The following is a 56,988-nucleotide window of genomic DNA, read 5'->3' as shown; positions in this document are numbered from 1 at the left end:
TCGAAGCTCCTGTCCCCCTTGTCGCTTGGCAGCCGGCCAACTGGCCTCGCTATTCCGCGCAGACCTCCTGTCGGACAAGTTCGCGCGTTGTGCCTCCGGCAGGGGGAGCACGGTCCTGGCGCGTTGCGGCAGGCGCGCTTCGCCTGCCCTCTCCGCGCCTACCTCCTGCGGGCGGGCACCGTTACGCGAGCGTGACGACGACGCATCCCGCCGAGCGCCCAGGCCGCGAACACCAGGCCTCCCGCGACCGCCGCCGTTCCGCCTCCACCCGTGGTGCAGCCTCCTGCCTGGGCGTCATCGAGCGCGTCCAGCGTCACGTCTGAAGTGGAGCCAGGTGTTCCCTTCGAGGGGCCTCCCGCGGCTTCTTCCGGCATGGGCTCCTTGCCTCCATCCGCCGGGGGCTGCTGCGTTCCCGCGTCCGGCGTCTGGGTCGCGGTCAGCTCCTCGTAACGCTGGATGAGCTTCAGCCTTGCCGCGTCGAAGGCGGCTCCGTCGTCGGTTACTCGCGACGCGGCTGGGATCAGGTCCCGGGCCACCTTGCGCGCGAAGCCCGGGTCTCCCGCGTCAGCCACCGCCTTGAGCCACTCGTAGTCCTGCATGCCCTGACGGATGAGCTTGAGCCTCAGCGATGCCACCGGCACGTCCGTCTTCCCGCCAATAGCCTCCGGCGTGCCCGGGTAGAAGAGCGTCCCGTCCCCGTTGCCGTTGAAGCGGTACTGGTCCTTCCACGCCGTGGAGAGCATGCCCACCGTCTGGTAGTAGAGTTCGCCCGTCGCCCCCTGCAGGAACGTCACCCACTCCATCGCGCGCGCCTTCGCCGCGGACCGGTCCAGCATGTACGACGGCCAGCCCGCGCCCGGCTTGTTCTCCGGCGCGTTGGTCCCATACGCACAGCCGTGGCTCATGCAGCTCTGATACATCCACAACGCTGCTCCCGGACGCTCCAGGAAGTGCGTGTACGTCCCCCGCTGGTCGCCCCGGAAGTTCGCGTCCGTGCCGTCCAGGTGGTTCACCAGCGGCACCGCCGTGTCCACTGCGTGCTCCAGGCCGTGGGCCTTCAGCTCGCGCGAGTTCGTCGTCAGGAGGGTGCGCAGCCCGGGCGCCGCCTGGCGCACCAGGTCTCCTGTCACGTGCACCTGCTCGAAGGACGTGCCGTAGGGCGGCTCGTCCCCCAACTGCACGTAGGCCCGGTCCAGCCAGCCCTTCTGCTTCATGTGCGCCGTGAAGTCCTTCAGGTTCGCCGCGTCGAGCGGTCCCACGTACTCCAGGCTCGTCATCCTCGCGCCTTGCAGCCGGTTGGGCGCGGTGCCCTCCAGGTACGGCCCCCACGTCGCGTCGAAGCGGCTCCACTCCGGCGGCCATGGCTTGCGCGGGAAGAGGCTGGAGAGCGTGAAGCGGTGCTCCAATGCCATGCGCTGGTAGCGCGTGAGCAGCGGCTGCAATTCCTCCGGCGTGCAATCCTCGCGGCCCGTGTGCGCGCGGCACACGTGCGGCGGCCAGAGCAGGAACGCGGACGACAGCGAGGACGTGCTCGGCAACACCGCGTCCACCACCGTCAGCCTCGCCGTCACCTGCCGCTGGAAGCCTCCGTCCGCTTCCACCGTCACCGTGCCCGCGTAGTCCCCGGGCGGCGCGTCCTCCGGCACGTGCACGTCCACCCAGAGGGCCCGCGCCTCCTTCGCCGGCACGTCGAAGGGGAAGGCCCTTCGCGTCTCACCGGCGATTTCATCCGTGTCCGGCACCAGCCCGTCCGGCCACGCCCCCACCGGCTCTCCCGCCACCGACGCCTGCTTCGTGGTGACCAGCGCCTGCCGGTACAGCGTCACGTCCGGTCCCGTCAGCGCCGTGGAGCCCGGACCCTCCAGCGCGGGCAGCTTCGCGCGCACGCCCTTCAGCCCCGCGTCGCCGCCGTGCAGCGCGACCTGGAAGGAGACGAACTCGTTGCGCGCGGCGGTGAGCCGCACCTCGGTGGCGCTCCGGGCGGCGGTCCCCGGCCGCACCTTCACCATCATCCCCTCGCCCCATACGGCGGGCCCGGCCGCGTACACCGGCAGGGCCACGGTCAGCGACAACAGGGCGGCGGCTCGGAACGGTCGAATCGAAGGCATGAAGAGACCAACGCGACCCGGCCCTGCCTGCCTTCCCGCACCGCGCGCCTGGCAGCCTGTCAGGCAGCCGCACAGGAGCCGGGCGCTGGCTTGCCCCCACGCCGAGCCCGGTGAGACGCTTTCCGGCCTCATGGCCTGGTTCGAAGACCTCACCCCGTGTTCCGACCCCGGCGAGGGCGGTAGGCCCGTGCTCGCGGTCGGGTGGATCGACCACCTGCACCCGTATCCGCGCGGCCATGTGTCACGGCGCTTCGTGATGCGGCTGATGGAGCTGCTGGAGGACCCGTGGCAGCCCCGGCGTTCGCTCGGGTGGCACGCCTGCGGCCTGTGCCGGTTCACGGAGGGGCCCCGCACCTTCGAGCTGGAAGAGGGCCCTCGCGTGAAGCTGGGCACCAGCAACCTCTTCGTCCCCGCGGATGACCGGCTCTACATCGCCCCGTCGATGATGGTGCACTCCGTGGATGCGCACGGCTACGCGCCACCCGAGGAGTTCGTGAAGGCGGTGCTGGTGTGCCCGCCCATGCGCTCTCCCGCGTACCTGGCCGCGCTGCGCGACGTGGCGCCGCCGTGGCTCCTGGAAGCGGGTCCCCTGCCCCGCATGTCCGCGGGCGCCCGGCTGCGGGTCCGTTCGCGCCGCACGCGTCAGCTCATAGGAAGTCGCCGATGAGCCACGGCAACTGCTCTCCCAGCCGCTGAAGCAGGCCCCGCCGCTTCCAGCCCTGCCAGTGGACCTCCGCCGAGTGCGTGAGGTCCACCTCGAAGGACTTCGCCAGCTCCTCCGCCAGCACCGGGTCCTCCACCATCACCGAGGCCTCGTCGGTGTGGCTGAGCGCCAGCGGATCCAGGTTGGTGGAGCCCACGACGCTCAGCGTGTCGTCCGCGACCAGCGTCTTGGAGTGCATCATCGAGATTTCATACTCGTAGATGCGCACGCCGGCCTCCAGGAGCCGTGCGTAGGACGCCCGCTGCGCGTTGAGCACGGGCTTCACGTCGTGGTAGCGGCCCGGCACCAGCACTCGCACGTCCACACCCTCGCGCGCCTTGAGGATGAGCATGTCGCTGATGGCCTCCGACGGGATGAAGTACGAGTTGGCGATCCACAGCCGGTGCTTCGCGGACGCGATGGACAGCAGCCACATCTTCGTGGCTTCCGACAGGAAGCGATGCCCGGTGCTGGCCACGAAGAGGGCCCTCGCGTTGCCCGCGGGCGCGAGCTCCGGGAAGGACTCCGGGGGCAGGAAGGGGCCGCCGGATTCCTGCCAGTTCTGCGCGAAAGCGAGCTGCATGCCTCGCACGACGGGGCCTCGCACGCGGATGTTGGTGTCGCGCCAGGTCTCCGCCGCGTCGCCGTTGCCCAGCCAACTGCGCCAGATGCCGAAGCCGCCGGTCAGCGCGACCTCGCCGTCGCGGATGACCATCTTGCGGTGCATGCGCGCGCGGATCCGCACCGCGTCCAGGGACGTCACCGCGCCCTGGTAGGGACGGTAGATGCGCACGTCACAGCCGGCGTCCGCGAGCACCGGGGCCACGACCTCGAAGTTCACGCTGCCCAGCGGATCCACGATGATCCGGCACTGCACGCCCGGGGCCCGCTCTCGCAGCGCGATGAGGAGCCGGTCCGACGGGATGCCCGGACGCCAGATGTAGCTGGCGATGTGGATGCTGGAGCGCGCGGCGCGGATCTCCTCCTCGATGACGTCGAAGACCTGGCCGTTCTGCACCAGCTCCACGCCGTTGCCGGGCTCCATCGGGACGCCCATCGTCTGCTCGATGGCGAGTTCCCTCGATGCCGGGTCCTCCGGCAACGCGCGCAGGAGCAGGTCCTGTCGGTGGTTCGGGTAGGTGCACCCCGCGGCGAGCAGGGTGAGCAGGATGGGCCAGACCAGCCGCACGGCACGGAAGCTAGGGCAGCCCCCGCCCTTCCGCATCCGCCGTGTGTCTCCGAGTGGCGGAAGCGCGTGGATGGACATGGACACCGTCCACCCGCCGACGGTTGGGCCCCGTGACACCCAAGGCCGGTGGTGCTGGATGCGCCGCATGCGCACTGCTGGGGCTCACGGCGAACACACCGGGAGCGCGGACACGGCATGGGGCGACGGGGGATGGCGGCAACGCGCGGGGCGCTCCTGTCATGGGTCCTGCTGGGGGCATCGGCCGTGGCCACCCCGATGGGACCGCGAGAGGTTCCTCCCGACGGAGAGGTTCCATCCGCACCTCGCGCGGACGCGCCCGCGTCCTCCGCTTCGCCCTCGGAGCCTCCTGAGTCCTCCGCGCCGGAGCCTGCTCCGCCTCCGCTGAGGCCCACTGTCCTGGATGCGCCGTTGCTGGACGCGGATCCTCCGCCTCCTGCCTTGGCGCCGCGCCCGCTGCGGCCCTTCATTCCGCACGGCGAGCCCTACACGGAGGCCCCTTTGTCCGCTGGCACCTGGGCCGCTCATGGCGGGGTCACGCTGCTGCCCCTGGGCTCCGTCTGGGCCGCGACCCGCGTGGGCGGTGACACCCGCCTGGGCGCCACCGCCGCCGAGGCCGCCGCGGGCACCTTGCTCGCGTCGCTCCCGGGACGCTTCCTCTTCGTGCATCCCTCCTATCCGCAAGGACGGTGGATGGAACTGGAGGTGGGCGCGTTCGGCGCCGCCATGGTCGTCACTCCGCCCGTCGCCGCGCTCGGCACCTGGGGCATGGGTGAAATCGCGTTCGGTGACAGCGTGGATCGCGGCCGCGCGTACCTGGGCGCGCTCGGCGGCGCGACCGTGGGAATGCTGCTGGGGCTCGCCGCGCATGAAGGCCTGCGCCACCTGGCCGGCTCCAGCGAACGGCTGGAGTTCCTGCGCAGCTACCTCGCGTTCTCGCTCATCGGCAGCGGCGCGACGGTGGGCTATCAGTGGAGTCGCACCCCTACTCCCAGGCGTTGACGCGTTGTTTCGCCGCATCGGAGTTTCAATTTTCTTCCCGCGTGCGGCGCCTCGGCACCCCGCCCTCCGCGCGTGCACGCGTGACTGCAATCTCACCAGTGGCGTTGTCAGCCCCGGTCCCTAGAGTGCTCCGTGCAGCGCCAACACCACAGCAGGGAGACGACACCATGCAGGCTCGCAAGAACGTCCGTCGCATCGCCTTCGTCCTCGCCGCCGCCGCCACCGTGATGGGCCTGGGCATCGCCGCCACGCCGTCCTCCGCCGATGCGCAGGACTGCACGCCCACGTGTTTCAAGAACCCCATCACCGGGCAGATCACCTGTTCGTACCCCTGCCCGTAGTCCCAGGCAGGCCACGACCGTGATGAAAAAAGGCCCCACCCGCTTCATGCCGGGTCGGGGCCTTCTTCATGCGCGAAGCGGCGCGCGTGCTACTCCGTGCGCATCGCCTCCACGGGGTCCAGCTTCGCCGCGCGCGCCGCCGGGTAGATGCCGAACCCCAGGCCCACGCCGCAGCTCATCACCAGCGACACCACGACGGACCACATGGGGACCTCCGTGGGCAGGTTGATCATCCAGCGCGCCAGGTGCGCCAGGCCCACGCCCAGCGCCACGCCCACCGCGCCGCCCACCAGCGACAGCACCACCGCCTCCAGCGCGAACTGCGCGAGGATGCGGTAGCGCTTGGCCCCCAGCGCCTTGCGGATGCCAATCTCCCGCGTCCGCTCCGTCACGGCGACCAGCATGATGTTCAGGATGCCGATGCCGCCCACCAGCAGCGACAGGATGCACACGCCGAAGCTGGCCGCGGACACCGCCGCGGAGAGGTTGTTGAACATCTGCGTGGCGGACGCATTGTTGTAGAGGAAGAAGTCGTCCGGTTCGTCCGGCTTGAGCCCGTGGCGGCGGCGCATGAGCAGCGTCACCTCGTCCTGGGCCCGCTGGAGCACCTCCGGGGACTTCGCCTGGATGCTGATGCGGAAGTCGCGCACGCCGAACATGGACGCGAAGGTGGACAGCGGGATCATGGCCTGGTTGTCCTGGCTGCCGCCGCCCAGGAACCCGCCCCGGCGCTTGAGCGTGCCCACCACCTGGAAGGTGCGGCCCAGGAGGCGGAACTCGCGGTTCAGCGGATCCAGCCCGGGCCACAGCGTGTCCGCCAGGTCCTGGCCAATCACCGCCACGCGCCGGCCGTCCACGAACTCCGCGTCCGTGAAGGGCCGCCCCGTCGCGAGGCTCACCGAGTTGGTGTTGAAGTACTCCGCCGTGCCCGCCCAGACGTTCACGTTGGGGCGCGACTCGCGGTCGGCGGTGGAGGCCTTCTGGCCGCCCTTGGAGTCCTCGCCGGCGGCCTGCGAGATGGAGGGCTGCGTGCGGATGGCGTCCAGGTCCGCGTAGGTGAAGCGCGGCCGGCGCGCGAGCTCCGCGACGGACAGCTCGCCCTGGCCGAAGGGCAGCCGCTGCACCTGGAAGCAGTCGCTGCCCAGCTCCGACATCTGGTCGTTCACCTGGTTCCTCAGGCCCTCGATGAGGGCCATCATGGACACCACGGTGGTGACGCCGATGACGATGCCCAGGAGCGTGAGGAAGGAGCGCAGGGGGTTGGAACGGAACGTGCCGAACGCCAGCCGCACCGTGTCCCAGAAAGCCATCCACATGGTCAGGTCTCCCGCGCTCGCCTAGTCGTGGCGGAGCGCTTCCACGGGGTCCAGGTTCGCGGCGCGCGCCGCCGGCCAGATGCCGAACAGCAGGCCCACCACCGCGGAGAAGCCCACGCCCAGCACCACCGTCATGGGCTGCACCGCCGCCGCCAGGGGCGTGAGGTAGTTCACCAGCCACGCGAGCCCCATGCCCACCGCGGTGCCCATGGCGCCGCCCACCGCGGACACGCTGGCGGCCTCCATGAGGAACTGGAGGATGATGGTGTGCTTGCGCGCGCCCAGCGCCCGCCGCACGCCAATCTCACGGGTCCGCTCGCGCACGGACACCAGCATGATGTTCATGATGCCGATGCCGCCCACCAAGAGCGTGATGAGCCCGACGCCGGTGGCCGCGCCGTAGAGCGCGCCGGTGAGCTGCGCGTACATGTTGGCCAGTTGGTCCGGCCGGTTGATGGCGAAGTCGTCCGGCGCGCCGGGCTTGGTGTTGCGCTCGCGGCGCAGCGTCTCCGTGAGCCGGTCCTGCACGCGGGGGACGTTCTCCTGCTGGTCCACCGCGAGCACCAGGGTCACGTCGCGCTGGGTGCCGAAGTGCCCCTGGAACGCGGTGTACGGCAGCATCACCACCAGGTCCACGTTCTGCCCCAGCAGCGTGCCGCGCTCCACGATGACGCCCGCGACGCGGTAGGGGCGGCGGTCCACGAGGATGCGGTGGCCCACCGGGTTGATGCCCGGGAAGAGCACCTTGCCCACCTCCGCGCCAATCACCGCGACGGCGGAGCGGTTGTCCACGTCCGCCTGCGTGAGGAAGCGCCCCTGCCCCATCTCCACGGAGGACGTCATCGCATAGTCGGGGCTGGTGCCCATGGTCTGCACGGAGGCGAGCTTCCGGTTCTGGAAGGCCACCTCCGCGTTGACGAACATCATGGGGGCCACCGCGAGCACGTGCTCGGAGGCGGCGCGCATGGGCTCCACCAGGTCCAGCGAGAGCTTCTTGCGGTTGCGGTACGCCCACCAGTCCCCGTTCATCACCCAGGGGAACTTGGACACCTGCAGCGTGTTGGAGCCGATCTTGCTGAGCTGGTCCGCGAACGAGCTGTTCAGCCCCTGGATGATGCCGACGATGGCCAGCAGGGTGCACACGCCCACGCCGATGCCCACCGTGGTGAGCACCGTCCGCAGCCGGTTGGAGCGCAGCGAGGTCAGCGCGATGCGCGCGCCCTCCCACACGTCGACCCGGAAGTTCACGAAACCACCCCTTCACGCTGGAAGCCGCGCGGCCTGGCGCACACCGGGAGGGTCCCCGGCGGACGGGCCGCGTCAGGCACTCTACGCCCAGGAGGGCCGCCCATTGCACGCGGCCTTCACCGGACGGCCTCCCGCGGCGGGATTTTCCCGTTTCAGGGCAGCACGGTCACCGAGTCCCCCGTCAGGCGCACCTTGACGGTGACCTCGTTGGGGAGCACGTCGGCCTCGTCCACGATGTGGTTTTCGTCCACGCCCACGCGCACGGTGTACTCGCCGTCCGGGGCGTCGGTGACGTCCAGCCACTGGCAGGGCAGGTTCGCGCTGTAGACGTCCGACCAGCCGGGCGTGATGCCCTGCCGCGGGTCGTACCAACTGTACGGCTCCCCGTCCGCGCAGTACTGGGTGAAGTCGAGCATGAAGAAGCCCTGCTTGCGCCCCACCGACGTGACGTTGCCCGCCGCGTCCTTCAGGTCGTAGCCGGCGAAGTCCGTCAGGTGGTGGTGCTGGTGGCACTCGTCGTAGACGTAGAGCTCCGGCCGCTCCTCCGGTGAAGGCACCACCAGCGGGCCCGAGCCCATGTTCATGATGGAGGTGGAGAAGCGCAGCAGGCGCCGCTCGCCGCCCGCGGGCACGCAGCCCTCGCGCACCTCGCACGCGTCCGCCGTGAAGGAGCGCCGGTCGATGTAGAGCGTGCGCGCGAGGACGTCCCGGTCCACCGTCAGGTCCGGCTTGCCGTTGACGGGGTCCACCTGGAGGCCGCACGTCCGCGTGGGCGCCAGCGCGGGCGCGGGCTCCGGCGAGTCCGGCACCGCGCCACCGCCGAACACCATCACCCGGCCCAGGGTGGAGTCGCCGCCGCCTCCCGCGGGCGTGCCGCCGAGTGCCCGGGACACGCCCACCACCAGGTCGTCGTACCCGTCCCCGTCCAGGTCGCCCGCGGAGGCCATGCCCAGGTAGTCGGTGCCGAGCGACGTGCGGGGGTCGAGCCGGTTGGCGCGCGGCCACGCCCACGCCGGCTCCAGCGGGCCGGACACGTTCGCGGTGGGGCGGAAGAGGTACACGCGGCCGACGGCGCCGATGGCGAAGTCGCGGCCGGTGCCGCCCTCCACCATGGAGCCCACGGGGACGACGGTCTTGCTGAAGGTGATGAAGGCCTGTCCGAAGAGCGGGAAGGCCGCGTCGTCCATGGGCTGCCAGGTGGCCCGCGGCGCGTAGCCCGGGCCCGCGGCGTCGGACAGGTGCAGGCGCTGGCTGCCGTCCACCAGCAGCAGCGCCTCCGAGCGGCCGTCGCCGTTCAGGTCGGGCAGCGCGGCGAACAGCTCGGCCTGGCCCGTCCACACGGGCTGGACCGTGAGCGGCCCTTCACAGACATGGGGGCTGCCCGCCTTGCAGCCCAGGAAGAGCTCCACCGTGAAGTCGTCGTGGGTCACGGCCAGGTCCTGGACCCCGTCCCCGTCGGCGTCGCCCGCGGGGTTGGGGACGCCGGTCAGCGTGCGCACGGCGGTGAAGGCGCCCTGCGGTGCTCCCGGCGTCGCCCGGTACACGGTGAGGCTTCCGTCGAGCGTGGAGACGGCGAGTTCGTCCTTGCCGTCCCCGTCCAGGTCCAGCAGCCGCGCGGAGGTGAAGCGCAGGGTGGCGGAGTCCGGCGCGCGGAACACCGGCTGCGTCAGCACCTGGGACAGGTCCGGCCCGCCCCGGAAGACGCTGACGCCGAAGCCGGTGGCGACGAGCACGTCCGCGTACGCGTCCCCGTCGATGTCGCCCGTGCTCACCGTCATCTTGGAGCTGGAGGCGCGGGGGCTGGGGTGCACCCACGTCAGCGTCGTGGTGACGGGCGTCTTCGAGAAGTCGCGCGCCTCGCCCGCGTACACCATCACGCGGCCGGGCTCCGTCTGGAGGCTGGAGCAGGGCGCGGACGTCACCAGCAGGTCCTTGCGCCCGTCGCCGTTGACGTCGCCCAGCGCCACGGTGCGGCCGAAGCACTCGCGGGGGTTCAGGCCGTCGCCGGTCACCTGCCAGCGCGGCGACTCGGAGAGGGTGGGACCGGCGGAGGTGCCGCCGTCATCCCCCGGGCCCGCGTCCGGCTGGGGCTTCGGGCCGTCGTCCTTGCAGCCCGTCAGGGCCACGAGTCCCACCACCGCGCAGGACCGCGCGAATCGCATCCACATCGTGTCGCTCCCCCGGGAATGGGCTGGCGGGCCTTCCACCGGCCCTGTCTCCAGGAGCCCCTTCGCGGAGAAACGATGCGCGCGGTCCGCCCGTTGACGTCAGGGCAGCACGGTCACGGTGTCCCCCTCCAGGCGCACCCTGACGGTGGCCTCGTTGGGGAGCACGTCGGCCTCGTCGAGGATGTGGTTCTCGTCCACGCCCACGCGCACGGTGTATTCGCCGTCCGGGGTGTCCGTGACGTCCAGCCACTGGCAGGTGGTGTCCGCCGTGTAGACGTCCGACCAGCCCGGCGAGATGCCCGTGCCCGGGTCGTACCAGGCGAACGGCGTGCCGTCCGCGCAGTACTGCGTGAAGTCCACCATGTAGAAGCCCTGCTTGCGCCCCACGGACAGGGAGGTGCCGGAGGCGTCCTTCAGGTCGTAGCCGGCGAAGTCCACCAGGTGGTGGTGCTGGTGGCACTCGTCGTAGACGAAGAGGTCCGGCCGCTCCTCCGGTGAGGGCACCACCGCGGGCGCGGTGCCCATGTTCATGATGGAGGTGGTGAAGCGCAGCAGGCGCCGCTCCCCGCCCGCGGGCACGCAGCCCTCACGCACCTCGCACGCGTCCGCCGCGAAGGAGCGCCGCTCGATGTAGAGCGTGCGCGCGATGACGTCCCGGTCCACCGTGAGGTCCGGCTTGCCGTTGACCGGATCCACCTGGAGGCCGCACGTCTTCATGGGCATCAGCGCGGGCGCCGGCTCCGGCGAGTCCGGCACCGCGCCGCCGCCGTACACCCGCACCCGGCCCGGGGCGCGCGTGCCGTCGTTCTCCTGCGAGAGCCCCACCACCAGGTCGTCGTAGCCGTCCCCATCCAGGTCGCCGGGGCGCGCCACGCCGGGCAGGGTGAAGCCCAGCATCGTCTGGGGCAGGAGGCGGTTGGCGCGCGGCCACGACCACACCGGCTCCAGCGGACCGGACACGTCCTGCGTGGGGCGGAAGAGGTACACGCGCCCCAGCGAGGTGAGCACGAAGTCCTGGCCCCTGCTCCCCTCCGCCATGGCGCCCACGGCGAGGCTCTGCGCGGCCACGCTGGGGAAGGCCGGGTCGTCCATCAGCGTCCACACGGGCGTGGCGGAGTAGCCCTGGACGGCGGCGTCGGACAGGTGCACGCGCACGCTGCCCCGGAGCGCCGCGAGCAGCTCCGGGCGGCCATCCCCGCTCAGGTCCGGAATCCCTCTCACGCTCTCCGCCGTGCCCCTCCACACCGGCTGCGTGGTGAGCGGTCCATCACAGACGCGCGTGCTGTCCGCCTTGCAGCCCAGGAAGAGCCCCTGGCTGTTCTCCGCGTCGAACAGGGTGATGAGCAGGTCCTGGGCGCCGTCCCCGTCCGTGTCCCCCGCGGGCTGCGCGTAGCCGGACAGCACGCGCACGTTGGTGAAGGGGCCTTCCGCTCCCCCCGGTGTCGCCCGGTAGAGGGTGGTGCTGCCGTTGAAGGTGGAGACGACGAGGTCGTCCAGCCCGTCGCCATCCATGTCCAGCAGCCGCGCGCTGCCGAAGCGCGTGGTCGTGGTGTCCGGCACGCGGAACACCGGCTGCGCGAACACCTGGGACAGGTCCGGCCCGCCCTGGAAGACGCTGACGCCGTAGTAGCTCTTCACCACCACGTCCGTGTAGGCGTCCCCGTCCACGTCGCCCGTGCCCACCGTCATCTGGTAGCCGGACGTGCGCGGGCTGGGGTGCACCCACGACAGCCTGGAGGTGACGGGCGTCTTGGAGAAGTAGGGCGCGTCTCCGGGGTACACCATCACGCGGCCCGGGTTGGTGGGGCCGCTGGTGCACGGCGGTGAAATCACCACCAGGTCCTGGCGGTCATCGCCGTTGAGGTCGCCCAGCGCCACGCCCCGGCCGAAGCACTCCTTCGGGTCCAGGCCATCGCCCTCCACTTCCCAGCGTGGCGTCTCGGAGAGGGTGGGCCCGGAGGTGCCCGCGTCGTCCTGGGGGCCCGCGTCCGGGACCCCCGCGTCGGGCTGGGGCTTCGGGTCGTCCTTGCAGCCCGCCGTCAGGAACATCATCACGGCGCAGGCGAGCGCTCCACGGATCCGCATGTTCACTCCTGGGCAGGACGCGTCCCCGGTGCGTTCGACGTCCGGCATGAAGGGGCGCGCAGGATAGGTCCGCGCGCCCCGTTCCCCGAAAGGCCCTTGCCGGATGAACGGTACATCCGATGGCTGCCCGACGGCGCGCTGCCTTCCGGACGGAGAGCAGCCGGGCAGGCGGACGTGGCCAGCCCCCGCCGCCGTCCCCAGATTCGCGCGAACGCACGCGCCGCGTGCCCGAGCCATGGCCGACACCGCCGCCGACACCGCCCCGGACCCCCGCGCCGCACCGGCGTCCGAGCGGTTCAGCCGTTCCCAGAAGGCCTTCACGCTGGCGGGCGCGCTGCTGGGGCTGCTGCTGGCGGCGTTGGATCAGACCATCGTGGCCACGGCGGGGCCCACCATCCAGGCGGACCTGCACATCGCGCCGGAGCACTACCCGTGGCTCACCACCGCGTACCTGGTGGCGTCCACGATGATGGTGCCCGTGTGGGGCAAGCTGTCCGACCTGCTGGGCCGCCGCGCGGTGCTGGTGGCGGGCATCGCCGTGTTCCTCACCGGCAGCTTCCTGTGCGGCGCGTCCCGCTCCACGCTCACGCTCATCCTGTGCCGCGCGGTGCAGGGGCTGGGCAGCGCGGCGCTCTTCACCGGTGCGCTGGCGGTGGTGGCGGACCTGTTCCCGCCGCGCGAGCGGGGCAAGTACCAGGGCCTGTTCGGCGCGGTGTTCGGCCTGTCCAGCGTCATTGGCCCGCTGGCCGGCGGCTTCATCACCGACTCGCTGGGCTGGCACTGGGTGTTCTTCATCAACCTGCCGGTGGGCGCGCTCGCGCTGGCGCTCATCCTCCTGCGCATGCCGCCGCTCAAGCCGGAGGGCGTGCACGGCGGGAAGCTGGACGTGTGGGGGGCGGTGGCGCTGGCGGTGGGCGTGGTGCCGCTGCTGCTCGCGCTCAGCCTGGGGCACGGCGCGGCGGCGCCCCGGGCGGGCGGGTTCGCGTGGGGCTCCGCGCCCATCATTGGACTGTTCGCGCTGTCCGCGGTGGGGCTGGGGCTGTTCGTGTGGCGGGAGCGCCGCGCGAAGGAGCCGCTGCTGGAGCCGTCGCTGTTCCGCGTGCGCGCGTTCACCGCGGGCAACGCGGCGGTGTTCATCATTGGCGCGGTGTTCCTGGCGTCCGTCACCTTCCTGCCGCTGTTCATGGTGAACGTGGTGGGGCTGTCCGCGACGCACTCCGGGCTGACGCTGACGCCGCTGACGCTGGGCGTGGTGGCGGGCAACGTGCTGTCCGGGCAGTGGGTGTCCCGGATGGGCCGCTACAAGGCGCTGATGGTGGGCGCGCTCCTGTTCCTCATGGGCGGCTTCGCGGTGATGGCCTTCACGCTGACACCGGACTCCAGCCAGGCCGAGGTCACGGTGAAGATGGTGCTGGTGGGCCTGGGCCTGGGCCCGTCCATCCCGCTCTACACCGTGGCCGTGCAGAACTCCGTGCCGCCCCAGCGCATCGGCGTGGCCACGTCCGCGACGACGTTCTTCCGGCAGTTGGGCATGACGGTGGGCGTGGCGCTGCTGGGCACGGTGTTCGCGGGCACGCTGGGCCGGGAGATGCTCGCGCGCACGCAGCAGGCCACGCGCGGGCTGCCTCCGGACGTGCAACGGGAGCTGCACGCGTCCGCGCCCGCGGGCCCGGGCGGAGGAGAGGGCGCGCCGCAGGGGCAGCCGTTCCAGCCGGAGCAGGTGAAGGCGAAGCTGCGGGAGGGCTTCGCCGAGGAGCGGCGGCAGGCCCTGGCGGAAGGGCCCGAGGCCCGCGCCCGCGTGGACGCGGACGAGGCCCGCGCGCTGTCCACCGTGGACCGCGTGGAGCGCGCGCTGAAGGAGTCCTTCACCCGCGCGACGAGGGCCGTGTACCGCTTCGCCATCTTCGTCACGCTGGCGGCCCTGCTCGTCACGCTGCTCCTGCCGGAGCTGCCGCTGCGCAAGGGCGGTCCGCGCAAGGCCCCGGCGGAGGCCTGAGCCGCGGCCTACTTCTTCGGCGGCGGCGGCAGGTCCGACTCCGGCGCGGTGGGGCGCGCGAGCACGCCCGGCGACTCCGCCAGCGCGTACGCCATCCACGTCACCGCGGCGGTGCTGCGCGCCAGGTCCTGGGGGTCCACCTTGTCCAGCGTGTCCGCCATGGAGTGGTGCACGTCGAAGTAGCGGCTGCTGTCCACCCGCACGCCCACGAAGGGCACGTGCGCGGGCTCCATGGGGCTCAGGTCCGCGCCCGTCGCGTGCCCCACCAGGAACTTCGCCGCGCCCAGCCCCTCCAGCGGCGCCAGCCAGGGCCCCAGCAATGTCTCACCGCCCGGCCCCGCGTGCAGGCTCACGCCCAGGGGCCGCCCTCCGCCCGCGTCCATCTCGATGGCGGCCACGTGCCGGGGCAGCTCCTTCGCGTGCGCCTCCGCGTACGCGCGGGCGCCGCGCAGCCCGTTCTCCTCGTTCATGAACAGCACCACGCGCACCGTGCGCCGGGGGGCCTGGGGCAGCTTCGCGATGAGCCGCGCGGCCTCCATCACCATCACCACGCCCGCGCCGTCGTCGTGCGCGCCCGTGCCCACGTCCCACGAGTCCAGGTGCGCGCCCAGGAGCACCACCTCGTCCGGCTTCTCGCGGCCCCGCACCTCCGCCACCACGTTGGCCGAGTCCGCGTCCGGCAGCTCCGAGCACCCCAGCACCAGCCGCACCTTCACCGCCCCGCCCTGGAGCATCCGGTGCAGCGTGAGCGCGTCCTCCACCGACACCGCCGCCGCGGGCAGGCGCGGGCCGCCTTCCTCGAAGCGCGTGGACCCCGTGTGCGGCGAGCTCAGCGACGCCGTGGCCAGCGAGCGCACCAGCGCGGCCACCGCGCCCTGCTTCGCCGCCGCCGCCGGACCCCGGCCGCGCAGCCCCGCGAAGCGGCCGTAGTCGGAGGGCTCCGCCATGGTGTGGTTGAAGAACACGATGCGGCCCTTCACCGTGTCACCCAGCGCCGCCAGCTCCTCCAGCGAGCCCACCTCCACCACCTCCGCCGTGATGCCCTCCGGCGGCGTGGGCGCGCTGCCGCCCAGGGCCAGCAGCGTCAGCGGCAGGCCGCGCGTGCGCGCGGAGGCGAGGATTTCGCCGTGCTCCTCGCCCCGCACCCAGCGCGGCACCTTCACCGGCTCCTTCCACGCCTTCACCCCATCCGCCTGGAACGAGCGCAAGGCCCACTGCACCGCGGCCTCCGCGGACTCGGAGCCGGACAGGCGCGGCCCGATGCCGTCCGTCAGCTCCGCCAGCCGCGCGTACGCATGGCCTTCCGCGAGCGCGGGCCCCACCAGCTTCGCCGCCGTGGCCTGCTGCGCGGCGCTCAGCCTGGACACGGCCGGGGGCGTGGCCTTCACCGACGAGGTGGCCGGGGACTTCGGCGCGGGCTCCTGGGAGGGCGCGGTCGCCGTGTTCTGGGGGGAAGGCGACGCCGAGGTGAGCAGCCGCAGGGCCAGCGAGAGGGGCAGGACGAAGGTGGACGTGGACACTCGAATCCTCGAAGGGACCTGCTGAGTGGTGAGAGGCGGGGTGGAAGTCCCAGGGGCCACCGCGCGCCGAGAGGGGGAACGCGGCGCGCGGGGCTCAACTGGGACGTCACGCACCGGTTCCGCGGTTGGGGAACGCGAGGCCCGGTACATACGCCATCTTCCAAGAAGAAGAGGACGTGCGTGCATTCTTTAAAGAAATTCCTGGCAGCGTCAAGGCGGGAAGTGAGCATTGCGACCCGCGGGTGATGTGAGTGTTCACGATCCTCCGCGACGCGGGACGTCCCATGGCGCGCACCGTGCCTGGGTAACCCGTGACGTCCGCCCGTTTCCGGAGCCCCTGGACACGCCGCCGCGCGCTGTATTCCCAGGCCTTGGGCACCCGGGCGCCCTGGCTGCCCTGCGTCAAGGCGACGGGACGGAGGGGCTCGCGCGCTGGCACGACGGACTGGCGGCGAGCCCTCGGGTGTTGCTGCGGGACCGGACGGGAACGGACGCCAACGCCGGGGAGGATGCTCCGGTTCCGGAGGAATGACTCCTTCGGAATTCTCCGTTGCCCGCCCCGGAGGACCCGGGCGACAGTGCCACGGCTGGAGGTCGTCCCCCCGACCCGCGGTCCCCCCCGCTCATGAGCGCGCCCCCTTCCGAAACGGAACAGGCCTTGAGGGCCGAGGTCGAACGTCTGCGACTCCGGCTGCGCGCCGCGGGCCTGGATGACGGTGCTGACACGAACCCCGCTCCGGCGTCTTCGGGTGGGGACGCCGGCCTCGTGGGCATCCCCGATCGCCACCAGGCCGACGAGGCCTTGCGCGAGGCGAACGAGCGCGTGCAGTTGGCGCTGAACGCCGAGGCCATGATTGGCACCTGGGTGTGGGACGTGCCCGGCAACCGCGTCGTCGCGGACGAGCGCTTCGCGCACTCCTTCTCACTGGACCCCGCGCGGGCGCGCGAAGGGCTGCCCCTCTCGCAGTTCGTGGCCGCCATCCACCCGGAGGACCGGCCCGGGGTGGAGGGCCGCATCGCCCGCGTGCTGGAGACGGGCGGTGCGTACCGCGCCGAGTACCGCGTGCGCCGCGCCGACGGCGAGTACCGGTGGGTGGAGGCCAGCGGCCACTGCCACCTCTCCGCGCGGGGCGCGCCGCTGCGCTTTCCCGGCGTGCTGGTGGACATCGACGCGCGCAAGCGGGCGGAGCTGCGGCAGACGGCGCTGCTGGAGATGGCGGACCGGCTGCGCGAGGCCCCGTCCCCGGACGCCGCCGCGCAGCTCGCCATGGAGGTGGTGGGGCGGCTGCTGGACGTGGCGCGCGCGGGCTACGGCACGGTGGACGCGGCGCACGCGCGGGTGCTGATGCACCCGAACTGGGTGGCCTCGCCGGACGTGGCGCGCGTGGAGGGCGTGCACCGCTTCCACGACTACGGCGTCTTCCTGGAGGACCTGCTGAAGGGCGAGGTCGTGGCCATCCCGGACGTGCGGACGGACCCGCGCACGGCGCCCCACGCGGACACGCTGGAGCAGGTGGGCATCCGGGCGCTGTTCAACATCCCGCTCCTGGAGCACGGCCGGTTCGTGGCGGTGCTGTTCCTGCACGACGTGCAGCCGCGCACGTGGACGGCGGAGGAGCTCGAGCTGACGCGCAACGTGGCCGACCGCGTGTGGGCGACGCTGTCCCGCCTCAAGGCGGTGTCGGACCTGAAGCAGGCCAACGAGACGCTGGAGCAGCGCGTGGCGCAGCGCACGCGGGAGCGGGACCGCGTGTGGAACGTGTCCCAGGACCTGCTGGTGGTGGGGAGCCTGTCGGAGGGGAGGTTCCTCAGCGTCAACCCGGCCTGGACGCGCATGCTGGGGTGGACGGAGGAGGAGCTGCTGGGCCGCACGTCGGAGTGGCTGGAGCGCCCGGAGGACCACGCGCGCACGCGCGACGAGGTGTCCCGCCTGGCGGGAGGCCAGCCCACGCTGAACTTCGAGAGCGCCTACCGGTGCAAGCACGGCGGCTACCGGCGCATCTCCTGGACGGCGGTGCCGGTGCCGGAGGACGGCGTGCTGTACGCCAGCGGGCGCGACGTCACCGAGCAGCGGCAGACGGAGGAGCAGCTCCGGCAGGCGCAGAAGATGGAGGCGGTGGGCAAGCTCACGGGCGGCGTGGCGCACGACTTCAACAACCTGCTCCAGGTGGTGGGCGGCAACCTGCAACTGCTCCAGCGCGACGTGGCGGGCAACGAGCGGGGCTTGAGCCGGGTCCGGTCCGCGCTGAGCGCGGTGGAGCGCGGGGCCCGGCTGTCCGGGCAGTTGCTGGCGTTCTCGCGGCGGCAGCCGCTGGAGCCGCGCTCCCTGAGCCTGGGCCGGCTGGTGCGCGGCATGGACGACCTCTTGCGCCGCGCGCTGGGCGAGGACGTGGAGGTGGAGACGGTCATCGGCGGCGGGCTGTGGAACACGCTGGCGGATCCGCACCAGTTGGAGAACGTCATCCTCAACCTGGCCATCAACGCGCGGGACGCGATGCGGGGCGCCGGGAAGCTGACGCTGGAGCTGAGCAACGCGTCGCTGGACGACCACTACGCGCAGGCGCACCCGGAGGTGATGGCCGGGGCGTACGTGCTGCTGGCGGTGTCGGACACGGGCGGGGGCATGACGCAGGAGGTGCTGGAGCGCGCGTTCGAGCCCTTCTTCACCACGAAGCCGGAGGGCCGGGGCACGGGCCTGGGGCTGAGCATGGTGTACGGCTTCGTGAAGCAGTCCGGCGGGCACGTGAAGCTCTACAGCGAGCTGGGGCACGGCACGACGGTGAAGGTGTACCTGCCGCGCGCCTTCCAGCCGGAGGCGCCGGTGACGGAGGTGGTGGTGGGGCCGGTGGAGGGCGGGAAGGAGACCATCCTCGCGGTGGAGGACGACGCGGAGGTGCGCGCCACGGTGGTGGAGATGCTGACGGAGCTGGGCTACCGCGTGCTGCGCGCGGTGGACGGGCAGAGCGCGCTCTCCATCCTGAAGAGCGGCGTGGCGGTGGACCTGCTCTTCACGGACGTGGTGATGCCGGGGCCGGTGCGCAGCCCGGAGCTGGCGCGGCAGGCGAAGGCGCTGCAGCCGGACATCGAGGTGCTCTTCACGTCCGGCTACACGGAGAACGCCATCGTGCACGGCGGCCGGTTGGACCCGGGCGTGAGCCTGTTGTCCAAGCCGTACCGGCGCGAGGACCTGGCGCGCAAGCTGCGGGCGCTGCTGGACCCGCGGCAGCAGCGGATGGCGACGCCGAAGCTCCAGTGGCCGGAGCGCGCCGTGGAGCCGCCCGCGGCGACGCAGGAGGCCGCGCGGCGGATGCACGTGCTGCTGGTGGAGGACGACGAGGACATCCGCGCTTCGGCCAGCGAGCTGCTGGGCCTGCTGGGGCACGCGGTGATGCCGGTGTCGAGCGCGGAGGAGGCGCGGGTGGCGCTGGCGGCGGAGCGCTTCGACGTGCTCTTCACGGACGTGACGCTGCCGGGCATGTCCGGCGTGGACCTGGCGCGCGAGGTGGCGCTGCGCAGGCCCGCCATGCGCATCATCATCGCGTCCGGTCACGGCCGCGCGGCGCTGGATGGAGACCCGCAGCAGTGGCTGGGTGTGGTGGTGTTGCCCAAGCCCTACGCGCTGCCGCAGATACAACAGGCCCTGGCCCAGGTGGCCGCGACGGCCCGCTGAGGGCTCAGCGGCGCTGGCGCTCCAGGAAGGCCAGCAGGCCTTCCGTGTTGCGGCGCTCGTGGTCGTCCAGGGTGGGCAGGTACTCGCGGACCTCCGCGAGCATGGCCTCCGCGGCGGGAAGGTCCTCGGGGGAGACCTTGAGCGCCCACTGCCAGTACTCCGCGGCCGTGTACGAGTACATCATCGTCTCCAGGGGATGCCTCAGGAGTTCACGCAACGCGCCTCGCACGACCCGAGGCGTTTGCCCCCAATGCGCCCCACAGAAGAAAGCGGTCTTGGCAATGTATCGATGAAGAGGGGCCGCAGGCACCCGTCCCTCATGGCGTCGCTCTACCTGCTTGAGGCCCGCGCGGAACCGGGGCCAGTCCCTGGGCGCGAGGCCACTCACTTCCGATACATCTTCACTGAAGGCACGCCAGGCCGGATCCCGAAAGGACGGATCCGGGAACGCTCTCTTCATTTTCGTGAGCATGGCAGCGCCTTCCCATCCCAAGTGTAAACAGCGTCAGGCCAGAACCCGTTGGCCATACAGTAAGACCGACAAGAGTCACAAAGGCTTTCTCCCCTCACGCGTCCGGGCTTGCTGTCTCCGCCTGTATCAGCACAGCGAACGTAATCGTCGGTGCAGGACTTCCTGACACGCTCGGATTCCTCCTTCCGCGTCTCCTCCCCCGCTCCAGGTGGAGGCAGCGGGTTCGGCTTCCGGGGCCGGGGCGGCTTCATCAACTCCACCTGCTCGCACGCCGCCGCCGAGCCGCGCTTGCATTGGCAATCCACCGTGCTGACGCAGCCCGGCCCGGGCCCAGGGCCCAGGGATTGACGGAGCTGTCGCGGGCCGCCTGCGCAGCCCGCGAGCGCTCCGCACAACGACAGCGCGAGGCCTAATCGCAGACCTGCTCCGTGGCGTGCGTGGTGGCCCGGGGGCTCCAGCCCTCGTTGCCGTCCTTCTCGAAGTAGAACTTCGCGCGCGTGCGCTGCCGCGTGCCCACTTCGTTCAGCGTGTTCGCGTCGTACAGCCGGCCGTTCACCATCGTGTAGCGCACCGTGCGGCTGTTCGAGATGTCCTCCAGCGGGTTCCTGTCCAGCACCACCAGGTCCGCCAGCTTCCCCACCTCCAGCGAGCCCAGGTCCTTGTCCATGCCCAGGTGGCGCGCGCCGTTGAGCGTGCCCACGCGCAAGGCCTGCATCGGCGTCATGCCGCCCTGCACGAACATCGCCAGCTCCCAGTGCGCCGCCAGGCCCTCCCGCTGACCGTGCGCGCCCAACTGCACGCTCACCCCCAGGTCGTTCAGCTCCTTCGCCGCGCGGGCCACGTTCTGGTGGTTGAACTCCTCGTCCGGGATCATCACGCGGCGCCGGGAGCGCCCGTCCACCACGCGCCGGGGCACGAACGACAGCAGGCGCGAGTCCTCCCAGACGTTCGTCTTCTGGTACCAGTAGTTCTCCCCCATGAGCCCGCCGTAGGCCACGCCCAGCGTCGGCGTGTAGTCCACCTGCGTGCCCTTCCAGAGCTGGCGCACGTCGTCGTAGATGCGCGCCACCGGCAGCGAGTGCTCCAACCCCGTGTGGCCGTCCACCACCATGGTCAGGTTGTGCTGGAGCAGCGAGCCGCCCTCGGGCACCACCAGCATGTCCAGCTCGCGCGCCGCCTGGAGCACCTTCTGCCGCTGGTCGCGCCGGGGCTGGTTGTAGCTCTTCACGCTGAACGCGCCCAACGCCTTCATCCGCCGCAGGTGCCGGCGCGCGTCGTCCAGCGTGTCGATCTCCACGTGCGCGTCCGCGCTCGCCGCGCCGTACAGGATGGTGCCCGTGGAGAAGATGCGCGGCGACGTCAGCATCCCCGCCTTGCCCAGCTCGCTGGCGGCGAAGATGGTCTCCGAGTGGTTGGACGGGTCGTGCAGCGTCGTCACCCCGAACGCCAGCGACGCCGCCTGCACCCAGCTCTGCTCCGGCATCAGCCCGTCCACGCCCATGGCCCCGTGCCAGTGCACGTCAATCAGGCCCGGCATCAGCGTCTTGCCCTTCACGTCCACCACCTTCGCGGACGCGGGCACGTTCACCTTCCCCACCGGGCCCAGCGCCACGATGCGGTTGCCCTTCACCACCACCACGCCCTCCTCCACCACCTGCTCGCCCTTCATCGTGACCAGCCGCCCGCCCACCAGCGCCAGCGTCCCCTCCGGCACGTCCGACTTCTGGGAGAACGCCACGTCCACCCCGTCCGCCTCCGGAGGCGGCAGCGCCTTGGGAGAGCCGTCCATGAACGTGAACGCGTCCTTCAGCGCCCGCGTGTAGAGCCTGGACCCCAGCGCCCAGTGCAGCGACAGCCGCGCGTCCGTGCCGGACCAGTGCAGGTACTCGCCCGCGTCACGGCTCACCTGCGTCACCGGCATCGCCTTGGTGGACGGCCCCACCCGCGCCTCCTTCGCACCGCGCACGAAGGGCGTCACGTAGGCGTTGAAGTCCTCGCGGAAGGCCACCCACCGGTCGTCCGGCGACACGCGCATCTCCAGCGCGCCGCCGCTCGTCAGGTGCGTGCGCGGCTCGCCCCCGTCCAGCCCGATGCTGCGCAGCGTGCGCACGTCCTCCACGTCCTTGGACTCCACGTGCAGGAAGTACACGCGGTCCGACTTCGCGCCGAAGTGCGGCTGCTCCCCGTCCCGCGTCAGCTTGCGCGCCACGCCCCCGCCGGTGGACGGCACCACGAACAGCCCCGTCTCCCGGCTCCACGTGCCCGGCATCAGGTAGCCGTCGCCCGTGGTCCGGTACACCACCCACCTGCCGTCCGGGCTGAGCGCGGGCTCCACGTAGAAGCCCGGCTGCGCCGTCACCACGCGGCCCTCGCCGCCCGTGGCCGCCACCACCCGCACCGCGCCCAGCGCGTCGTCGTCCCACGTCGTGTAGACGATGGAGCGTCCGTCCCGGGAGAACGACGGGTAGAACTCCAGGTGCTCGTTCTGCCGCGTCAGCCGCCGAGGCGTCCCGGACGGCAGGTCCTTCACGTACAGCTTGCCCAGCGCCTGGTACACCAGCCTCCTGCCATCCGGTGACACCTGCATCCAGCGCAGCATCTTCACGTCGAAGCGGTCCGGCGCCACGGACCGCGTGCCCTTCACCGCCGCGAACACCGTGCGCTCGCCCTTCACGTGGAAGGGGATGGGCGTCACCTTCTTCGTCGCCACGTCGATGCGGTGCAGCGTCCCGCCCGCCCAGAACACCAGCGACTTGTTGTCCGGCGTCCACGCCATCACCGGGGAGACGCCGTGGATGGCCCACGTCTCCTGCATGTCCCGGTCGAGCCCGTCATACAGCGGCCGCTCCGCGCCGGACTTCACGTCCGCCACGTACAGCACGCTCTTGCCGCGCACGCGCCGCACGAACGCCAACTGCTTGCCGTCCCGCGACGGCGTGGGCCGGATGGAGCCGCCCGGGCCGGTGACGAAGGGCTCCACCTCCTTCGTGTCCAGGTCCAGCCGCTGGATGGCGTAGAGCTCCTTGTTCGGGTCCTTGTCGTACTCGAACGACTTGCCTGGCGTGACGTCCTGGCTGAAGTAGACGTAGCGGCCGTCCGGGGAGAACGCGGGTTCGCCCAGGTCCTTCTGGTCGTTGGCGCGCTCGGTGAGCTTCACGCCCTCGCCGCCCGCGCGGTGGTACATCCACACCTCGCCCGCGCCCAGCGAGCGCCGGCCGGTGAAGTGCTTGCGCGCCACCAGGAACTGCCCGTCCGGGCTCCACGCCGGGCTGTTGAGCAGGCGGAACTTCTCCTGCGTCACCGCGCGCGGGTTCCCGCCGTCGCGGTCCATCACCCAGACGTTGTCCCCGCCGCCCCGGTCGCTGGTGAACGCGATGGACCTCCCGTCCGGGCTGTAGCGCGGCTGCATGTCCCACGCGGCGCCGGACGTCAGCGCGCGCGCCTCGCCGCCCGCGATGGGCAGCGCGTAGAGGTCGCCCAACAGGTCGAAGACGATTTCGTCCCCGCGCGGGCTCACGTCCACGTTCATCCACGTGCCCTCGCGCACGTCGATGGGCACCTGGCTGCTGGCCACGCCCGGGGGCGCGTCCACCTTCCACGCGTCCTTCTTCGCGTCCGGCGGCTCCGGGGTGGCGACGGGGGCCAGGGTGCCGCCGTCGCCCTCGCTCGCCCGGGCGGCCTCGCGCGCGGTGTCCTTGGGGGCAGGCGGCCTGGGCGGTTCCCGCGGGGGCGCTTCGCCCTGCCCTGGGGGTGCGGGCACGGGCGCACCGGCGGGCTTGGGCAGGGGCTGCGCCGCCAGGAGCAGGCCTGGGACGAGCAGCGCGAAGCAGAGGGAGGAGAGGGGTCGGTTCACCGGAAGTGTCCTCGGGGAAGACGCGGGGCGCGGCATCCTGCCAGGATGCGCGGGCTCGCAGGGCGCCCGTGAACTCGCGGCCGGGCAGGCGTGTTCCTGGGCGCGGCGTGCCGCGGTGCGTTCCCCCAGCGCGGTCCGAATCTGCTACTGTCTCCAGCCCATGTCGGACTTCAGTCTTCCCATGGATCCAGAGGGGCGGCGCGAGACGCTCTCCGTGCTGTTCACCGAGGCAGTGCCCCACAACCACGCGCTCGGGCTGCGCCTGGAGGCGGTGGGGGCCACGGACGCGACGGTGGTGATGCCCTACGCGGACGTGCTCGTCGGCAACCCGGAGACGGGGGTGGTGGCGGGCGGCGCGGTGACCACGCTCATCGACGCGGCGAGCGGCGCGGCGGTGATGGCGGCGCTGAACGCGTTCGCGGCCATCGTCACGCTGGACCTGAGAATCGACTACCTGCGCCCCGCGCGCCCGGGCCTGCCGCTGACCGCGCAGGCCGAGTGCTACAAGGTCACCCGCATGGTCGCCTTCGTGCGCGCGCGGGTGCACCAGGGCGACCCGGCGACGCCGGTGGCCTCGTCGCAGGGCACCTTCATGCGGGTGGAGGGCTGATGAGCACGCCTTCGCTTCCCCTCGCGGACCTGGTGCGCCAGGTGCGCCAGTCGCGCGAGTACCCGCGCCTCACGGACGCCATCCCCTACACGCGCTTCATGGGCATTGGGGTGGAGAACCTGGCCGGCGAGATGCTCTGCCGCATGCGCTACGCGCCGCACCTCATCGGCAACAGCATCCTGCCCGCGCTGCACGGCGGCACGCTGGGGGCGCTCCTGGAGTCGAGCGCCATCTTCGAGCTGCTGCTCCAGACGGACACCGAGCGCGTGCCCAAGGTCATCTCCACCACGGTGGACTTCCTGCGCTCGGGCAAGGCGCAGGACACCTTCGCGAAGGCGTTCATCACGCGGCAGGGGCGGCGCGTGGCCAACGTGCGCATGGAGGCCTGGCAGGACGACCGCACGCGGCCCATCGCCAGCGCGCACGCGCTGTTCCTGCTGTCGGAGCCGTGAGGCCGCGGGGCCTGGGGGGACGCTAGCCGTCCACCACGATGCGGTACGTGCGGCGCTTGCCGTCGCCGCCCCAGATGATGAGCGTGGTGGTCCCCTTCGCCAGCGCGGAGACCTCCACGCCGTCCTTCCCGGTCGTCTTCACGTCCGCGACGGACGGGTCGCCCAGCGCCACGCGGCTCATCCCCGGCACCGTGAGCACCTGCTTCGCGCCCTTCTTCAGGGTGAGCGTCTCGTCCGCGGCAGGAAGCTCCTTCGCGTCCGCGGCGCGAGCCGCCGGCTCCCTGGCCCCCGCGGGCAGGGCGCTGAGCAGCAGGGTTCCCAACGTCAGGGTCACGAAGCGTGAAGCCATGGATGCGACCTCCGGGCGACTCCGGGGAGCCGGAGCTGTCCCACTGTCCCATGCGTGGGCATCCGACGTCTCCTGAGAGCCCCCGCGCTGCGGCCACAGACGTTGTTACAGCGTGGTTCCCATTTCTACAGGGTCCCTGACGGGTCCATCAGTGGACAGCGTGCACGGGGACACGGTGGATTGCCTTGGGGTCCGCCGGGTGGAGGACAGGGGTTCCCGTCCGGGGTCGCGGTGGGGGCGCGGCAGTGAACGCGAGCGCGCGTCACGGGGGAGCGGCACGTCGCCTGCTAGCTCACGGGAGCGAGACCGACGCGGAGACCCCCATGAGCGAGCGCGAGTCGATGAAGCTGCGGGAGCTGAAGGAAGTCGCCCATGCGCTGTACCAGCGGGGGAGGTACGCGCAGTGCGTGGAAACGTACGCGCAGCTCGCCAAGCGGCTGCCACGCGACGCGAATGTGCGCGTCCGGCTGGCGGAGGCGTGCCGCCGCGCGGGGCAGAAGGCGCAAGCGATCGCCGCCTACCGTGAAGCCGCGCAGGTGCTGTTGTCACTGGGTTGCGAGTCCCGCGCGCGGGGCGCGCTGAAGGCCGCGCTGGAGTTGGACCCACGAGACCCGACGTTGCAGTTGGAGGTGGTGCGGATGGGCCAGGGCGCGGTGACGCCGACGGCGATGGAGGACGAGGAGCTCTACCGCTTCGACCGGCTGCCTCCGCCGACGCCGCCGCCCGCGCGGATGCGCAGCGTGCCGCCGCCTCCGCCGCCGCCCTTCGTGCTCAACGCCGCGCAGGAGACGGACGCATCGCGAGGTCTTCCGGTGGCGCCCCCCATCGCGCCGGTGAATGTCCGTGGAGCGCCGGGAGTGATGCCGGGGCCGGGACGGCAGGCAGTGCTGCCCCATCCGCGCCCTGTCGCACCGGCGCGGGACTCCGCGACGGAGACGATGTCGCGCTCGATGTCGCAGGTGGCGTCGCGCGCGCCGGAGGCCGAGCCGTTGCCGAAGGTCATCGTGTCGATGTCCGCGTTCGGGGATCCGCCGGCGGCTGGCGCCGCGCGGCCGGCAGGCCCTACGCCTCCGGGCATCACGCCGGTCGCGGTGGAAAGGAACGTGCCCCAGAAGGCCCTGCCGGCCGTGCCGCTGGGCCTGCCCGCGCTGCCGCGGAGTCCTCCGCGCGTGCCGCCCACGGTGAGTCCGGTCCTGACTCCGGAGCGCCCCACGGTGAAGGTCATCGCGCTGCTGAACCGCGCGTCCGAGCCCCAGCCGACGCCGCCTCCGGCCGCGGTGATGCCCTACAAGCCGGAGATGCGCCGCCTGGCGCCGAACGTGGTGGCCCTGCGCGTGTCGCCGCAGGCACGCTGGGTCATCATCCGTTCGCAGAGCGACCTGGAGGTGAGCCGTTCGGAGGAGCTTCCTGGCGAGCCCGCCGCCGCGCATTGAGGCGTGGGTGGGTGGGCGGCCATCCCGCGCCTCCGCCTTCGTCTGACATTGCATGCTCAAATGACTCTCACGGGGCGTCCCAGACTCCGGAGAGGGCTTCCGCATGCAACGCTGGTGGTTGATTCCGCCTCGGGCGGCACGCCGGTGGAAGTGGACGAGGAGGACTTCGAGGAAGCCGTCGCGGTGCTGGCCCAGGCCGTGCGTCCGGCTTCGCGGCCTCAGGATGCGGCACGGCGTCTCTGGCAGGTGGAGCCGCGAAGTGGTTCGTATCTCCATGACCCGCGCGGCCGCAAGGATTGGCACCACATCGTCGAGCAGACCCCGGGCAACGTGCAGCGGTTCGGCCCCCAGGCCCTTCACAACACCGAGAACGTCATCCCGCTGGACAAGCGCCTGCACACGGATGTCAGTGGCCTCTACTCCTCGATTCGCCGTGCGATCACACAGTCGAATCTACAAACCGTGCGACAGTGGTTGAGCACGCAGTCCTACGAGGCCCAACGCGAGTTCGGCCTGATCGCCATCGAGAACGTGCGGAAGGGAGTCTGGTGATGACGTTGCAGGAGCTGGTCGAGCAGGTCGCGAAGCACGTCGCCGCGCAGACCGACGCCATCCACCGAGGCGACCCCAGGACCGGAAACAAGCACGCCAGGAAGTATGGGGCCGCGCTCGATCAACTCATGGCCCATGGCGATGCCAGGCGGGACGCGCTCCTGGTGCTGTTCAAGCACGAGCGCACGGATGTCCGTGCCGCGGCAGCGGCCCAACTGCTCCGCTACCGGACGGAGGAAGCCACCGCCGTCCTGGAGATGGCAGCGAAAGAGGGAGGCATCGGCGCTATCGACGCCATCATGGCCCTCAAGCACTGGAGGGAAGGCACCTGGTCCCTGGACCCGGGATAGCCCTGGCCTACATGGACACGGACTTGGCCGGGTCGATGAGGCTCTGGAGCGGATTCGTGGCCTCCGCGGTCTCCTGCTCCACGTCCGGCTCGGAGGCGCGGACCTGCGCCTCGCAGTGGTTGCTCTTCCGGTTCTGATGGCAGTGGCGGATGCCGTACACGTGATGGCACCCGCAAGGATCCACGCGCTTCTTGGCGCACAGCGACGGATTGAACACCGGAGCCGCCGTCATCTCCACCGGCCCCGCCTGCAACGCCACCGCCAGCACCATCCCCGTCAAAAACCCCATCGCCCACCCCCTTGATGCACGCTGCAGAAATGGGAATGCCGATCCGCCGCCGCAACCCCCAGGCTTGTCTGAATGCCACTCCGTGCACTCCCGGCCGTTCCTTGCGTCCACCCCACGGGGTTTGCGCTCGACGCGCGCCAGGCAGGCAGCCAATCGTGTGTCCGGAAACCGGCACCGTCAGGGATGCAGGAGGGCTTCGTCCCTGCCGCGGGTTCACCCACCTGGGGGATTCACCATGAGCTGGAAGCAACACCTGGAAAAGGTCTCCGAGGCCCACTACGTCCTGCCGCGCACCAAGACCATGCGCGTGCACGCGGACCTGTTCCTCTCCGACAAGCTCCTCTGGGGGGAGGAAGGCAACCCGGAAGCCCCCCCGCTGGAAGACGCCGTCTTCGATCAGGTCGTCAACGCCGCCACCTTCCCCGGCGTCACCCGCGTCGCCGTCACGCCCGACTGTCACGTGGGCTATGGCGTCCCCATCGGCACCATCGTGGAGACGGACGGCACCCTGCTGCCCACCGCCGCCGGCTACGACATCGGCTGCGGCATGGTCCAGCTTCAGACCTCCCTCACCATGGAGGACGTCGCCGACCCCGCGAAGCGCCGCCAGTGGATCGACGAGGTGACCGACCGCATCGCCGTGGGCGTGGGCGCCACCCGGGCGCGCAAGCAGCGCCGGCTCAGCGAACCCACCCTCAGGGAGGTCCTGCGCCACGGCGCCAAGGCCCTGGGCCGCAGCCGCTCCGTCACCGAGCGCGACTTCATCCCCGTGGAGGACACCGGCGTGTCCATCCCCGAGCGCGCCTTCGACAAGCGCGGGCAGTTGGGCAGCCTGGGCGGCGGCAACCACTTCACCGAGATGCAGGTGGATGAGACGGGCCGCGTCTGGGTGATGCTCCACACCGGCAGCCGGGGCTTCGGCTGGAACATCGCGAAGCACTTCTTCGTGGCGGGCGCCGCGCAGTTGGGCCTCAAGAGCCACAGCGAGGACTTCGTCTGGCTGGACGCGGACAGCGCCCTGGGCCGCAGCTACTGGAACCTGCACAACATGGCGGCCAACTTCGCCGTGGCCAACCGGCTGCTCATCGGCGAGGCCGTGTGCGAGGCGCTCGAGGACGTGTTCGGCGGCACCGCGAACATCTACTACGAGATCAGCCACAACCTCATCCAGCGCGAGGGCGGCAGGTTCGTCGCGCGCAAGGGCGCCACGCGGGCCTTCCCCGCCGGCCACCCGGCCCTCAAGGGCACGACGTGGGAGGCCACCGGGCACCCCATCCTCATCCCGGGCTCCATGGAGACGGGCAGCGCCATCCTCTTCGCGCAAGCGGGGGCGGAGCAGTCCATCTACTCGGTGAACCACGGCGCCGGCCGGCGGATGTCCCGCGCCGCCGCGCGCCGGCAGCTCCAACAGGAGGAGACGGACCGGCGCATGGCGGAGGCCGGCATCCTGCTCAACACCCGCACCACGCCGCTGGACGAGTCCGGGCCCTGCTACAAGAACCTGGACGATGTCCTGGAGACGGTGGAGCAGGCCGGACTCGCCCGGGTGGCCCACCGCCTCAAGCCGGTGGCCTGCATCAAGGGCGCGGACTGACGGGGTAGGACTCGTGGGGGAGGCCGGGCGGCGCTAGAGTGGGCGCCAGCCTGGAGCCCCACCCATGCCCCCGTCCCCCACCCCCTCCCGGGAAGCAGAACTGGCGCGCGCCGAAGCCGACATGGCCCGGCTGGAAGCACAGCTCGCCGAACAGGTGGCCCGCGCCGCCGCTGAAGCCGCCGCGTTGAGCGAGCGGCTCGTCCGCATGCGCCAGGCCCTGGCCCGGCCGGAGCATGCCGGGGACTCGCGCCTGTCCCAGTGGGCCCTGCGCCTGGAGGACACCGAGTCCCCCGAGCCGTCCCCGGAGCTCGCGCGCCTGCGGGAGAAGGCCCTGGACGCGCGCGAGGCCGCGCTGGACACGCGCCGCCAGGCCGGGCTGGACCTCCAGTCCGCGCTGCGCGTGCAGCAGGAGGACGCCGCCCGGGTGGAGAAGGCGCTGACGTCCGCCGAGTCCGACCTGAAGCGCGTGGAGGACGCCGCCAAGGCCCGAGCGGAGGCCGAGGCGAAGGCCCGCCGCGCGGCCGAGGCGGAGACCCAGAAGGTCGTCCCGCCCGCGGTCCTGCGGCCGTCCCAGGAGAAGCTGCCGACCGAGGCGCCGACGCGCGCGGAGAGGCTCCCGGCGCGCGCGCCCGTGGCCGTCACTCCGGCGAAGAGCGACGCGCGCAAGGCGGGCCGGGTGCGGATGCACACGACCATCGACACGCGCAGTGACTCCAACTTCTTCACCGGCTTCTCGATGGACATCAGCGAGGGCGGCATCTTCATCGCCACGGTGGAGGCGGTGCCGCGCGGCACGCCGGTGGAGCTGGACTTCACGCTGCCGGGGGGCCGGCCGCTGACGGTGAACGGCGTGGTGCGCTGGGCGCGCGACGGCAACGACCGCACCCCGGACCTGATGCCGGGCGTGGGCGTGCAGTTCACCACGCTGCCGCCGGAGGTGGCGCACGCCATCTCGTCGTTCGTGGCGACGCGCGACCCGATGTTCTACCCGGACTGAGGGGCCCAGGGGCGCAGGGGCGTGAGGAGCACGACCAGCAATCCCCACACGATCGGCCCCTGTAACACGCGTGACACTCGTCGACAGGTGCCTTCTCCGGCCCTTCGGCCAATGCTATGCGCATCCCAGTAATTCAATTTTAACTTGTAAAAATTGACTTCACTGGGAGCACATCTTGAAGCCTTCTTCCCTCCTCGTGTCCCTGGCCCTGGCCGGCGCGCTGTCCGCCTGCGGTCCTGGCGATGTGCCTGAACCCCAGCACCTGGGCAGCACCACGGCGGCCCTGGACTGCGCCGCGCTCAGCAAGCCCGTGTATCACCGGGTGCGTCCGTCCACGGGCGACGGCCTCCTCACCCTCAACGCGAACGAGGCCGCCAACGCGGCCACCACCTACGGCTACACCGACGACCTGGGCACGCCCTTCAAGGCCGCGAGCTCCTCCAGCACCGGCCTGTCCCCCGTCTACCGGCTCTACAGCCCCAGCCGCCTCGAACACATCGTCACCATCGACGCCACCGAGCGCTCGAACCTCATCGCCTCCGGCTTCACCACCGACGAGGGCGTGGGTTTCTATGCGTCCAAGACGGCGGACGCGTGCCTCGTGCCTGTCTACCGCTTCGACAACCCGGGCCTGAAGAAACACCGCCACGCCGTCACCCAGGCGGAGCGCGACGCGCTCACCGCCGCGGGCTGGACCAACGAGGGCATCCAGTTCTACGCCGCGCCCACCACGGTGGACACGAAGTTCACCTTCGTCGTCATCCCCGACACGCAGCAGGAGACGGTCTACGCCCCCACCCGGCTCACCCAGCGCATGCAGTGGATCGCCGACAACAAGACGGCCCAGGACATCCGCTTCGTGATGCACACCGGAGACCTGCTGGACTGGGACACGCCCGACCACCTCCACTACCAGCGCGCCAGTGATTCGTATCAGGTGCTCGACGCCGCGCAGATTCCCTACGCCATCGCCCTGGGCAACCACGACACGGCGGCCGTGTGCCAGGGCGGCAGCGCGTGCCCCGGCGACGTCAACGCCAACCTGCGCAACACCACCACCTTCAACACCTACTTCCCGCTGTCCCGCTTCAAGGCCCTGGGCGGCGTGTTCGAGTCCGGCAAGTGTGACAACGCCTACCACACGTTCAACGCGGGCGGCCTGAACTGGCTGGTGTTGAACCTGGAGCTGTGGGCCCGCACGAACGCCGTGAACTGGGCGAAGACCGTGCTGGCCCAGTACCCCCGGCACAACGTCATCATCATCACCCACTCGCACCTGAACAGCAGCGGCGGCATCGAGCAGTCCAACGGCGGCTACGGCAACAACAGCCCCCAGTACGTGTTCGACAACCTCATCAAGCAGTACGCCAACGTGCGCTTCGTCTTCTCCGGCCACGTGGGCAACGCCGCCTACCGCACCGACACCGGCGTGAACGGCAACACCGTCTACCAGATGCTCAACACGTTCCACGACGGCACCACCAATCCGACGCGGCTCGTGGAGGTGGACACCGCCGCCAACACCATCAGCACGCGCGTCTACGCGCCGCTGACGAACACGGAGCGGGCGGACGGCGTGAAGGCGTACAGCAACGTGAACTGGGTGCGCTGAACAGGCACCCCGGATGAGACACGCGAGCCCGCTTCCCCGTCGGAGAAGCGGGCTCCGTCACCTGACCACATCCGTGGGGACACGTCAGACGCGGACCTGGACCTGTCAGAGCCCGCTGGCCAGCCGCCCCCCGGGGCCGCCATTCGTCACCCGGGTGGGGTCCCTGGCCGTGGACATCCGGGCTTCCGGCAGGCCGGCGGGGCAATCCCTATCTTACCGGCGCCATCCGTCGGATACCGGACCGGCCCCCGTGGCAGGGGGGTGAAACACGGGTCCTGTCTCTGGCAGGAAGCAAGACAACCCATGAGGGGGTGGGACCGCGTCCCCCCTGAAGGAGTCCCTGTCACATGAGCACCATCCTCCGGACCCCACCCCTCGCCGGGGGCCGTCCCCCTCGCTGGGATTCACGCCGCCGCGCCCCGGCGGCCTCCGCGGCCCTTCCCCCCGTGGAGAAGGTCAACCTGGCCCACGCCTCCACCGACCTGCCGGCGCCTGGCATTGCCCGGCCCGTGGGCATGCTCCACGGCCAGCCCGTGCACCTGGTGCGGCTGATAGGCACCGGCCCCTGGTGCCGGCACGTCACCGGCGATGCCCTGTTCTTCGTCACCCGGGGCACCCTGCGCGTGGAACTGCGCGAGCGCACCGTGGACCTGGAGGAAGGCGAGCTGCTCATCGTCCCCCGCGGCGTCGAGCACCGCCCGGTCGCTGACGCGGAGGCGCTGGTGCTGATGTCCGCTCCACCGCTCGCGGGTGAGGCGGACGGGCGGCCTCCCGCTCCCTGAGGGGTGTCCCGCCGCCCCCCGGGCGGGCGAGCCCTCGTCCTGGCCGGGCGCGGTGATTCCTCCCAGGGAGCCCACGGCGCACTTTTGCCCTGAACGAACGGAAGGAGGCTTCCCGCGTCGGTCCAACCGCCGCCGGACGGCCGCCGCCTTTCACGAGGAGCAGGAGCCGCCATGCGCATCCACCACCTGAACTGCACCACGATGTGCCCGCCCGGCCGGCGGCTCATGGATGGACGGCGCGGCTTCACCGGCCCGGCGGCGCTCACCTGCCACTGTCTGGCGTTGGAGACGCCGCGCGGCCTGGTGCTGGTGGACACCGGCTTTGGTCTCCATGACGTGTACGCGCCCCGCGTGCGGCTCAACAGCCTGTTCCGCGACGTGCTCTGCCGCCCCGCCCTGGCGGAGGAATCCACCGCCATCCGCCAGCTCGAACGCCTGGGCTTCCAGGCCAGCGACGTGCGCGACATCGTCCTCACGCACCTGGACTTCGACCATGCGGGCGGCCTGGATGACTTCCCCCACGCGCGCGTGCACGTGCTGGCGGAGGAGTACCGCGTGGCCACCGCGCAGCGGACCTGGCTGGACCGCGCGCGCTTCCGCCCGCAGCAGTGGTCCCAGGAGACGCGCTGGGAGACCTACGTCCCGAACCGGGGCGAAGGCTGGTTCGGCTTCGACTGCGTGCGCGAGCTCACCGGGCTGCCGCCGGAAATCCTGCTGGTGCCGCTCGTGGGCCACACGCTGGGACACGCGGGCGTGGCCATCGACACCGGGGACCGGTGGCTGCTGCACGCGGGCGACGCGTACTTCTACCACGGCGAGATGGACCTGGACCGCTACCGGTGCACCTCCGGCCTGCGCGCCTACCAGAAGCTGATGCAGAAGGACGGGTGGATGCGCTGGTACAACCTGCGCCGGCTGCGCGAGCTGGTGCAGCGCCACGGCGAACAGGTGACGGTGTTCTGCGCGCACGACTCGCTGGAGTTCGAGCGGCTGGAGGAGCGCGAGAAGCTGCCCGCGGACTTCCCCATCCAGCCCGGCCTCGTCGCCCCCGTGCCTTCGCTGCACCTGTAGCGGGCGTCACCTCGGGAGCGGATGCGACCGCGCCACCGGCGCCTCCTCCACCGGCCGGGGCACGCGCGGCAGGTCCACCGTGAAGGTGGCGCCCCGCCCCGGCACGCTCTCCAGGCGGATGACGCCGCCGTGCGCCTCCACCAACTGGCGGGCGATGTAGAGCCCCAGCCCGTAGCCGGCCTTCGTCCGCGCGGCGCGCTCCCGCTCGAAGCGCTCGAAGACGCGGCGCTGGGCCTCCGGCGGGATGCCCACGCCCTCGTCGCGCACCCGCAGCCGCGAGTGGTCCGCGTCCAGCGCCGACACCGTCACCGTCACCGGGTGGCCCCGGCCGAACTTCAGCGCGTTGGACAGGAGGTTGGTCACCACCCGGTCCAGGCGGATGCGGTCCCACTGCCCCACCTGCCCCTCCTCCACCTCCAGCCGCAGGTCGCAGCCCGCCTCCACCGCGGCCTCCGCGAAGCGCTCCACCACCTCGCGCGCCAGCTCCCCCAGGTCCATGGGCGCCGCGTCCAGCAGCCGCTTGCCGGAGGACAGCCGGGACAAATCCAGCAGGTTGTGCAGCAGTTGGCCCAGCCGCTGCGCCTGCCCGCGCGCCACCACCAATCCCTGACGCGCCGCCTCGCCGTTTCCAGCCGCCTGCGAGCGCTGCACCTTGCTGAGCAGCAATTGCAGCGCTTGCAAGGGATTGCCCAGGTCATGCGCGGTGACGGCGATGAGGTCCACCGCCTCGCGCGCCTCGCGCAGGAGCCGCGTGTTCTCCAGGGCCAGCGCCGCGCGGCCCGCCAGCTCCTCCACCAGCACCTGGTCCACCTGCGTGAAGCGGCGGTGGCCCCGGGCCGTCAACAGCACGAAGGCGCCCAGCGTGTCGCTGCCCGCGCGCAGGGGCACCACCATGGAGGACCCGATGGCGACGCGCTCGATGAGCAGCCGGTGCTCGTCCGTCTCCGCGGAGGCCGCCAGGTCGTCCGTCTCCACGTCCACGTCCATCCGCGAGCGCCCGGTGCGCATCACCTCCCAGACGACCGGCGGCATGCCCGGGCGGGGCGGAAACCGCCGCAGGGCCTCCCACAGGCTCGCCTCGCGCTCGGGCTGCACGTGCGTCACCGCCCGGGGCCGCAGCTCGCCCGCGGGCGTGAGCAGGTAGAGGATGCAGCCGTCCGCCACCTCCGGCACCAGCAGCCGCGCCACCTCCGCCGCCGTCAGGTCCGGGTCTAGCGACTGGTGGAAGACGCGGCCGGCCTCCGCGAGCAACTCCTGCACCCGCTCCTGGCGCCGCTGCTCGGTGATGTCGCGAGTCACCACGGAGAAGCCCTGGGGCTCGCCGTCCTCGCCGTGCAGCGCGGTGAAGGACACCTCCGCCCAGAAGCGCGAGCCGTCCTTGCGCTGCCGCCAGCCCTCCGTGCGCAGCCGCCCCTCCTGGAGGGCCCGCGACAGGTCCCGCTCCGGCCTGCCCGCCGCCGCCTCCTCGGACGTGTAGAAGACGGAGTGGGGCCGGCCCAGGATCTCCATCTCCCCCCAGCCCTTGATGCGCTCGGCGCCCGGGTTCCAACTGGCCACCCGCCCGCGCGTGTCCAGCAGCACCAGGGCGTAGTCACGCACGCCCTCCACCAGCGCCTGGAAGCGGTGCGCGCTGGCCGCCGCCTCGCGCCGCAGCGGGTGGAGCCGGCGGTGGAGCACCCACGCCAGCACCCCCGCCACCGTCAGCCCCAGCAGGGAGGCCAGCAGCAGCAGCGCCGTCTCCCACCGGTCCACCCGCGCCGCGGACCGGTTCTCCACGGCCAGCCGCTCCTGCACCTTGCGCTCCAGGTGAGCCTGCGCCTCGCGCACCTCCCCATGGGCCCGGGCGAGCCGCTCGTGCGCCAGCCTCTGCTCCTGGGGCGTGGAGGCGGCCACGAGCGCGCGCAGGGCCGCCTCGTGCGCCTGCTCCGCGGCGCGCACCTCCCAGACCAGCGCCTCGTCCTCGGGCGTATCCAGCCGCGCGGCCAGCCGGTCCGCGGTGTCCAGGAAGCGCCGCCGCGCCGGGGCCGTGTCCCGGGAGAGCGACTGCCCTCCCGCCAGCAGCGCGCTGTTGGCCAGGGACACCTTGTCGCCAAAGGCCCGCCCCAGAAGCCCCACCTCCTGCAGGTCCAGGGAGCGCTCCATCACCCGCGACCGCACGGAGGCGCGCGTGAGCAGCAGCGTCCCCACGGCCAGGACCAGCAGGACGAGCGCCACCAGGAGGCTCGCCCCGAGCCCCCACCCGTCCTCCTGTCGCGCGCGCCTGGGACCTGCCGCCATGCGCCCCTTCCCCGCTGGACGCACTCCATTCGCGCCTCCGCGTCCGTTCACGGTGGGGCCCTCCCCTCCTCGCGCCCACCCCCCCTCCCCGGCCCGTCCGGTGTCCACCAGTGCGCGCCTCGCCGGCGGACAGGGTGGGACAGTGACGCCTTTCCGACCGCGGGAGGCCCACCAGGGCGTGCCGCCGCTTCGCGGGGACAGGGCCGCTCCCCACCCTTGCCCCCAGGTCCGGGGACAGGTGGGGCCTTCACGGGCGGCGGGAACGGGGCATGGGGCGGACGGTCGGGTGGCTGGGGTGGCTGTGGCTCCTGGGGCTGTGGGCGGCGTGCGGCCGGACGCTGCCGGAGGACGCGACCTCCTCCCGCCTGGCCTGGCGGCCCCCGCCCCTCTGCGTGCCCATGACGTGCGAGTCCCAGGGGCTGGACTGCGGCTACGCCATCGACGGGTGCGGCGGCACGCTCCACTGTGGCGAGTGTTCCGAGGACCAGGCCTGCGGCGGGGGCGGCGTGCCCAACGTCTGCGGCCCCCGGCCCTGCGTCCCCAGCACCTGCGCGGCGCGGGGCGCCACCTGCGGGCCGCTCCCGGATGGCTGCGGCGGCGTGCTCGACTGCGGCACCTGCGCCACCCCGGAGGTCTGCGGCGGCGCCGGGGTGCCCAACGCCTGCGGGCCTCCGGCGTGCGTCCCCAACACCTGTAAGGCCTCGGGCAAGAACTGCGGCCAGGTGGCGGACGGCTGCGGCGGCGTCCTGGACTGTGGCGCCTGCGGGCCGGACGAGACGTGCGGCGGAGGCGGCACCGCCAACGTGTGCGGCCGCGCGCCGTGCGTCCCCACCACCTGCGAGGCGCTGGGCAAGGACTGCGGCGCCGTGTCCGACGGCTGCGGCGGCGTCCTGGAGTGCGGCGCCTGCGGCGAGGGGCGCACCTGCGGCGCGGGCGGCGTGGCCAACGTGTGCGCCGCGTCGCCGTGCCAGCCGGCCACCTGCGCCGCGCTGGGGAAGAGCTGCGGCGAGGTGCTGGATGGCTGCGGCGGCGTCCTGGAGTGCGGCGCCTGCCAGGCCGACGCGACGTGCGGCGGCGCGGGGGAGGCCAACGTCTGCGGCGCCGGCACCTGCGTGCCCACGACCTGCGCGGCCCAGGGCGCGAACTGCGGCCGCGTGTCGGACGGCTGCGGCGCGGTGCTGGAGTGCGGCGGCTGCCTCGCGTCCGAGACCTGCGGCGGCGCGGGCGTGCCCCACGTCTGCGGCAAGGCCGCGTGCACGCCGGCCACCTGCGAGGCGCTGGGCAGGGACTGCGGCGCCGTGTCCGACGGCTGCGGCGGCACCCTGGAGTGCGGCGCGTGCGGCGAGGGGCTCACCTGCGGCGGGGGCGGCGTGCCCAACGTCTGCGCGGTCCCGGGGTGCCGGCCGGCCACCTGCGGCTTCCTGGGCGCGACGTGCGGCGCGGTGGCGGATGGCTGCGGCGGCACGCTCGACTGTGGCGCGTGCGCGGCGCCGGAGACCTGCGGCGGCACGGGCGTGCCGAACGTCTGCGCGCCTCCGGAGCCCGTCTGCGTGGACCGGGACCTGGGCAGCGCGCTGCCGGTGTCGCTGAAGGGCTCCACCGTGGAGGCCCGGGACGACCACGCCGCCTCCTGCGGGGGCGCGGGCGCTCCGGACCGGGGCTACCTATGGACGGCGCCCCGGGCCGGCACCTTCACCTTCGACACGGCCCGCTCCGCGGTGCGGTCCGTCATCGCCGTGTACGCGGACGGCTGCGGCGGCGAGGAGCTGGCGTGCGCCACCGGCGGCATCAGCTACGGCGGCGGGGCCCGGGTGGCGGTGACGCTGACGCTGGGCCAGCGGGTCCTGGTGACGGTGGACGCCGTCGCTGGCGACGCCTTCACCCAGGGCTCCTTCGAGCTGCACATCGACGAGCTGCGCGCCACCGAGGCCGGCGCCTGCTTCGACGGCATGGACAACGACGGGGACCGCTGGGTGGACTGCGCGGACACCGAGTGCCGCGACGAGCCCCGCTGCAAGGGCCAGGGCTGCGCCCACCACGACCTGGGCAGCGCCCTGCCCGTCACCTTCCAGGGAGAGACGGCCCTCTCCGGCGACGGCTTCCAGGGCACCTGCGGCGCGCTGCTCCAGCAGGACCGCGCCCACCTGTGGACGGCGCCCCGGGCCGGCACCTTCGTCTTCGACACCTCGCCCGGCAACGACCCGGACGCGGGCGGCCACGCCCTGTACCTCCTCACCGGCTGCCGGGGCACGGAGCTGGGCTGCTCCGAGCACCCACACCCCACCACAAAGGGCGCCCCGGCGCTGAAGCTCACCCTGGCCCAGGGGCAGTCCGTGCTGGTGGTGGTGGACGGCATGGCCCGGCCGGACCAGGACACCCCCATCCGCTACACCCTCCACGTCAGCGAGTGGGTGTCCTCCGAGGCCGGCCACTGCCACGACGGCGCGGACAACGACGCGGATGGCCGGGCGGACGACGCGGACCCCGACTGCGGCGGACGTTGACGCGTCGTGCCACAACCAGCGCTCCACACCCACCTTCTCAGTCCATGTGAGGTGCTACGCAACTGATCGACGGCCGTTGCGATAATCCCGGCAAGTCGTTCGCAGCCCCTTTCCTTCATTCCTCGAACTCCGACGAGGGAGCCCCACATGAGCTTCATCGACCGCGCCCGCAGTGCCGTCACCAACACCCTCCGCCACGTCCAGCAGGACCCCATCAAGGCGGCGAAGGACATCGGGACGCAGGCGAAGAAGGGCTACGACACCTTCACGAAGGTGAAGACGGCCGTGAAGGACGGCTTCGACAACGTCAAGAGCCTGAAGACGGACGGCTTCAAGGCGACGCTGAAGGGCAACGTCGACAAGATGGTCTCCAAGGCCATGGACCCGAAGACCAAGCTCGACCTCAAGGGCAAGCTGGGCATCGCGGGCAAGGCCTTCGGCACCATCACCAGCGCCGCGAAGCTGGTGGGCCAGGCGGGCACGGCCATCAGCGACGTGCGCAACGCCGTGCGCTCCGGCAGCAGCGAGGACTGGAACAAGGCGCTGGGCTCCGTCGCCACCGCCGGCAAGACCGCGGTCAGCACCGTCAAGGGCGGCCTGGAGATTGCCCGCGACGTGAACAAGTTCGGCAGCGCGTACAAGGCCGCCAGCGGCGCCTTCAAGGCCGCGGTCCCGGGCGCCGGCCCCAAGCTGGCCCGCGCCGCCGCCGGTGCCGCCGCCAAGGCCGCCTTCGAGGGTGGCGCTTCCTCCGCCATCAAGAGCGGCGTGCGCTCCGCGCTGAAGACCGCCGTCAGCGAGAGCGGCGTGGCCCTGAAGGCCGTCACCGGCACCGCGACCCGCGCCGCCGCCAAGGCCGCGCTGGCCGAGGGTGGCAAGGCCGCCGCCAAGGCCGGTGCGACCGCCGCCGCCCGCGCCGCCGGGGGCACCCTGGCCAAGGCCGCCGGCCGCTTCGCCCCGGGCGCGAACATCGCCATCGCCGCCTTCGACACGGCGAACGCGGTCTCCACCCTGCGCGACCCGAACGCCAGCACCACCGCGAAGGTCACGGGCGTCATCACCGCCGTGGGCTCCATCGCCGCCGCCACCAACATCCCGGTGGTCAGCCAGGTGGGCGCCGCCGTCTCCGCCGTCTCCAGCTTCGTCGGCGGCCTGTTCGGCTAGAAGCCGGTGAAGTGACGCAACGGCCCCGGGCGGAGAACGCCCGGGGATGTCCCCGGGGGGTCCTTTTCTGGTAGGCACCGTGGCCGTGTGAGACGCGCACGCTTCAATCCCCTCTGGGACCACGGTCGCTACCTGCCAGGAGGCCCTCCGGTGGCCACGAAGAAGAACCCCCCCGCGAAGCCCGCCGCCCCCGCCGCCAAGGCGCCCGGCACGGCCCCCGCCCCGGCGAAGCCGGCGAAGTCCGCCGCCGCCCCATCCCAGTCCCCGGCCACTCCCAAGCCCCCGGAAGCGCCCGCCGCCCCGGCGCAGGCCCCCGTGCACCAGTTGGTGCAGCGGCTGCCGGTGGCGCCCGGCCTGGGCCACCAGGCGGACCTGCCGGAGGTGAAGGCCCCGTCGCTGGAGAACCTGAACATCCGCGTGCCCCAGGGCGAGGACCTCACGGAGGAGGACCTGCTGGAGCGCTTCCACGAGCTGGCCCGCGCGAAGGCGCAGGTCCGCGAGCGCGCGGAGGGCGAGGCGCTGGCCATGGGCGACGACGTCCGGCTGGACATCCTGGGCTACGCCAACGGCCGCCTCATCCCGCTGAGCACCCGCATGGGCTACTGGATGGAGCTGGCCCCCCAGGTGATGCTGCCCGGCTTCGCGGAGGTCATCGCGGAGGCCAGCGTGGGTGACAGCGTGGAGGTGGGGCTGGTGCTGCCGGACAACTACCCGGCGGAGCAGCTTCGCGGCATGCCGGCGCGCTTCCTGGTGGACGTGCGCGCCGCGCGCGAGGTGCGCATGCCCGACACGGAGTCGGACGCGTTCCTCCAGCAGTTGGGCCGCGGCTCCACCCACGAGGAGGTCATGAGCTCCATCGTGGAGGAGCTGGAGGGCGAGATGGCCGACCTGCTCTGGGTGGACGCGCGCAACCGGGCGCTGGACGAAATCGTCGCCCGCGCCGGCGTCACCGTGCCCAAGCCGCTGGTGGACGAGGAGATCCGCCGCCGCTGGCACCAGGCGGAGGGCGAGGTGCTGGCCCAGAAGTTCTTCAGCCTGGAGGAGCAGCAGGAGGCGCTGGACGGCTGGCTGCACCACCCGGGCATCCGCGACGACGTGGAGCGCCGCCTCAAGATCGCCCTGGTGCTGCGCGCCATCGCGCAGCGGGACAAGCTCCAGCTCACGCCGCAGTACGCGCTGGAGCTGCTCAAGGAGTCCTCGGAGCCCTTCGGCATCACCGAGGCCCAACTGCGCGAGTCCATGCTGGACCCGGCCGCGTCCGCGCAGATGATGGACGTCGCGTGGCACCTGCTCGCCGTGGAGCACGTGATGACGCAGGCGAAGGTCACCTTCGAGGGCGCCGAGGCGGCGCTCGCCTGAGGGGCCCGGCTACCCCGCCGGGTTCTTGGGCGCGGGCTGCGGCTGCCCGGGCGCGACGAAGGCCCCGGTCGCGGGGTCGACCTGCCAGGCCGAGTACTGGTGCGTGAGCACGTCGCGCACCTGCCCCTGCTCGTAGCAGACCGAGTACACGACGAAGACCTCGTTGATGAAGTTGGGCCGGCCGTAGCGGTAGCAGTCCTGGTCGCCCTTCTTCTGGAGCGTGAGCGGGTGGCCCAGCAGGCCCCCCACCTCCTGGGTCGTCATCCCCGCGCGCAGCACCTTGATGCCGTGCGGCGTGACGACGGAGAAGGACGTCCCGTTGGCGCGCCAGAGGCCGACGAAGCCCAGGGCCAGCACCACCGGCACCGCCGCGGCCACGAACCAGGTGAAGGTGAAGCGGTGGGACTTCTTCTGGGACCCTTCGCGGAAGGCCGTGAACAGGGCGTCCGGGGACGTATCCGCCGGGGCGCCGTCCGGGGTGACCGGGAAGGGGGGGTTGGGAGTGCTCACCCTTCTTGAATGCCGTCACTGCCCGCCGGATTCAAGCGATGGACTGCCGGGGAGTCCACAGCCCGCACGCCTCGCCGGCCACTGACGGGGTCGTCCAGGGTGGGATACGCCCGGATGTCCGGTTCCGGTCCAGACGTGCGAGTTCACAATCCGCGCGGTGCGGGGCTGCTAGAGGGCACACCCTGAGAAACACCTCGGAGGAGTCACACATCATGGCGAAGCGCGCCGCCGCCAAAGGCACCCCCCAGAAGGCCGTGGACCGGGACGTCGTCCCCCCGGGCACGGAGGTGCCGGACAGCGACCTGTTCTTCAACCGGGAGCTGTCGTGGCTGGCCTTCAACGACCGGGTGCTGCAGTTGTCCGAGTCGCCGGAGGTGCCGCTGATGGAGCGGCTGAAGTTCATCTCCATCTACGCGCGCAACCTGGACGAGTTCTTCATGATCCGCGTGGCGCGGCTGCACGAGCAGATCGCCGCGCGCGTGGGCCGCCTGGTGCCGGACGGCGCGTCCCCGGGCGACACGCTGGACAAGCTGCACACGGGCATCCTGGAGCAGGGCCGGCGGCACGCGGACTGCTTCGAGAAGGTCCTGCGCCCCGCGCTGGCGGAGAAGGGCCTGCGCATCCTGTCCATGAAGGAGCTGGACGCGGACCAGCGCGCGCAGGTGGAGCAGCGCTTCCGCGAGCAGATCTTCCCCGTGCTCACGCCGCTGGCCATCGGGCTGGGGCGGCACTTCCCGTACATCTCCAACCTGTCCCTGAGCCTCGCGGTGCTCCTGCGCGACCCGGTGGCGGAGGAGGAGAGCGTGGCGCGGGTGAAGGTGCCCAAGGAGATATTGCCCCGCTTCGTGCCGCTCAAGGGGGGCGCGCTCTTCGTGCCGCTGGAGGAGATCATCGCGCAGCACCTGGGGGACCTGTTCCCCGGGATGGAGGTCCTCAACTGGAGCCTGTTCCGCGTCACGCGCGACGCGGACTACACCGTGTCCGAGGACGCGGAGGACCTGCTCAAGGCGGTGGAGACGGAGCTCAGCCAGCGCCGCTTCGGGGACGTCATCCGCCTGGAAATCCAGGCGGGGATGAACGCGAAGCTGCTGGAGCCGCTGGTGGAGGCGCTGACGCTGGAGCCGCGGCAGGTGTATGAGGAGCACGGCCTGCTGGACTTGGCGGACGTGATGTCGCTGGCGATGACGCCGGGCTTCTCCGAGCAGCGCGACCCGCCGTGGACGCCGGTGACGCAGGCGCGGCTGCGCACGGACACCGACTCCCCGGACGGCGGGGGCACGGTGATGTCCGCCATGCGCCGGGGCGACCTGCTGGTGCACCACCCCTACGAGTCCTTCGCCTCCTCCGTGGAGCGCTTCGTGAGCGAGGCGGTGGAGGACCCGGACGTGCTGGCGCTGAAGCAGACGGTGTACCGCACCTCGGACAGCTCCCCGCTGGTGCCCGCGCTCATCCGCGCGACGGAGCACGGCAAGCAGGCGGTGTGCATGGTGGAGCTGAAGGCGAGATTCGACGAGCGCACCAACATCCGCTGGGCGAACGCGCTGGAAGAGGCGGGCGTGCACGTCGTGTATGGGATTCCCAGCCTGAAGACGCACGCGAAGGCCATCCTCATCGTGCGGCGCGAGGGCGAGCGGGTGCGGCACTACGTGCACATCGGCACGGGCAACTACAACCCGAAGACGGCGCGGCTCTACACGGACCTGGGGCTGTTCACCACGGACCCGGACATCGGCGCGGACGTGGCGGACGTCTTCAACTTCCTCACCGGCTTCGGCCGGCCGCGCTCGTTCCGCAAGCTGCTGGTGGCGCCGCTCACCATGCGCGAGGGGCTGCTGGAGGAGATCAAGAAGACCCAGGCGGCGCACACGCCGGAGACGCCCGCGCGCATCCTGATGAAGATGAACGCGCTGGTGGACCCCGGCATCATCCGCGCGCTCTACGACGCGTCCCGCGCGGGCGTGCGCGTGGACCTCAACGTGCGCGGCATCTGCTGCCTGAGGCCGGGCGTGCCGGGCGTGTCGGAGCACATCCGGGTGGTGTCCAACCTGGGCCGCTTCCTGGAGCACCCGCGCATCTACGCCTTCGAGCGGGGCGCGACGTCGCGGTGCTACATCGGGTCCGCGGACATGATGCCGCGCAACCTGGACCACCGCGTGGAGATATTGGCGCCGGTGGAGGACCCCACCCTGGCCGCGCAGGTGAAGGACGTGGTGGAGCGCTGCATGGTGGACACCAGCGGCGCGTGGGAGCTGGGCGCGGACGGCACGTGGCGGCGGCGCACCGCCGCCACGCCCCAGGACAAGCGCTCCGCCCAGGGGGAGCTCATGGAGCGCGCCATCCGCATGGTGCATGTGCAGAGCGGGCGCCCCGTGGGCTGAGGCCCCCCGAGGCTCCCACCGGAACTCTTCAGCCCCGCTCGCCCAGGGCGCTGCGCGCGGCGTCCTCCCGGCGGTGGGCCTCCACCTCCGGGACCTCCTCCCAGCGGATCCACCCGGCGCGCGCCGCGTGCCTCGCGGCGGCCACCGTGTCGTCCACGACGACCAGCTCACTGCCCGCGTCCTGGATGTCCTTCGCGATGGCGGCCATCTCCTCGCCGCGCTTGGAGCGCCCCGGCACGTTGCGGATGTAGACGCAGCGGATGCGGCCCGGGTACTCGCGCACGATGGTGCGGTAGTGCTCCGCGTCCTCCTGGCCGCTGTCCCCAATCAGCACGAAGGGCAGGTGCGCCAGCGTCTCCAGCACGCCGCGGATCTTGTCCAGCTTGTGCCCGTGTCCCCCGCCCGGCGCGAAGCCGTGCCGCGACAGGCCCCAGTCGCGCAACAGCAGCGGGCCAATGGGGATGCGGTGGATGGCGAGGAACTCGTCCAGGTGCTCGTAGAGGTTCCACGGGCTGCTGGACACGTAGAAGATGGGGTTGTCCGCCCCGCCGCTCGCGCCCGCCTGGAGCGCCGCGTAGAACGCGTCCACGCCCGGGAAGGGCAGCCGCACGCGGTGCTCCGTGAGGAACAGCGCCCACGCGCGCTTGAGCGGATCCGTCACCCCCGTGGCGATGACCGTGTCGTCGATGTCGCTGATGACGCCCAGCTCCGCGCTCGTGCCCGCCACCCGCACCGGCGCGGACACGCGCGGCACGCCCTCCGCCTCCGGGGACAGCAGCTCCAGCTCCACCATGTGCCAGCCGGAGCGCACGCCTTCAGGGGGCGGCACCCACAGCTCCAGGAAGCCCTCCTCGTCCGTCACGCCCTCCCAGCGCTTGTCCCCCCAGCGCACCGCCACGTGCGCGCTGGAGATTTCGCGCGTCATGTAGCGCTTGTAGGAGGCCACGGCGCTGCTCCACAGCGTGTGGCGCTGGCGCTGGGGCGTCACCTTGCGCTCCTCCAGCACGCGCGCCTTGATGACCACGCGCTCCGGGGTGCCGTAGCCCCGGTACGGCAGGATGCGCAGCGGCGGGGCGATGCCCAACCCCTTGCGCACGCGGCGGCTCAGCACGTCGTAGTGGGCATCCGCCTTGACGGCGAAGCGGAACAGCAGCGGGTACAGGTCGGGCATGGCGGGTGCGCGCGAGTCTACCGTCCCCCCGTCAATCGTGGCGGCCCAACGTCCGGTCCAGGTTGTACGCGGCGCTGATGAGCGACAGGTGCGTGAGCGCCTGCGGGAAGTTGCCCATCGCCTCGCCGGACATGCCCGTCTGCTCCGCGTACAGCCCCACGTGGTTCGCGTAGCCCTGCATCCGCTCGAAGATGAGCCGCGCCTCGTCCAGCAGGTCCGGCCGCACGGTGCTCGCGCGCGTCATCGCCTCCACCAGCCAGAAGCTGCACAGGTTGAAGGTGCCTTCGCTGCCCTCAATCCCATCCAGCTTCTCGTCCGCCTCGTAGCGGAACACCAGGCCGTCCGACGTGAGGCCCCCCTCCTTCGGCGCCTTGCGGATGACGTCCAGCGTGGAGAGCATCCGCGGATCCACCGGGGACAGGAAGAACACCAGCGGCATCAGGAGGTTCGCCGCGTCCAGCGCCTCGTGCCCGTAGGCCTGGATGAAGGCGCCCTTCTTCTGGCACCAGCCCTTCTCCATGATCTCCTCGAAGATGGCGTCGCGCGTCTTCAGCCACTTGGCCCGGTCCGCCGGCAGGCTGCGCTTGTCCGCAAGCCGGATGGCCCGGTCCACCGCCACCCAGCACATCAGCTTCGAATACACGAAGTGCCGGCGCGAGCCGCGGATCTCCCAGATGCCCTCGTCCTCGGTGTGCCAGTGGTCGCAGACCCAGTCCACCAGCCGCCGCAGGTGCCTCCAGAAGTCATACGAGATGGGCGCGGCGTACTTGTTGGACAGGTACACGGAGTCCATCAGCTCCCCGTAGATGTCCAACTGGAGCTGGTGCGCCGCCGCGTTGCCGATGCGCACCGGCCGCGCGCCGCCGTAGCCGCGCAGGTGCTGGAGCTCCTCCTCCTTGGGCACCGGGCTGCCGTCCAGGCGGAACATCAGGGGCAGCGGCCCGTCCCCGTTCTCCGCGCAGCGCTTCTCCACCCAGCGCATGAACGCGGCGGCCTCCTCGTTGAAGCCGACGCGGATGAACGCGTAGACGGTGAAGGCCGCGTCCCTCAGCCAGCAGAAGCGGTAGTCCCAGTTGCGCGTGCCGCCCGCGGACTCCGGCAGGCTGCACGTGGGCGCGGCGATGATGGCCCCGGACGGCTCGAAGGTCATCAGCTTCAGGGCCAGCGCCGAGCGCTGCACCATCTCCCGCCACCGCCCCGTGTACTTGCACTTGGACAGCCAGTGGCGCCAGTAGTCCACCGTGTCGCGGAAGAGCTTCTCCGCGGAGTCGTGCGTGTGCAGGTGGTGGTGGCAGCCCTCCTTGCCCCCCTCGCGCAGGGTGAAGACCGCGGACTGGCTCTCCCTCAGCGTGAAGTGCGCGACGACGCCGTCCTTGTCCTTCTGGAGCGGCACGTCCGTCACCAACTGCATGCTCAGGTCCTTGGAGAGGAAGGCCGCGCCGCCCTTCACCACGTGCGTCTCGTGCGCGTCCCGGGCGTAGTTGAACGCCGGGAAGCACTCCATGCGGAAGGACATCTCCCCGCGCACCACGCGGATGCGCCGCAGCACCTCGCGCCCCTCCGCCCGCGCCCCCTTGCCCAGGGGCATCAGGTCGATGAGCTCCCCCACGCCGGCCGGCGTGTAGAAGCGCGTCACCAGCACGTTGGTGTCCGGCCAGTAGAACTGCCGCTTCATCACCCCGTCCGGCTCCGGGGACACGCGCCAGTACCCGCCCTTCTCCGGGTCCAGCAGCGCCGCGAAGATGCTGGGGCTGTCGAAGTGCGGATAGCACAGCCAGTCGATGGTGCCCTCGTTGCCCACCAGCGCCACCGTGCGCAGGTCGCCGATGATGCCGTGGTCCTCAATCGCGATGCCGCCCTTCAGGTCCGAGTGGTGGGGATTCACCGGGCATGCTCCTGGAACGAGATGACGCGCTTGATGCCGCCCTTCGCCTCCACCACCTGGGCGAACTCCGACGGCGGGTGGCGCTGGGTGATGAGGGCCTCCACCCGCCCCGGCCACTTCGCGCGGAAGCGGGCCAGGTCCTCCAGCGCCTCACGGAAGTCGCTGTCGGACGCGTTCACCGTGCCGAACATCACCCGGTTGCCCAGGACGAGTTGCCCCAGGACCTGGTCACCCTGCAGCTCCAGCGGCTCCTCGCGTCCGGGCACGCCGGTGAAGATGAGCACGCCGTTCTCCTCCAGCACCTGGAGCGAGTCGAAGGCCACCTTCGACGCCCCCGTCGCCTCGTAGATGACGTCCACGCCGCCCAGCCGCTTCCTCAGCGCCTCCACCGTCATTTCCTTGGAGGAGAAGTACGGCGCGCCCACCGCCTCGGCCGCGGCGGCCTTCTCGTTGGGCTTGGGGCTGCGCGAGTACACCGTCACGTCGAAGCCCGCGCGCAGCAGCGCCATGACGCCCAACTGCGCCACCGGCCCCGCGCCCAGCACCAGCGCCTTGCCGGGGCTCAGCTTCCACGGCAGGCGGGACTGGATGTGCGAAAGCTCGCGCAGGCCCTTCTCCGCGATGGTGAGCGGCTCGGTGAGCACCGCCACGCCGCGCAGGGAGTCCTCCGCCTTGTGCAGGTAGGCCACGTCCTCCACGAAGTGCTCCGCGCAGAAGCCGTGCGCGCCCTGGATGCCGCGCTCCGTGTAGTCCCCCGTCACGCAGAAGTCCGGGTGGCCGTGGCGGCACGCGGGGCAGCGCGTGTGCGGACAGGGCCTGCGCACCCGGGGCACCACCAGGTCCCCCGGCTTCAGGCCCTGCACGTGCGCGCCCACCTCCATCACCTCGCCCAGGCACTCGTGGCCCAGGATGAGGTGGTCCTCCCCCTTCGGCGCCGCGCCGTGGTGGCCCTTCAGGATGTCCTGGTCGGTGCCGCACACGCCCACCTCCAGCGTGCGCACCTTGACCTGGGTGGGCGAGTGCAGCCGCGGTTCGGGAACGTCGAGGACGCGCACCTCGCGCGAGGGGAACATGACGGCCACGGCCTTCATGGGTGGATGGCTCCTTCCGGGCGAAGTGCTGAAAGTCCCAGGACAAGGGGTGCGGACTTGGGCCCCATGCCGCAAGTGCCCGTCCGCCGCCCCGCCAGGGGGGACCGCCGCTGAACAGCCCGGACCGCCCGCCTGCCTGGAGGGCGACACTCCCGGGCCCGGTGAAAGCGCTGCCGCCCCGGCGCGCGCGGGTCTATAGAAACAGGCCGTGCGTGCGCCCCCCGCCTCCCGACGCAGCCGCGCCACCGCCATCGGTGCCACGGCCTTCCTGATGCTCGCCCTGCCCTTCCTGGTGCTGGGCGTGTTCTTCCTCGGCCAGAAGGCGCGCATGGACCTGCGCTGCCAGCCCCAGGGCCCGTGCGTCCTCAGCCGCTCCAGTTGGCTGACCCGGGAGGAGGTGGGCCGCTACGCGCCCGGGGACATCCAGGGCGTGGAGGTGGCCCGGAGCCGCAGCACCCGCAGGGGCGCCGCGCCCATCTTCCGGGTCCAGTTGCGGACGGCCGCCGGGGTCCAGCCGCTCGGCTACCAGTGGACGGAGTCCGAACCGGAGGCCCAGGCCTTCGCGGACACCGTGCGGCGCTACCTCACGGGTCCCCGCACGGACGCGCTGGAGGTGTTCCAGGACGACCGCCAGGCGTCGCTGCGCGTGGGCGGCGCCTTCACCGGCGTGGGCCTGGGCGTGCTCGCCCTGAGCCTGTGGCTGCTCTCCCGCACGCTGGCGCACCGCAAGGCGGAGCGGGCCGCGGCCGCCTGACAGGCGACAGGGCGCGCCGAAAAAGCAGCCGGCCGGTCACCGCGGACTTCACTTCCTGTCCTACAGTGAAAGGCGCCTGCCCGCTTCCAGGCCCCTCCTGTGCGACCGCGGGGCAGGTGAATAGGTTGTGGCGAATGTTTCGACGCCTCATCGAGCGGATGCGGGGCCTGCGCCAGGCGGCGCCCCACCTGCTGCGGCCCGCGAACGTGGACGCGGACCGGGCGAAGATCTCCATCGCCCGGTTGGACCACCACTACGCCAACAAGGTCGTGGCGCTGAGGGACGTGAACCTCAACGTCCGCTCGGGTGAGTTCGTCTGCCTGCTCGGCCCGTCCGGCTGCGGCAAGTCCACGCTGCTCTACGCGCTCGCCGGCCACGTGGTGCCCACCGGGGGCCGCGTGGCCATTGAGGGCAAGCCCATCCACGGGCCGGGGCCGGACCGGCTGCTGATGTTCCAGGAGGCCGCGCTGTTCCCGTGGCTCACCGTGCGCGGCAACATCACCTTCGCGCTGGCCGCCCGGGGCGTGCCCCGCGCCGAGCGCCGCGAGCGGGCCAACGCCTTCATCCAGCGCGTGCGCCTGGAGGGCTTCGAGGACACGCTGCCCCACCAGCTCTCCGGCGGCATGAAGATGCGCGCCAGCCTGGCCCGGGCGCTCGCGGTGGACCCCACCGTGCTGCTGATGGACGAGCCCTTTGGCGCGCTGGACGCCCAGACGCGCGTGCACATGCAGGAGCTCCTGCAGTCCATCTGGCTGCGCTCCGGCAAGACCGTCGTGTTCGTCACCCACGACGTGCAGGAGGCGCTGATGCTGGGCACCCGCGTGGTGCTGATGGCGCCCCGGCCGGGCCGCGTGGTGCAGGACCTGGTGATCGAGCTGCCCATGCCCCGCTCGCTGGAGGACCCGTCCCTGGACGCCATGGCGCGCGACATCCGCCACCGCCTGCGCGCCGTGGAGGGGCCCTCCGTGGAGGCGCCGCCCGCGGAGCCCCTGCAGCGCCGCACGCGCACGCCGTCCAGCCTGCCGCGCCAGAGCGTCGTGACCGGCCGTTAGAGGGGACACCACCATGCTGAAGTGGGCGCAGAAGCTGGGGATGATCGCGCTGCTCTTCGCGCTCTGGGAAGGACTGTCGCGCTCGGGCGTGTGGAACAAGCACCTGTTCCCCGGGCCGCTGGAGGTCATCCAGACGCTCATCGCCATGGCCCGGGACGGGCAGTTGGGCGGCGCCACGCTGCGGTCGCTGGGCCGGCTGACGCACGCCTACGTCCTGTCCGTGGGCATCGGCGTCCCGCTGGGGCTGTGCATCGCGCGGCTGGCCTTCTTCCGCAACGCGGTGAAGCCGGTGGTGATGGGCCTGCAGGCCCTGCCCTCCATCTGCTGGCTGCCGCTGGCCCTCTTGTGGTTCGGCCTCAACGACAGCGCCATCCTCTTCGTGGTGGTGATGGGCAGCGTGCTGGGCATCGCCATCGCCACCGAGGACGCGGTCAACGGCCTGGACCCGCAGCTCTCCCGCGTGGCCAGCACCCTGGGCGTGCGGGGGCCGCGCTTCTACTTCGGCGTGCTGCTGCCCGGCGCGCTGCCCGGCATCGTCACCGGCCTCAAGCTGGGGTGGAGCTTCGCGTGGCGCGCGCTGCTCGCGGGCGAGCTGCTCTTCGTCTCCGGCGGCCTGGGCCAACTGCTCACCATGGGCCGCGAGCTGATGGACGTGTCCCAGGTGATGGCGGTGATGCTGGCCATCATCCTCATCGGCATCACGGTGGACCGCGTCCTCTTCCAGACGGTGGAGACGCGCCTGAGGCGCCGGTGGGGCCTGACGGCGTCCGTGTGAGCCGAAAGACGCTTCGGCCCTCGTGGGCATTGATAACAGGCGGGGAACCTCCATTAGCGTGACACGTATGTCTTCCGCGCGTCCGCTGTCCCTGGTCCTCGGTGTCTGCGCCGTCCTCCTGACGGGTGTCACGTCCTGCAAGAAGGACACGCCCTCTGGCGCCAACGCGCCCCTGCGCGTGGCCTTCTTCCCCAACATCACGCACGCGCAGGCGCTGGTGGCGAACGCGGAGGGGCTCTTCGGGTCGCAGCCCGGCATGGGCCACGTGGAGGTGCGGCAGTTCAACGCGGGCCCCGCGGCCATGGAGGCGCTGGTGGCGGGCTCCGTGGACGTGGCCTACGTGGGGCCGGGCCCCGCCATCAACACGTACCTCAAGGCCGGCAAGGAGTTGCGCATCATCGCGGGCGCGGTGAACGGCGGCGCGGTGCTGGTGGTGAAGAACGTGAAGACGGCCGCGGAGCTCAAGGGCAGGAAGCTGGCGACCCCCCAGCTTGGCAACACCCAGGACATCGCCCTGCGCACCTGGCTGAAGGCCCAGGGCTTGAGCCTGGCCACGGACGCGGGCGGCGACGTGCAGGTGATTCCCATCAGCAACCCGGACATCCTGGCGCAGTACCTCCAGGGCGCCATCGAGGGGGCGTGGGTGCCCGAGCCCTGGGGCGCGCGCATGCTCGCCGAGGGGGGCGGTCACATCCTGGTGGACGAGCGCGACCTCTGGCCGGACAGGCGCTTCCCCACCACGGTGGTGGTGACGACGAAGAAGGTGCTGGAGACGCAGCGCCCGCGCATCGCGGCGCTGCTGCGCATCCACACCCAGCTCACCGAGCGCTGGCGCGCGGACCCGGCGGCCTTCGCCACGTCCGTCAACGCCGCCTTCGGCCAGCTCACGCGCAAGCCCCTGAAGGCGCCCGTGCTCCAGGACGCGTTCTCCCGCCTGGAGCCGAGCCTGGATCCGGTGCCCTCCGCGCTGAAGACGTCCGCCGAGCACGCGAAGGCCCTGGGCTTCATCCCCGGGGATGACCTCGCGGGGCTCGTGGACCTGAGCGTCCTGGACGAGGTGCGCGGCGGCGCGAAGCCGGACTAGTCCAGCTTCTCCCCCTGGAGGGACAGGGCCACGTTGTCCGTCTGGTCCACCTGGTAGAGGGCCAGGACCTGCTGTCCCTTCTCCGGCTGCTTGGTGATGGTCAGGTTGCTCATGTCCAGCGGCACCACCGGCCCGGTCACGTCGTGCACGTACAGGATCATCCCGGAGCGCTTCACCACCGGGCCGCTGACCTGCCGCATCTTGTCCGGGTCCAGGGTGATCTGCCGCACGGACCGGCCCGGGGAGACGAAGTCCGGCGTCAGCGTGGGCACGGTGCTGACGACGTTCGACCGGCTGGTGCTCGCGGGCTCGGCGTTCGGCGATTCGTAGCCGGGCCCCGCGTCATAGCCCCTACCAATCTGGGGCTCACGCGCCAGCGCGGGCCCCGCGCACAACAAGAGGCCGAGCGTCGGTGCGGTCCACGCCATGGCTCGCCAACGTCGGGTGAATCCGTGCATCATGGTGCCACCTCCGTGTCACGGGGGCGCTGCCCCCGGGGTCTGTCCCAACGTAGGGTGGGTGGCACTGAATGTTCAGCGGCGGAACACGGGCCGTGCGTGAGGCAGCTTCCCCACAGTAGGGTGGCGCGCACGCGAGCCAAGGACCGCTCGCATACGAATACGAGGCACCTTTGGCTGGACGTACCGACGAGCAGCACCGCATCGCCCTCTTCATCGACTTCGAGAACCTGGTCACCAACACCGGCATCAGCGCCAACAACTTCGACCTGCAGCCCGCCCTGGACCAGCTCCTGGAGCAGGGCAAGGTCGTCTTCCGCCGCGCGTACTGCAACTGGTCGCGCTTCGAGGACGCGAAGCAGCGCCTGCACGACGTGGGCGTGGAGCTGGTGGACGTGCCCCCCTCCACCCGCGCCGGCAAGAACAGCGCGGACATGCGCCTGGTCATCGACGCGCTGGAGCTGTGCTACGCGCGCGAGCAGATCGACACCTTCGTCATCGCCTCCGGCGACAGCGACTTCTGCCCCCTGGCGTACAAGCTGCGTGAGAACGGCCGCACCGTCATCGGCCTGGCCGTGCGCGAGGCCAGCTCCCAGATGTTCGTGCGGGCGTGCGACCAGTTCATCTACATGAAGCCCAAGCACAAGGGCGACGGCTCCCACAAGGAGAAGGACCGCGACCACGGCGGCCGGGGCTCCAAGTCCGACGAGGGCAAGGGCGGCAAGCGGGGCGGGAAGGGCCACGACAAGGGCCACGACGCCAAGGCTGGCGGCAAGGAGGCCGCCGAGTCCAAGGGCGGCAAGCCCAAGGCGGAGGTGCCCGCCGTGGCGCGCGAGGTGGTGCAGAGCCTGCTGCGCCGCGCGACGGGCCCGCTCAACCCGTCGCTCATCAAGGAGACCATCGTCCGCAAGGAGCCCGACTTCGACGAGCGCGACCACGGCTTCTCCACCTTCGCGCGCCTGCTGGAGGCGCTGGAGCAGGAGGGGCTCCTGCGCCGCATCCAGCAGGGGCGCCAGGGCTACATCGTGGGCCCGGACTCGGACTTCGGCGCGCCCGCGCAGGAGAGCAAGGGCGGCAAGGGGCGCCACGCCAAGGCGCCCGCCCCGGTGGCGGTGGAGGAGGAGGAAGAGGAGCTGGAGTCCTATCCGGACCCGGACGACGAGGGGCTCTAGCCGCCCCTCGCGTCACTGCCTGAAGCGAGCCGCCACTACGCCGCGCGCGGCGTGGTGGACTCGCAGAGGTGCTCCAGGAACTCCGGCAGCAGGCGGGCGGACATCACCCACAGCTTGCCGTCGCCCAGGTCCGCCAGGGACACGCGCTCCGCGTACTCCACGCAGGTGGCCTCCACGTAGTGGACGAACACCTTGCGGTCGCGCGCGCGGTACCACTCCGCCGCGCGGCCCAGCAGCGCCACGAACGCGTCCTGCACCTCCGGGCGCGCGTCGTCCTCCAGCGGCACCAGGCGCACGCCGTCCAGCACGTTGAAGAGGTTCAGGCCCGGCTGCGCGGACTCGAACACCGCGAAGGCCACGGCGCGGCCCTCGTGGCGGGCCACCACCAGCTCGCGCTCGCGGGACAGGCCCGCGTCACCCCAGCCGGTGCGCGTGGTCTCCAGGTCGAAGCGCTCCGGCACCAGGTCCAGCGCCTCCCGGTAGGCCTCCGGGCGGGTGTGGGCCACGCGGGCGAAGAAGCTGGCGCGCTCCTCCTGGGTGGGCGAGTCCACGGCGATGTTCTCCGGCCGCGTCCAGGCGCTGTCCACCTCGCCCTCCATCAGGCGGAAGGGCACCAGGCACGTCTGGCCGGTGTGCGCGTACCAGGTGGCGAAGTCGAACTTCGTGTAGCGCACCCAGCGCACGTTCGCCTCGCAGTAGGCGAAGAACCACTTCACCTCCGGGTCCGCCTGGGTGGGCTCGTAGCCGCGCAGGTAGATGTCGCGCAGGGCCTCGCGGGCGGTGGAGCGGCTGCCCGGGGGCTGGTGCCGCGCCAGTTGGTGCGCCATCCAACTGCCCGCGTACGGCTTGAGCACGGACAGCGTGGCCTCCATGCCCTCCTCCGCGGGGCGCACCACGCGGTAGCCCAGCAGCGGCGCCTCCTGGAGCTTGTCCTGCGTGCGGGAGAACTGGTCGCGCAGGCTGGTGAACTTCTCCGGCTCCTTGCCCGGCAGGCGGAAGTAGCCGGAGCGCTCGAAGAGCTTCCAGGTGGCGTCGTTCCAGTCGCCCTCCACCTTGGTGGTGGGGTGGGCCTGGGCCTCCACCAGCGCGCGCCACGCGCGGGCCCCTTCGGCGTCCAGGGGCCGGACGCTCACGCCGCAGCGGCGGCCGTGGGGCGTGCTGGAGATGTTGCGCACCTCCGCGCGCAGGCGCACCGGCGCGTGGCCCTCCAGCCCCACCTCCATCACCGGCAGGCGCAGGCCCGGGTACATCAGGTCCTCGCCGGGCTCGGTGAGGAAGGACAGGCCTTCATAGGAGACATCCAGCAGGCCGCGGTGCACGTGCACCTGGGGCCAGAGCGGATGGTCGAACTCCACCGTGCAGGACGCGTGGGCCTGCGTGCGGCGCAGCCAGCGGTGGCGGAAGCGCACCAGCGACGTGGGCGCCGGCATCAACAGCACGCCGCCCTCCACGCGCGCGGCGTCCGCGTTGAAGTGCACCACGCTGGAGTAGCCGAACGCCTCCAGGGTGAGGGGCCCGGGGGGAAGCGTGCCGTGCAACTGCCAGCCGAACGCGTCCTGGAGCGGCTCGAAGAAGGCGCAGGTGACCTCCACCACGGCCTGGCCGTCACGCGAGCGCAGCACGCCGCGGGCCTGGCGGGACGCGAGCGCTTCACAGATGCGCGCGACGCGGTCCGCGTGGTCGATCTGCTCGCGCCACACGGGCCGCGTCTCCGGCGTGAGCAACAGGCCGTTGTCCCGCAGCGACTCCAGCAGGCCCACGATGCGGCGGCCCGCGTCCAGCGGCGGCGCGACGAAGCGCAGGCTCACCTCCGGGCGCATGGCGTTGACGCCAATCACCTCCGCGTCCAGCGCGGTGGCCCACCGCTCGCCCTCACCCACCACCACGGACGCGGCCTGTCCCTTGCGGGGCACCGTGCGCGACTCCAGGTGGAGCGTCAGGTGCTCCAGCGACAACTGCACCAGACGTCCGGGAGAGAAGTCCTCGCCAAACGAGGCCGCCGCGCTGAGCTCCGTTCCCACCCGGTATCCGAGGAGTGCTTCGCGGCCGGCCGGCGCGTCGTGAGTGTCGGTGTGCATGCGGGGGCTCCCTGATGTCCTACGGGGCATGATTCTACGACGTCCGAAGTCACTGTGTTGTCCCCAGTTACGCGTGACCCGGGGAACTCGGATTCCCACAGAGTGGAGATCCTTCACCCCTTGTGCACTGAGACCTTCGGGCCGGATCGTCGGCCACGCATTGGACTGTCGCGAATTGGTTTCTCACGAGTCGGGGATTTCCTTCACGGACAGGAGCATCGCCTTTCAAGACAGGTTCAGCCCCGTCCCTCCCCTCGGGTCGTGTGGACCCCGGAAACACAGGGTGATTCCGACACATGGAACACGCAGGGCATGTCGCATGTCGACTGGTGACACATGGCTTGCCTTGGAGGACGGAGGCCGGCGCGACACACGTCGGGGATGACTCGCCCGCCCGCGAGGCGTTATCCCCTGGCGCGCCATGTCCTCCGCCCTCTCCACCCTCTGTCTCCACTGCGGCATGTGCTGTGACGGCACCCTCTTCACCCAGGTGCCGCTCCAGCCCGCCGAGGCGGAGGCCCTGCGCCAGCGGGGCCTGTCGCTGGCGGTGAAGGAGGACGGCGCGGTGGTGCTGCCCCAGCGCTGCGCCGCGCTGGAGGGCCTGTGCTGCACGGTCTACGCGGAGCGTCCGGAGGCCTGCCGCCGCTACCGCTGCCAGTTGTTCAACGCGCTGGCGGAGGGAGAGGTGTCCCTGGAGGAGGCGAAGGGCGTGGTGGAGACGGCGCACGCGAAGGTGGACGCGGTGGTGGGCGGTGTGGGTTCCGCTGAGGGCGGAAGGGGTCCCGCGATGCGCCAGGCGCGGGTGGCCGCGGCCTCGCTGACCCTGGCTCCCGAGACGCGGGAATCGCTGGCGCGCGCGGAGGTGTACCTGGACCAGCACTTCCGGGGGCGCTTCCGCCGCTCGGGGGGCTAGCGTGGCGCCGTCCTGCTCTCCGACCGAGGTCCTGCTCCCGTGAAGACATCCCTGCTGGCCGTGTTGTCGTCCGCCGTGCTGTTCGCTGGTGCGCCTGTGTTCGCGCAGGACAGCGGGTTCGTGAAGTCCGCGCAGGTGGACCTGGACGGGGACGGCAAGCCGGAGGCGGTGTCGCTCACGGCGGGGGAGGACGGGAAGTTCACGTTGAAGGTGGGCGGCGCGACGTCGAAGGGCGACGCGGCCGGCAACGAGGTGTCTGGCTTCCAGGTGGTGGACCTGGACACGGGCGACAGGTGGAAGGAGTTGCGGGTCCAGACGCTGGGGGAGCTGGACGACGGTCACCGCTATTTCGTCTATGGCTACGACGGCAAGGCGGTGAAGCTGCTGGGGGACGTGCACGCGCTGACGGAGGCGAAGGGCAACGGCATCGTCCTGGTCGATCGCTGGATGGGCTTCTGGCAGAAGCGGGACAAGTACACGCTGGACCGCAAGGCGTGGAAGCTGGTGCACGGAGGTAGTCACAGAGGGTGTGGAAACGAGAAAGGCGACGTAACGATCCCCGGTGAGCACCACCGAAACGAGGCCG

43 protein-coding genes and 1 pseudogene are annotated in these 56,988 nt (G+C 71.7%); 26 read left to right on the top strand and 18 right to left on the bottom strand.

The features are described 5' to 3' along the window. Window positions 1-158: 158 nt before the first annotated feature. A complete protein-coding gene (locus K8556_RS36475) occupies window positions 159-2,108 on the bottom strand; it encodes a glycoside hydrolase domain-containing protein (RefSeq protein ID WP_223744742.1) in 1,950 nt (649 codons plus the stop codon). Between the two features lie 130 nt (window positions 2,109-2,238). On the opposite strand from K8556_RS36475, the gene K8556_RS36470 reads away from it, so the two are divergent. Next, entirely contained in the window at window positions 2,239-2,775 is a 537-nt protein-coding gene (locus K8556_RS36470; RefSeq protein WP_223744741.1) for a hypothetical protein, read from the top strand. On the opposite strand, the gene K8556_RS36465 is transcribed toward K8556_RS36470, so the two are convergent. Further along, window positions 2,756-4,000, bottom strand: coding sequence for a phospholipase D-like domain-containing protein (locus K8556_RS36465; RefSeq protein ID WP_223744740.1), 1,245 nt, complete (start codon window positions 3,998-4,000; stop codon window positions 2,756-2,758). The two genes, K8556_RS36470 and K8556_RS36465, sit on opposite strands and share 20 nt — an antisense overlap. A 459-nt stretch (window positions 4,001-4,459) precedes the next feature. On the opposite strand from K8556_RS36465, the gene K8556_RS36460 reads away from it, so the two are divergent. Together K8556_RS36460 and K8556_RS36455 are read left to right on the top strand one after the other, a co-directional pair. Continuing rightward, window positions 4,460-5,020 carry a hypothetical protein gene (locus tag K8556_RS36460; protein ID WP_223744739.1) on the top strand — a complete coding sequence of 187 codons (561 nt, stop codon included), beginning with the start codon at window positions 4,460-4,462 and terminating at the stop codon, window positions 5,018-5,020. A gap of 167 nt (window positions 5,021-5,187) precedes the next feature. After that, window positions 5,188-5,361, top strand: coding sequence for a hypothetical protein (locus K8556_RS36455; protein ID WP_223744738.1), 174 nt, complete (start codon window positions 5,188-5,190; stop codon window positions 5,359-5,361). 89 nt (window positions 5,362-5,450) lie between these two features. Here K8556_RS36455 and K8556_RS36450 read toward each other — a convergent pair whose 3' ends face one another. The 4 genes from K8556_RS36450 to K8556_RS36435 form a co-directional block, all read right to left on the bottom strand. Beyond that, window positions 5,451-6,677, bottom strand: a complete 1,227-nt coding sequence (locus K8556_RS36450) for an ABC transporter permease (protein ID WP_370640025.1) — start codon at window positions 6,675-6,677, stop codon at window positions 5,451-5,453. A gap of 21 nt (window positions 6,678-6,698) precedes the next feature. Next, the gene (locus K8556_RS36445) at window positions 6,699-7,925 is read right to left on the bottom strand and encodes an ABC transporter permease (RefSeq protein WP_223744737.1); all 1,227 of its coding nucleotides are present in this window, start codon (window positions 7,923-7,925) and stop codon (window positions 6,699-6,701) included. A gap of 152 nt (window positions 7,926-8,077) precedes the next feature. Beyond that, window positions 8,078-10,087, bottom strand: coding sequence for a lysyl oxidase family protein (locus tag K8556_RS36440; protein ID WP_223744736.1), 2,010 nt, complete (start codon window positions 10,085-10,087; stop codon window positions 8,078-8,080). 105 nt (window positions 10,088-10,192) lie between these two features. Beyond that, window positions 10,193-12,178, bottom strand: coding sequence for a lysyl oxidase family protein (locus tag K8556_RS36435; RefSeq protein ID WP_223744735.1), 1,986 nt, complete (start codon window positions 12,176-12,178; stop codon window positions 10,193-10,195). Window positions 12,179-12,413: 235 nt separating this feature from the next. On the opposite strand from K8556_RS36435, the gene K8556_RS36430 reads away from it, so the two are divergent. Further along, window positions 12,414-14,174, top strand: coding sequence for an MDR family MFS transporter (locus tag K8556_RS36430; RefSeq protein ID WP_223744734.1), 1,761 nt, complete (start codon window positions 12,414-12,416; stop codon window positions 14,172-14,174). Window positions 14,175-14,182: 8 nt separating this feature from the next. Here K8556_RS36430 and K8556_RS36425 read toward each other — a convergent pair whose 3' ends face one another. Next, on the bottom strand, window positions 14,183-15,694 hold the full coding sequence (locus tag K8556_RS36425) for a M20/M25/M40 family metallo-hydrolase (protein ID WP_223744733.1): 1,512 nt from the start codon (window positions 15,692-15,694) through the stop codon (window positions 14,183-14,185). Window positions 15,695-16,319: 625 nt separating this feature from the next. Between K8556_RS36425 and K8556_RS36420 the strand changes: the two genes are divergently transcribed. Next, window positions 16,320-19,364: a response regulator gene (locus K8556_RS36420; RefSeq protein ID WP_223744732.1), complete on the top strand. Its 3,045-nt coding sequence runs from the start codon at window positions 16,320-16,322 to the stop codon at window positions 19,362-19,364. A gap of 4 nt (window positions 19,365-19,368) precedes the next feature. On the opposite strand, the gene K8556_RS36415 is transcribed toward K8556_RS36420, so the two are convergent. Together K8556_RS36415 and K8556_RS36410 are read right to left on the bottom strand one after the other, a co-directional pair. After that, window positions 19,369-19,581, bottom strand: coding sequence for a hypothetical protein (locus tag K8556_RS36415; protein WP_223744731.1), 213 nt, complete (start codon window positions 19,579-19,581; stop codon window positions 19,369-19,371). A 664-nt stretch (window positions 19,582-20,245) separates the two neighbouring features. Next, a complete protein-coding gene (locus K8556_RS36410) occupies window positions 20,246-23,689 on the bottom strand; it encodes an amidohydrolase family protein (RefSeq protein WP_223744730.1) in 3,444 nt (1,147 codons plus the stop codon). Window positions 23,690-23,870: 181 nt separating this feature from the next. Between K8556_RS36410 and K8556_RS36405 the strand changes: the two genes are divergently transcribed. After that, window positions 23,871-24,299, top strand: coding sequence for a PaaI family thioesterase (locus tag K8556_RS36405; protein ID WP_223744729.1), 429 nt, complete (start codon window positions 23,871-23,873; stop codon window positions 24,297-24,299). Next, window positions 24,299-24,751: a PaaI family thioesterase gene (locus K8556_RS36400; protein ID WP_223744728.1), complete on the top strand. Its 453-nt coding sequence runs from the start codon at window positions 24,299-24,301 to the stop codon at window positions 24,749-24,751. The genes K8556_RS36405 and K8556_RS36400 overlap by 1 nt, the downstream gene beginning before the upstream one ends. 22 nt (window positions 24,752-24,773) lie before the next feature. On the opposite strand, the gene K8556_RS36395 is transcribed toward K8556_RS36400, so the two are convergent. Continuing rightward, entirely contained in the window at window positions 24,774-25,100 is a 327-nt protein-coding gene (locus tag K8556_RS36395; RefSeq protein WP_223744727.1) for a pilus assembly protein N-terminal domain-containing protein, read from the bottom strand. Between the two features lie 245 nt (window positions 25,101-25,345). Here K8556_RS36395 and K8556_RS36390 point away from each other — a divergent pair, with 245 nt between their 5' ends. From K8556_RS36390 to K8556_RS36380, 3 genes are all read left to right on the top strand, one after another. Beyond that, a complete protein-coding gene (locus K8556_RS36390) occupies window positions 25,346-26,533 on the top strand; it encodes a BTAD domain-containing putative transcriptional regulator (protein WP_223744726.1) in 1,188 nt (395 codons plus the stop codon). A gap of 114 nt (window positions 26,534-26,647) precedes the next feature. Further along, window positions 26,648-27,085 carry a hypothetical protein gene (locus tag K8556_RS39905; RefSeq protein ID WP_370640024.1) on the top strand — a complete coding sequence of 146 codons (438 nt, stop codon included), beginning with the start codon at window positions 26,648-26,650 and terminating at the stop codon, window positions 27,083-27,085. After that, complete coding sequence (locus K8556_RS36380) at window positions 27,085-27,435, top strand: DUF2019 domain-containing protein (protein ID WP_223744725.1); 351 nt, start codon at window positions 27,085-27,087, stop codon at window positions 27,433-27,435. Before K8556_RS39905 ends, K8556_RS36380 begins: the two co-directional genes overlap by 1 nt. A 7-nt stretch (window positions 27,436-27,442) precedes the next feature. On the opposite strand, the gene K8556_RS36375 is transcribed toward K8556_RS36380, so the two are convergent. Continuing rightward, entirely contained in the window at window positions 27,443-27,724 is a 282-nt protein-coding gene (locus K8556_RS36375; protein WP_223744724.1) for a hypothetical protein, read from the bottom strand. Window positions 27,725-27,959: 235 nt separating this feature from the next. Between K8556_RS36375 and K8556_RS36370 the strand changes: the two genes are divergently transcribed. From K8556_RS36370 to K8556_RS36350, 5 genes are all read left to right on the top strand, one after another. Continuing rightward, entirely contained in the window at window positions 27,960-29,318 is a 1,359-nt protein-coding gene (locus tag K8556_RS36370; RefSeq protein ID WP_223744723.1) for an RtcB family protein, read from the top strand. Window positions 29,319-29,382: 64 nt separating this feature from the next. Next, the gene (locus K8556_RS36365) at window positions 29,383-30,315 is read left to right on the top strand and encodes a TIGR02266 family protein (RefSeq protein WP_223744722.1); all 933 of its coding nucleotides are present in this window, start codon (window positions 29,383-29,385) and stop codon (window positions 30,313-30,315) included. A 175-nt stretch (window positions 30,316-30,490) separates the two neighbouring features. Further along, window positions 30,491-31,927 (top strand): metallophosphoesterase, encoded by a 1,437-nt coding sequence (locus tag K8556_RS36360; RefSeq protein ID WP_223744721.1) that lies wholly within the window; start codon window positions 30,491-30,493, stop codon window positions 31,925-31,927. 347 nt (window positions 31,928-32,274) lie between these two features. Then, a complete protein-coding gene (locus K8556_RS36355; RefSeq protein WP_223744720.1) occupies window positions 32,275-32,709 on the top strand; it encodes a cupin domain-containing protein in 435 nt (144 codons plus the stop codon). Between the two features lie 171 nt (window positions 32,710-32,880). Further along, window positions 32,881-33,780, top strand: coding sequence for an MBL fold metallo-hydrolase (locus K8556_RS36350; protein WP_223744719.1), 900 nt, complete (start codon window positions 32,881-32,883; stop codon window positions 33,778-33,780). Window positions 33,781-33,786: 6 nt separating this feature from the next. Here K8556_RS36350 and K8556_RS36345 read toward each other — a convergent pair whose 3' ends face one another. Next, window positions 33,787-36,057 carry an ATP-binding protein gene (locus K8556_RS36345; protein ID WP_304504032.1) on the bottom strand — a complete coding sequence of 757 codons (2,271 nt, stop codon included), beginning with the start codon at window positions 36,055-36,057 and terminating at the stop codon, window positions 33,787-33,789. Between the two features lie 269 nt (window positions 36,058-36,326). Here K8556_RS36345 and K8556_RS36340 point away from each other — a divergent pair, with 269 nt between their 5' ends. From K8556_RS36340 to K8556_RS36330, 3 genes are all read left to right on the top strand, one after another. Next, a complete protein-coding gene (locus tag K8556_RS36340; RefSeq protein ID WP_223744718.1) occupies window positions 36,327-38,561 on the top strand; it encodes a tryptophan synthase alpha chain in 2,235 nt (744 codons plus the stop codon). A gap of 147 nt (window positions 38,562-38,708) precedes the next feature. Then, window positions 38,709-39,722 (top strand): hypothetical protein, encoded by a 1,014-nt coding sequence (locus K8556_RS36335; RefSeq protein ID WP_223744717.1) that lies wholly within the window; start codon window positions 38,709-38,711, stop codon window positions 39,720-39,722. A 150-nt stretch (window positions 39,723-39,872) separates the two neighbouring features. Beyond that, window positions 39,873-41,081 carry a peptidylprolyl isomerase gene (locus K8556_RS36330; RefSeq protein WP_223744716.1) on the top strand — a complete coding sequence of 403 codons (1,209 nt, stop codon included), beginning with the start codon at window positions 39,873-39,875 and terminating at the stop codon, window positions 41,079-41,081. Window positions 41,082-41,090: 9 nt separating this feature from the next. Here K8556_RS36330 and K8556_RS36325 read toward each other — a convergent pair whose 3' ends face one another. After that, window positions 41,091-41,591: a hypothetical protein gene (locus K8556_RS36325; RefSeq protein ID WP_223744715.1), complete on the bottom strand. Its 501-nt coding sequence runs from the start codon at window positions 41,589-41,591 to the stop codon at window positions 41,091-41,093. Between the two features lie 212 nt (window positions 41,592-41,803). Here K8556_RS36325 and ppk1 point away from each other — a divergent pair, with 212 nt between their 5' ends. After that, complete coding sequence (gene ppk1, locus K8556_RS36320) at window positions 41,804-43,969, top strand: polyphosphate kinase 1 (protein ID WP_223744714.1); 2,166 nt, start codon at window positions 41,804-41,806, stop codon at window positions 43,967-43,969. 28 nt (window positions 43,970-43,997) lie between these two features. Here ppk1 and K8556_RS36315 read toward each other — a convergent pair whose 3' ends face one another. From K8556_RS36315 to K8556_RS36305, 3 genes are read right to left on the bottom strand one after another with little or no spacing between them, the layout of a single operon-like run. After that, window positions 43,998-45,140, bottom strand: coding sequence for an App1 family protein (locus K8556_RS36315; RefSeq protein WP_223744713.1), 1,143 nt, complete (start codon window positions 45,138-45,140; stop codon window positions 43,998-44,000). A gap of 31 nt (window positions 45,141-45,171) precedes the next feature. Continuing rightward, window positions 45,172-47,025, bottom strand: a complete 1,854-nt coding sequence (locus K8556_RS36310; RefSeq protein WP_223744712.1) for a glycoside hydrolase family 15 protein — start codon at window positions 47,023-47,025, stop codon at window positions 45,172-45,174. Further along, window positions 47,022-48,116, bottom strand: coding sequence for a glucose 1-dehydrogenase (locus K8556_RS36305; protein ID WP_223744711.1), 1,095 nt, complete (start codon window positions 48,114-48,116; stop codon window positions 47,022-47,024). Before K8556_RS36305 ends, K8556_RS36310 begins: the two co-directional genes overlap by 4 nt. A gap of 208 nt (window positions 48,117-48,324) precedes the next feature. On the opposite strand from K8556_RS36305, the gene K8556_RS36300 reads away from it, so the two are divergent. From K8556_RS36300 to K8556_RS36285, 4 genes are all read left to right on the top strand, one after another. Further along, entirely contained in the window at window positions 48,325-48,870 is a 546-nt protein-coding gene (locus tag K8556_RS36300; RefSeq protein WP_223744710.1) for a hypothetical protein, read from the top strand. Between the two features lie 134 nt (window positions 48,871-49,004). Beyond that, window positions 49,005-49,922: an ABC transporter ATP-binding protein gene (locus K8556_RS36295; RefSeq protein WP_223744709.1), complete on the top strand. Its 918-nt coding sequence runs from the start codon at window positions 49,005-49,007 to the stop codon at window positions 49,920-49,922. A gap of 13 nt (window positions 49,923-49,935) precedes the next feature. Then, entirely contained in the window at window positions 49,936-50,697 is a 762-nt protein-coding gene (locus tag K8556_RS36290) for an ABC transporter permease (protein ID WP_223744708.1), read from the top strand. Between the two features lie 67 nt (window positions 50,698-50,764). Then, entirely contained in the window at window positions 50,765-51,781 is a 1,017-nt protein-coding gene (locus K8556_RS36285; protein ID WP_223744707.1) for an ABC transporter substrate-binding protein, read from the top strand. Here the strand turns inward: K8556_RS36285 and K8556_RS36280 are convergent. Then, entirely contained in the window at window positions 51,778-52,209 is a 432-nt protein-coding gene (locus K8556_RS36280; protein ID WP_223744706.1) for a hypothetical protein, read from the bottom strand. The two genes, K8556_RS36285 and K8556_RS36280, sit on opposite strands and share 4 nt — an antisense overlap. 203 nt (window positions 52,210-52,412) lie before the next feature. Here K8556_RS36280 and K8556_RS36275 point away from each other — a divergent pair, with 203 nt between their 5' ends. After that, a complete protein-coding gene (locus K8556_RS36275) occupies window positions 52,413-53,411 on the top strand; it encodes an NYN domain-containing protein (protein ID WP_223744705.1) in 999 nt (332 codons plus the stop codon). A 35-nt stretch (window positions 53,412-53,446) separates the two neighbouring features. On the opposite strand, the gene K8556_RS36270 is transcribed toward K8556_RS36275, so the two are convergent. Then, window positions 53,447-55,489 (bottom strand): PilZ domain-containing protein, encoded by a 2,043-nt coding sequence (locus K8556_RS36270; RefSeq protein ID WP_223744704.1) that lies wholly within the window; start codon window positions 55,487-55,489, stop codon window positions 53,447-53,449. A gap of 421 nt (window positions 55,490-55,910) precedes the next feature. Between K8556_RS36270 and K8556_RS36265 the strand changes: the two genes are divergently transcribed. Together K8556_RS36265 and K8556_RS36260 are read left to right on the top strand one after the other, a co-directional pair. Next, window positions 55,911-56,402: a YkgJ family cysteine cluster protein gene (locus tag K8556_RS36265; protein WP_223744703.1), complete on the top strand. Its 492-nt coding sequence runs from the start codon at window positions 55,911-55,913 to the stop codon at window positions 56,400-56,402. Between the two features lie 39 nt (window positions 56,403-56,441). After that, window positions 56,442-56,988: pseudogene (locus K8556_RS36260) on the top strand (hypothetical protein); the annotation flags it as partial.

The organism is Corallococcus sp. AS-1-12 (assembly GCF_020036995.1).
GTDB lineage: Bacteria > Myxococcota > Myxococcia > Myxococcales > Myxococcaceae > Corallococcus.
The sequence above is the reverse complement of the archived record's forward strand: the minus strand, read 5'-3'. Positions and strand labels throughout refer to the sequence as shown.

Bases quoted from the DNA above. Each gene is read 5' to 3' on its own strand.
- K8556_RS36475 (WP_223744742.1), bottom strand. From the start codon at position 2,108: ATGCCTTCGATTCGACCGTTCCGAGCCGCCGCCCTGTTGTCGCTGACC.
- K8556_RS36470 (WP_223744741.1), top strand. From the start codon at position 2,239: ATGGCCTGGTTCGAAGACCTCACCCCGTGTTCCGACCCCGGCGAGGGC.
- K8556_RS36455 (WP_223744738.1), top strand. From the start codon at position 5,188: ATGCAGGCTCGCAAGAACGTCCGTCGCATCGCCTTCGTCCTCGCCGCC.
- K8556_RS36450 (WP_370640025.1), bottom strand. From the start codon at position 6,677: ATGTGGATGGCTTTCTGGGACACGGTGCGGCTGGCGTTCGGCACGTTC.
- K8556_RS36440 (WP_223744736.1), bottom strand. From the start codon at position 10,087: ATGCGATTCGCGCGGTCCTGCGCGGTGGTGGGACTCGTGGCCCTGACG.
- K8556_RS36435 (WP_223744735.1), bottom strand. From the start codon at position 12,178: ATGCGGATCCGTGGAGCGCTCGCCTGCGCCGTGATGATGTTCCTGACG.
- K8556_RS36430 (WP_223744734.1), top strand. From the start codon at position 12,414: ATGGCCGACACCGCCGCCGACACCGCCCCGGACCCCCGCGCCGCACCG.
- K8556_RS36420 (WP_223744732.1), top strand. From the start codon at position 16,320: ATGAGCGCGCCCCCTTCCGAAACGGAACAGGCCTTGAGGGCCGAGGTC.
- K8556_RS36405 (WP_223744729.1), top strand. From the start codon at position 23,871: ATGGATCCAGAGGGGCGGCGCGAGACGCTCTCCGTGCTGTTCACCGAG.
- K8556_RS36400 (WP_223744728.1), top strand. From the start codon at position 24,299: ATGAGCACGCCTTCGCTTCCCCTCGCGGACCTGGTGCGCCAGGTGCGC.
- K8556_RS36395 (WP_223744727.1), bottom strand. From the start codon at position 25,100: ATGGCTTCACGCTTCGTGACCCTGACGTTGGGAACCCTGCTGCTCAGC.
- K8556_RS36380 (WP_223744725.1), top strand. From the start codon at position 27,085: ATGACGTTGCAGGAGCTGGTCGAGCAGGTCGCGAAGCACGTCGCCGCG.
- K8556_RS36375 (WP_223744724.1), bottom strand. From the start codon at position 27,724: ATGGGGTTTTTGACGGGGATGGTGCTGGCGGTGGCGTTGCAGGCGGGG.
- K8556_RS36370 (WP_223744723.1), top strand. From the start codon at position 27,960: ATGAGCTGGAAGCAACACCTGGAAAAGGTCTCCGAGGCCCACTACGTC.
- K8556_RS36365 (WP_223744722.1), top strand. From the start codon at position 29,383: ATGCCCCCGTCCCCCACCCCCTCCCGGGAAGCAGAACTGGCGCGCGCC.
- K8556_RS36355 (WP_223744720.1), top strand. From the start codon at position 32,275: ATGAGCACCATCCTCCGGACCCCACCCCTCGCCGGGGGCCGTCCCCCT.
- K8556_RS36350 (WP_223744719.1), top strand. From the start codon at position 32,881: ATGCGCATCCACCACCTGAACTGCACCACGATGTGCCCGCCCGGCCGG.
- K8556_RS36345 (WP_304504032.1), bottom strand. From the start codon at position 36,057: ATGGCGGCAGGTCCCAGGCGCGCGCGACAGGAGGACGGGTGGGGGCTC.
- K8556_RS36340 (WP_223744718.1), top strand. From the start codon at position 36,327: ATGGGGCGGACGGTCGGGTGGCTGGGGTGGCTGTGGCTCCTGGGGCTG.
- K8556_RS36335 (WP_223744717.1), top strand. From the start codon at position 38,709: ATGAGCTTCATCGACCGCGCCCGCAGTGCCGTCACCAACACCCTCCGC.
- ppk1 (WP_223744714.1), top strand. From the start codon at position 41,804: ATGGCGAAGCGCGCCGCCGCCAAAGGCACCCCCCAGAAGGCCGTGGAC.
- K8556_RS36315 (WP_223744713.1), bottom strand. From the start codon at position 45,140: ATGCCCGACCTGTACCCGCTGCTGTTCCGCTTCGCCGTCAAGGCGGAT.
- K8556_RS36305 (WP_223744711.1), bottom strand. From the start codon at position 48,116: ATGAAGGCCGTGGCCGTCATGTTCCCCTCGCGCGAGGTGCGCGTCCTC.
- K8556_RS36295 (WP_223744709.1), top strand. From the start codon at position 49,005: ATGTTTCGACGCCTCATCGAGCGGATGCGGGGCCTGCGCCAGGCGGCG.
- K8556_RS36290 (WP_223744708.1), top strand. From the start codon at position 49,936: ATGCTGAAGTGGGCGCAGAAGCTGGGGATGATCGCGCTGCTCTTCGCG.
- K8556_RS36285 (WP_223744707.1), top strand. From the start codon at position 50,765: ATGTCTTCCGCGCGTCCGCTGTCCCTGGTCCTCGGTGTCTGCGCCGTC.
- K8556_RS36280 (WP_223744706.1), bottom strand. From the start codon at position 52,209: ATGGCGTGGACCGCACCGACGCTCGGCCTCTTGTTGTGCGCGGGGCCC.
- K8556_RS36270 (WP_223744704.1), bottom strand. From the start codon at position 55,489: ATGCACACCGACACTCACGACGCGCCGGCCGGCCGCGAAGCACTCCTC.
- K8556_RS36265 (WP_223744703.1), top strand. From the start codon at position 55,911: ATGTCCTCCGCCCTCTCCACCCTCTGTCTCCACTGCGGCATGTGCTGT.